The organism is Roseibium sp. MMSF_3544 (assembly GCF_030732845.1).
Taxonomy (GTDB): Bacteria; Pseudomonadota; Alphaproteobacteria; order Rhizobiales; family Stappiaceae; genus Roseibium.
In genome coordinates this window covers 226,438-284,108 of the sequence record NZ_JASHKA010000007.1, presented here as the reverse complement: position 1 = coordinate 284,108, position 57,671 = coordinate 226,438, and the positions used below count along the sequence as shown (strand labels likewise).

General features: G+C 58.8%; 48 protein-coding genes and 1 other RNA gene (2 of these 49 only partly in view). 13 read left to right on the top strand and 36 right to left on the bottom strand.

Annotated elements, in window-relative coordinates; genetic code table 11:
* Both RBB47_RS12915 and miaA read right to left on the bottom strand, forming a co-directional pair.
* Positions 1-389 carry the 5' portion of a GNAT family N-acetyltransferase gene (locus RBB47_RS12915; RefSeq protein WP_305986212.1) on the bottom strand. 184 nt of this gene lie to the left of the window's left edge, so 389 of the gene's 573 nt are visible here — the first part of the coding sequence; its start codon is at positions 387-389; its stop codon lies beyond the left edge, outside the window.
* 183 nt (positions 390-572) lie between these two features.
* Complete coding sequence (miaA, locus tag RBB47_RS12910; protein ID WP_371932778.1) at positions 573-1,538, bottom strand: tRNA (adenosine(37)-N6)-dimethylallyltransferase MiaA; 966 nt, start codon at positions 1,536-1,538, stop codon at positions 573-575.
* On the opposite strand from miaA, the gene serB reads away from it, so the two are divergent.
* Positions 1,522-2,412 carry a phosphoserine phosphatase SerB gene (serB, locus tag RBB47_RS12905; RefSeq protein ID WP_305986211.1) on the top strand — a complete coding sequence of 297 codons (891 nt, stop codon included), beginning with the start codon at positions 1,522-1,524 and terminating at the stop codon, positions 2,410-2,412. The two genes, miaA and serB, sit on opposite strands and share 17 nt — an antisense overlap.
* A gap of 218 nt (positions 2,413-2,630) precedes the next feature.
* Here the strand turns inward: serB and RBB47_RS12900 are convergent, their stop codons facing one another.
* The 7 genes from RBB47_RS12900 to RBB47_RS12870 all read right to left on the bottom strand — a co-directional run bounded on the left by RBB47_RS12900 (position 2,631) and on the right by RBB47_RS12870 (position 8,783).
* Entirely contained in the window at positions 2,631-3,137 is a 507-nt protein-coding gene (locus RBB47_RS12900; RefSeq protein WP_305986210.1) for an Hcp family type VI secretion system effector, read from the bottom strand.
* A gap of 554 nt (positions 3,138-3,691) precedes the next feature.
* A complete protein-coding gene (locus RBB47_RS12895; RefSeq protein ID WP_305986209.1) occupies positions 3,692-5,182 on the bottom strand; it encodes a DegQ family serine endoprotease in 1,491 nt (496 codons plus the stop codon).
* Positions 5,183-5,310: 128 nt separating this feature from the next.
* Positions 5,311-5,484, bottom strand: a complete 174-nt coding sequence (locus tag RBB47_RS12890; RefSeq protein WP_371932777.1) for a DUF2065 domain-containing protein — start codon at positions 5,482-5,484, stop codon at positions 5,311-5,313.
* An 8-nt stretch (positions 5,485-5,492) separates the two neighbouring features.
* Positions 5,493-6,425: a protease modulator HflC gene (gene hflC, locus RBB47_RS12885; RefSeq protein WP_305986207.1), complete on the bottom strand. Its 933-nt coding sequence runs from the start codon at positions 6,423-6,425 to the stop codon at positions 5,493-5,495.
* 2 nt (positions 6,426-6,427) lie between these two features.
* Entirely contained in the window at positions 6,428-7,624 is a 1,197-nt protein-coding gene (gene hflK, locus RBB47_RS12880; protein WP_305986206.1) for an FtsH protease activity modulator HflK, read from the bottom strand.
* 211 nt (positions 7,625-7,835) lie between these two features.
* Positions 7,836-8,312: a GNAT family N-acetyltransferase gene (locus tag RBB47_RS12875; protein ID WP_305986205.1), complete on the bottom strand. Its 477-nt coding sequence runs from the start codon at positions 8,310-8,312 to the stop codon at positions 7,836-7,838.
* Positions 8,313-8,333: 21 nt separating this feature from the next.
* Positions 8,334-8,783: a dihydrofolate reductase gene (locus RBB47_RS12870; protein WP_371932781.1), complete on the bottom strand. Its 450-nt coding sequence runs from the start codon at positions 8,781-8,783 to the stop codon at positions 8,334-8,336.
* A 235-nt stretch (positions 8,784-9,018) separates the two neighbouring features.
* Here RBB47_RS12870 and RBB47_RS12865 point away from each other — a divergent pair, with 235 nt between their 5' ends.
* Both RBB47_RS12865 and RBB47_RS12860 read left to right on the top strand, forming a co-directional pair.
* Positions 9,019-9,384: a TfoX/Sxy family protein gene (locus RBB47_RS12865; RefSeq protein ID WP_305986203.1), complete on the top strand. Its 366-nt coding sequence runs from the start codon at positions 9,019-9,021 to the stop codon at positions 9,382-9,384.
* Positions 9,381-10,061, top strand: a complete 681-nt coding sequence (locus RBB47_RS12860) for a DUF2461 domain-containing protein (protein ID WP_305986202.1) — start codon at positions 9,381-9,383, stop codon at positions 10,059-10,061. The genes RBB47_RS12865 and RBB47_RS12860 overlap by 4 nt, the downstream gene beginning before the upstream one ends.
* A gap of 89 nt (positions 10,062-10,150) precedes the next feature.
* Here RBB47_RS12860 and RBB47_RS12855 read toward each other — a convergent pair whose 3' ends face one another.
* Positions 10,151-11,224 (bottom strand): serine hydrolase, encoded by a 1,074-nt coding sequence (locus RBB47_RS12855; RefSeq protein ID WP_305986201.1) that lies wholly within the window; start codon positions 11,222-11,224, stop codon positions 10,151-10,153.
* Between the two features lie 175 nt (positions 11,225-11,399).
* Between RBB47_RS12855 and RBB47_RS12850 the strand changes: the two genes are divergently transcribed.
* Positions 11,400-12,785, top strand: a complete 1,386-nt coding sequence (locus RBB47_RS12850) for a multicopper oxidase family protein (RefSeq protein ID WP_305986200.1) — start codon at positions 11,400-11,402, stop codon at positions 12,783-12,785.
* Positions 12,786-12,842: 57 nt separating this feature from the next.
* Entirely contained in the window at positions 12,843-13,550 is a 708-nt protein-coding gene (locus RBB47_RS12845; protein ID WP_305986199.1) for an alpha/beta fold hydrolase, read from the top strand.
* A gap of 16 nt (positions 13,551-13,566) precedes the next feature.
* Here RBB47_RS12845 and RBB47_RS12840 read toward each other — a convergent pair whose 3' ends face one another.
* Complete coding sequence (locus RBB47_RS12840) at positions 13,567-14,361, bottom strand: thymidylate synthase (protein WP_305986198.1); 795 nt, start codon at positions 14,359-14,361, stop codon at positions 13,567-13,569.
* A gap of 160 nt (positions 14,362-14,521) precedes the next feature.
* On the opposite strand from RBB47_RS12840, the gene ssrA reads away from it, so the two are divergent.
* From ssrA to RBB47_RS12820, 4 genes are all read left to right on the top strand, one after another.
* Positions 14,522-14,893: a transfer-messenger RNA gene (gene ssrA / locus RBB47_RS12835) on the top strand.
* 180 nt (positions 14,894-15,073) lie between these two features.
* On the top strand, positions 15,074-15,655 hold the full coding sequence (locus tag RBB47_RS12830) for an SspB family protein (protein WP_305986197.1): 582 nt from the start codon (positions 15,074-15,076) through the stop codon (positions 15,653-15,655).
* Positions 15,656-15,670: 15 nt separating this feature from the next.
* Entirely contained in the window at positions 15,671-15,877 is a 207-nt protein-coding gene (locus RBB47_RS12825) for a DUF4169 family protein (RefSeq protein WP_305986196.1), read from the top strand.
* Positions 15,878-15,882: 5 nt separating this feature from the next.
* Entirely contained in the window at positions 15,883-16,101 is a 219-nt protein-coding gene (locus tag RBB47_RS12820) for a ribbon-helix-helix domain-containing protein (protein ID WP_305986195.1), read from the top strand.
* Positions 16,102-16,107: 6 nt separating this feature from the next.
* Here the strand turns inward: RBB47_RS12820 and RBB47_RS12815 are convergent, their stop codons facing one another.
* Complete coding sequence (locus RBB47_RS12815; protein ID WP_305986236.1) at positions 16,108-19,920, bottom strand: AsmA-like C-terminal region-containing protein; 3,813 nt, start codon at positions 19,918-19,920, stop codon at positions 16,108-16,110.
* A gap of 175 nt (positions 19,921-20,095) precedes the next feature.
* Positions 20,096-21,511: an FAD-binding oxidoreductase gene (locus tag RBB47_RS12810; protein ID WP_305986194.1), complete on the bottom strand. Its 1,416-nt coding sequence runs from the start codon at positions 21,509-21,511 to the stop codon at positions 20,096-20,098.
* 141 nt (positions 21,512-21,652) lie between these two features.
* Between RBB47_RS12810 and RBB47_RS12805 the strand changes: the two genes are divergently transcribed.
* Together RBB47_RS12805 and RBB47_RS12800 are read left to right on the top strand one after the other, a co-directional pair.
* The gene (locus RBB47_RS12805; protein WP_305986193.1) at positions 21,653-22,150 is read left to right on the top strand and encodes a thioesterase family protein; all 498 of its coding nucleotides are present in this window, start codon (positions 21,653-21,655) and stop codon (positions 22,148-22,150) included.
* A 112-nt stretch (positions 22,151-22,262) separates the two neighbouring features.
* A complete protein-coding gene (locus tag RBB47_RS12800) occupies positions 22,263-23,906 on the top strand; it encodes a chloride channel protein (protein WP_305986192.1) in 1,644 nt (547 codons plus the stop codon).
* Positions 23,907-24,243: 337 nt separating this feature from the next.
* On the opposite strand, the gene RBB47_RS12795 is transcribed toward RBB47_RS12800, so the two are convergent.
* Positions 24,244-26,058 carry an aminopeptidase P family protein gene (locus RBB47_RS12795; protein WP_305986191.1) on the bottom strand — a complete coding sequence of 605 codons (1,815 nt, stop codon included), beginning with the start codon at positions 26,056-26,058 and terminating at the stop codon, positions 24,244-24,246.
* A gap of 247 nt (positions 26,059-26,305) precedes the next feature.
* On the opposite strand from RBB47_RS12795, the gene RBB47_RS12790 reads away from it, so the two are divergent.
* Positions 26,306-26,509, top strand: coding sequence for a hypothetical protein (locus tag RBB47_RS12790; RefSeq protein WP_305986190.1), 204 nt, complete (start codon positions 26,306-26,308; stop codon positions 26,507-26,509).
* A 101-nt stretch (positions 26,510-26,610) separates the two neighbouring features.
* Here the strand turns inward: RBB47_RS12790 and RBB47_RS12785 are convergent, their stop codons facing one another.
* A complete protein-coding gene (locus tag RBB47_RS12785; protein ID WP_305986189.1) occupies positions 26,611-27,501 on the bottom strand; it encodes a 50S ribosomal protein L11 methyltransferase in 891 nt (296 codons plus the stop codon).
* Between the two features lie 133 nt (positions 27,502-27,634).
* Between RBB47_RS12785 and RBB47_RS12780 the strand changes: the two genes are divergently transcribed.
* Positions 27,635-28,201, top strand: coding sequence for a tetratricopeptide repeat protein (locus tag RBB47_RS12780; RefSeq protein ID WP_305986188.1), 567 nt, complete (start codon positions 27,635-27,637; stop codon positions 28,199-28,201).
* 5 nt (positions 28,202-28,206) lie between these two features.
* Here the strand turns inward: RBB47_RS12780 and RBB47_RS12775 are convergent, their stop codons facing one another.
* The 21 genes from RBB47_RS12775 to RBB47_RS12675 all read right to left on the bottom strand — a co-directional run.
* Complete coding sequence (locus RBB47_RS12775) at positions 28,207-29,547, bottom strand: ATP-binding protein (protein WP_305986187.1); 1,341 nt, start codon at positions 29,545-29,547, stop codon at positions 28,207-28,209.
* A 1-nt stretch (position 29,548) separates the two neighbouring features.
* Complete coding sequence (locus RBB47_RS12770; protein ID WP_305986186.1) at positions 29,549-30,268, bottom strand: response regulator; 720 nt, start codon at positions 30,266-30,268, stop codon at positions 29,549-29,551.
* Positions 30,269-30,614: 346 nt separating this feature from the next.
* Complete coding sequence (locus RBB47_RS12765) at positions 30,615-33,050, bottom strand: ATP-dependent helicase (protein ID WP_371932776.1); 2,436 nt, start codon at positions 33,048-33,050, stop codon at positions 30,615-30,617.
* Positions 33,051-33,453: 403 nt separating this feature from the next.
* A complete protein-coding gene (locus RBB47_RS12760) occupies positions 33,454-35,511 on the bottom strand; it encodes a methyl-accepting chemotaxis protein (protein WP_305986185.1) in 2,058 nt (685 codons plus the stop codon).
* A 246-nt stretch (positions 35,512-35,757) separates the two neighbouring features.
* Complete coding sequence (locus tag RBB47_RS12755) at positions 35,758-37,359, bottom strand: FAD-dependent monooxygenase (protein WP_305986184.1); 1,602 nt, start codon at positions 37,357-37,359, stop codon at positions 35,758-35,760.
* A 35-nt stretch (positions 37,360-37,394) separates the two neighbouring features.
* Positions 37,395-39,560 (bottom strand): NAD-dependent DNA ligase LigA, encoded by a 2,166-nt coding sequence (gene ligA / locus RBB47_RS12750; RefSeq protein WP_305986183.1) that lies wholly within the window; start codon positions 39,558-39,560, stop codon positions 37,395-37,397.
* Positions 39,561-39,568: 8 nt separating this feature from the next.
* Positions 39,569-41,236, bottom strand: coding sequence for a DNA repair protein RecN (gene recN / locus RBB47_RS12745; RefSeq protein ID WP_305986182.1), 1,668 nt, complete (start codon positions 41,234-41,236; stop codon positions 39,569-39,571).
* A 68-nt stretch (positions 41,237-41,304) separates the two neighbouring features.
* Complete coding sequence (locus tag RBB47_RS12740) at positions 41,305-42,117, bottom strand: outer membrane protein assembly factor BamD (protein WP_305986181.1); 813 nt, start codon at positions 42,115-42,117, stop codon at positions 41,305-41,307.
* A 261-nt stretch (positions 42,118-42,378) separates the two neighbouring features.
* The gene (gene lpxC / locus RBB47_RS12735) at positions 42,379-43,323 is read right to left on the bottom strand and encodes a UDP-3-O-acyl-N-acetylglucosamine deacetylase (RefSeq protein WP_305986180.1); all 945 of its coding nucleotides are present in this window, start codon (positions 43,321-43,323) and stop codon (positions 42,379-42,381) included.
* A 255-nt stretch (positions 43,324-43,578) separates the two neighbouring features.
* Positions 43,579-45,369: a cell division protein FtsZ gene (ftsZ, locus tag RBB47_RS12730; protein WP_305986234.1), complete on the bottom strand. Its 1,791-nt coding sequence runs from the start codon at positions 45,367-45,369 to the stop codon at positions 43,579-43,581.
* 115 nt (positions 45,370-45,484) lie between these two features.
* Complete coding sequence (gene ftsA, locus RBB47_RS12725) at positions 45,485-46,771, bottom strand: cell division protein FtsA (protein ID WP_305986233.1); 1,287 nt, start codon at positions 46,769-46,771, stop codon at positions 45,485-45,487.
* A gap of 32 nt (positions 46,772-46,803) precedes the next feature.
* Positions 46,804-47,718, bottom strand: a complete 915-nt coding sequence (locus tag RBB47_RS12720) for a cell division protein FtsQ/DivIB (RefSeq protein WP_305986179.1) — start codon at positions 47,716-47,718, stop codon at positions 46,804-46,806.
* Positions 47,706-48,632: a D-alanine--D-alanine ligase gene (locus RBB47_RS12715; RefSeq protein WP_305986178.1), complete on the bottom strand. Its 927-nt coding sequence runs from the start codon at positions 48,630-48,632 to the stop codon at positions 47,706-47,708. The genes RBB47_RS12720 and RBB47_RS12715 overlap by 13 nt, the downstream gene beginning before the upstream one ends.
* Positions 48,633-49,604 carry a UDP-N-acetylmuramate dehydrogenase gene (gene murB / locus RBB47_RS12710; RefSeq protein WP_305986177.1) on the bottom strand — a complete coding sequence of 324 codons (972 nt, stop codon included), beginning with the start codon at positions 49,602-49,604 and terminating at the stop codon, positions 48,633-48,635.
* Positions 49,604-51,016 carry a UDP-N-acetylmuramate--L-alanine ligase gene (gene murC / locus RBB47_RS12705; protein ID WP_305986176.1) on the bottom strand — a complete coding sequence of 471 codons (1,413 nt, stop codon included), beginning with the start codon at positions 51,014-51,016 and terminating at the stop codon, positions 49,604-49,606. The genes murB and murC overlap by 1 nt, the downstream gene beginning before the upstream one ends.
* Positions 51,013-52,119, bottom strand: coding sequence for an undecaprenyldiphospho-muramoylpentapeptide beta-N-acetylglucosaminyltransferase (murG, locus tag RBB47_RS12700; protein WP_305986175.1), 1,107 nt, complete (start codon positions 52,117-52,119; stop codon positions 51,013-51,015). The genes murC and murG overlap by 4 nt, the downstream gene beginning before the upstream one ends.
* 18 nt (positions 52,120-52,137) lie before the next feature.
* Positions 52,138-53,295, bottom strand: coding sequence for an FtsW/RodA/SpoVE family cell cycle protein (locus tag RBB47_RS12695; protein ID WP_305986174.1), 1,158 nt, complete (start codon positions 53,293-53,295; stop codon positions 52,138-52,140).
* Entirely contained in the window at positions 53,296-54,699 is a 1,404-nt protein-coding gene (gene murD, locus RBB47_RS12690; protein WP_305986173.1) for a UDP-N-acetylmuramoyl-L-alanine--D-glutamate ligase, read from the bottom strand.
* A gap of 4 nt (positions 54,700-54,703) precedes the next feature.
* The gene (mraY, locus tag RBB47_RS12685) at positions 54,704-55,789 is read right to left on the bottom strand and encodes a phospho-N-acetylmuramoyl-pentapeptide-transferase (RefSeq protein ID WP_305986172.1); all 1,086 of its coding nucleotides are present in this window, start codon (positions 55,787-55,789) and stop codon (positions 54,704-54,706) included.
* Between the two features lie 10 nt (positions 55,790-55,799).
* The gene (locus RBB47_RS12680; RefSeq protein WP_305986171.1) at positions 55,800-57,230 is read right to left on the bottom strand and encodes a UDP-N-acetylmuramoylalanyl-D-glutamyl-2,6-diaminopimelate--D-alanyl-D-alanine ligase; all 1,431 of its coding nucleotides are present in this window, start codon (positions 57,228-57,230) and stop codon (positions 55,800-55,802) included.
* Positions 57,227-57,671: the 3' end of a UDP-N-acetylmuramoyl-L-alanyl-D-glutamate--2,6-diaminopimelate ligase gene (locus tag RBB47_RS12675; protein ID WP_305986170.1), read on the bottom strand. It continues 1,025 nt past the right edge of the window; 445 of the gene's 1,470 nt are visible here — the last part of the coding sequence; its start codon lies beyond the right edge, outside the window; it ends in the stop codon at positions 57,227-57,229. Before RBB47_RS12675 ends, RBB47_RS12680 begins: the two co-directional genes overlap by 4 nt.

The window sequence follows — 57,671 nt, the reverse complement described above, 5'->3', positions numbered from 1 at the left end:
CAGCCCACAAGTCCCGTGCAAAGACGATTGGCAAGGCTTTCGTCCTTCTCAAGCACCTCGTTCGGCAAGCAATAGTTCAGGCTGATCTCGGAGGTTTCGCTGATCGGCGTAAAACCCGCCCAACCGAGAAACCGGCCGTCGGCGGCAATGGCTTTCCATTTGGCGAAGCCGAGGTCTGCCTGGTTCTGCATGGCAGATCTCACGAAGTCCGTTGCGTCGGCGATCGTGCAATCAGTTGAAAATTCTGTGCATCGGTTTCCAAAAGGGTCGGAATGAAGGTTTTTGACGAGATTAATATCGGACGGGGAAAAGGGAACAAGCCGCACTGAGCCACATTCGAGAAAAATCGTCTGCACCGTGGTCCTCCCAAGCTGTCGGGTCACTTTCATCCATCCGGTGAAGATTTGAGAAATCTCCTGAACCCGGAGGCAAGACATGTAACCCTGGATTGCGCCGACCCGAAGGCAGACAAAAGTATAATGTCAATAATGGCAAAAATATATTCGTATTACCAACAGGTTATCGTGAAACTGCCTGCTGCAGCGCACTACCCATAAGTTGACGTGATAAACTTATTTCGGATCCAAAATGTCTTCTACATTGATTCCAGCTGCCGGATCAACCCGTTGCCAATCGGGCATCTGATTGCGGAACCAGGTTTCCTGCCGCTTTGCGTATTGCCGCGTTGCAACAGTGAGCCTGTGGACGGTTTCTTCATAACCCGCCTTTCCGGACAATAAGTCGCGGATTTCCGCGACTCCAATCGCCCGCATGGCCGGAAGTTTTGGTGACAGTCCCTGTTCCAGCAGGGCTCTGACTTCCTCAATGCCCTCCTCTGCCAGCATAAGGCGAGCGCGCCGTTCGATCCGTTCGTGCAGCCAGGGACGAGGTGGCGCGAGAACGATCCGGAGGCACTCACCTTTCGCTAAGAATGGCGCCGATTGCGACGTCGTTTGCCATGTACTCAGTGGCTTGCCCGTTGCCATTACCACTTCAAGCGCGCGCGCCAGGCGCTGCGGATCAGCAAGCGTTGCCGCGCTTTCGTGATCTCCAAAGTGGGCCAGTTCCTCTTTCAGACGCGCGACGCCTTCCTGATCCGCAAGATCCCGCGCCTGCTCGCGAATTTCAGAGGGAATCTCCGGCATCTCGGCAAAGCCCTCGGTCAATCCCTTGAAGTAGAGCCCGGTGCCGCCGACAAGCACCGGCAGTTTGCCGGCGGCCCGGACAGCCTCAATTTCCTCGGTGGCAAGCCGGAGCCACGCCCCGGTTGAAAACGCTGTCGAAGCTTGAAGAACCCCGTAAAGCCGGTGCGGGACCTCTCTCTCCTCCTCATCAGACGGACGCGCGCTCACAAGACGAAGGTCTTTGTAGAGTTGCATGCTGTCGGCGTTGATGATCACGCCATCCAGTTCGCTCGCAAGGTCAATGGCCAGGGCGGACTTGCCGCTTGCCGTCGGTCCAGCTATCAGAATGACACGGCCACCAGCCACCTGTTTCCTCTTGTCTTTCAGGGATCCGCTCATGTCTCTCGTCGCCACTTTGGTCTCCACACCGACAGCTCCTGCCGTGGATCAGGAACTTGTCCGTCGGGCGGAGGATCGTCTGGGCGCAAGCGGTGCCTCGACCATCCTGAGCCCCGGTGTTGCTGCCGATATCCGGTTTGAAGGCCCAAATGCAAGCGCTGCCGAAGTGCTCTTGCGCGAAATCACCGGTTCCGCACCCGTTGATGTCTTTGTGCAACCGGAAGAGGGCCGCCGCAAGCGTCTTCTCATTGCCGACATGGACTCCACCATGATCCGGCAGGAATGCATTGATGAACTGGCAGCGGAGCTGGGACTGAAGGCGAGAATCTCCGACATCACCGAGCGCGCGATGCGCGGAGAAATCGAGTTCGAGCCGGCCTTGCGCGAACGGGTTGCGCTTCTCGCCGGACTGCCCGTTTCTGCGATCGATACCGTGCTCAGCAACAGGATCGTTCTCATGCCGGGCGGCCGCACCTTGGTACAGACGATGAAATCGCACGGCGCCTATTGTGCCCTGGTGTCGGGGGGCTTTACCCATTTCACAAAGGCGGTCGCCGCCATGATCGGCTTCGACGAAAACCAGGCAAACACGCTTTTGGAGGAAAACGGCAAGCTGATCGGCAAAGTCGCTGAACCCATTCTGGGACGAGACGCCAAGAGAATCCGGCTGGAAGAACTTGTCGCCGAAAAGGGATTGGACTTTGCAGAAACGCTCGCTGTCGGAGACGGGGCCAACGATCTTGCCATGATCGAGCGGTCCGGCACAGGTATCGCCTACCGGGCGAAGCCGGCCGTTGCCGAAGCCGCCGATTTCCGCGTCGACCACGGCGACCTTACCGCTTTGCTCTATCTGCAAGGCTACGCAGAGAAAGACTTCGTCCTGAGCTGATGATCGGGCAATCTCCGTCCGCAGCGCCGTCGCCGGGTTGAATTGGTCCACCGGAGGCCCGGCATCAGCCAATAAGGCTCTGGTGGTTTCCGAAGACCACAGGTGACGCTCGACCCGACAAAAGAACGCCCGGCACAAGGGCCGGGCGGAGGTTGCAGACGATCAAGGTGGGACCGTCCGCCATAAGCCATATTATCCAGCTCTGAGTTTGCAGCTTCTTATGTTGCGCGATAATCGTCGGACGCGCTGGTGCCTGCAACTTCGTGGGTCCATTCACACTTGCGGAAGGTGAAGGAGAACTCGTCGAGGTCGCCGCGGGACGCATTGGCTTCGTCGTTGACGTCCTTGATCATGGTCTTGCCGTCAACGAGAACCGCGTCTTCGTACTTGATCGTGTAGTAGTGCTCCTGAACGCCTGTTGTCGCCGTGCGCCAGAAGTGAATTTCGATTTCCAGGGCTTCACCGGTGGCCAGTGCCTGCCACAGAAGAGCTGTTGCCTTGTCGACCGGCTTTTGGAACGTGGCCGGCATATGACGGCGGCGGGCGATGATGGTGCCGGACTGCGGATCACGTGGAACAACGGCGTTCTGTTCGAAGGCGTAGACCAGGCAAGTGCTTTCCTTGCCTTCCTGCCACAGGTTGCCGATGCTGTCTGCGGTGGTTGCGTCAGCTGAGATGTCGCCCTGGGAGGCACCCTTGATGGTCATGTATGCGATGTTGGACATTTTGACTTCCTCTGTATCTTGATCCTGTGAACTCTCGTTCGATTTCCGGGGGCGCCGTTGCTTTCGTGTTCAGCGCCGGTATCAAGTGAAATTGCAACGGGTGTGCCAGTTTCGATAATTTTCTTTATCTCATTGTTTCTAAATAAACTTTTCTTCTTTCCCGGCGAATTAACAACTGTGTCATTGTGCAGTTTTCTGCACAGTTGACCCAAAGCCGGGAAAAAAAACGCGCAATATCGGCGTGACGAAAGTCACATAAAGAACTTGTTGACGTCGAAACACCGCTGAAACACCGGCACTGAGCAGCCAGAAAGCCGGTCTTGCATGTTCCAGGAGCCGCAACCACGCCACTTTCGAGGCTCGTACACAAACGCATCAGCCGATCAAGTGAGCGGATAAGACAAGTGTGCAGATTTCCGCAGCGTCAGATCGCAAGAACCCGAATGTGTGGTTCGCTCATTGCACTATAAGTCTTGCGCCTGAGCACTGTTCCAGAAGCCACGAAAAAGGGGCGCTGTTGCCAGCGCCCCATTTCCAGGTCAAGTATTTGAAGCCTACTCGTCCTCTATCCGGACTGGCACAAAGCGAACATCTCCGGTCGGGTTGGCCAGCAGAAGCAGAGCAGACCTGCGGCCATCATCTTTGAGCTTGCCGATTTCCGCTTCCACATCGGCAGGCGTTTCCACCGGCTCCTGTGCGACTTCCTTGATGACATCGCCGGCCGTGATCCGTTTTTCAGCCGCTGAAGAATCCGGCAGGACCTCGGTAACGACCACGCCGGTCACATCGGTATCGATGGAGAACTGCTCGCGCAGATCATCGTCCAGCTCGGCCAGCATCATGCCGAGAACTTCGCTTTTGGCGGCGGGTTCTTCGACCGGCTCTTCATCCGTCTTGACGCTCGCTTCTGTTGGTGTGTTTTCCTCAAGGCGCTCGAGGATCACATTGATCGTGACTTCTTCGCCCTTGCGCAGGACGACCACTTCGACTTCCTTGCCGATGGCCGTTTCAGCCACCATGCGCGGCAGTTCCCGCATCGCCTCGACTTCCCTGCCATCGAACCGAAGGATGACATCACCGGCTTCGATCTTGGCTTTGGCGGCCGGGCCGTCATCCGTCACACCGGCAACGAGCGCGCCCATGGCTTCATCCATGGCAAGGCTTTCGGCAATCTCGTCCGTAACTTCCTGAATGCGAACACCCAGCCAGCCGCGACGGGTTTCACCGAATTCGCGCAACTGGTCGATCACCCGCATGGCGGTCTTCGCCGGAATGGCAAAACCGATACCGATGGAGCCGCCGGACGGTGAAATGATCGCCGTATTGATGCCGATGACATTGCCTTGCATGTCAAAGAGCGGGCCACCGGAGTTACCGCGGTTGATGGAGGCATCCGTCTGGATGAAGTTGTCATAGGGCCCGGAATTGATATCACGGTTACGCGCCGAGACGATCCCGACCGTAACCGTTCCACCCAGGCCGAACGGGTTCCCGATCGCCATCACCCAGTCGCCGACACGAATTGTGTCGGAATCACCGAAGTCGACCGCCTTGAGCGGCGTTTCCGGTTCGACCTTGAGCACGGCCAGATCGGTTTTCTCGTCCGTACCGATGATCTCGGCGCGGAGTTTTGTCCCGTCATTGAAGTTGGCGGTGATTTCGTCAGCACCTTCAATCACGTGATTGTTGGTGATGATAATGCCTTCCGTGCCATCGACCACAAATCCGGAGCCGAGTGACTGAACCCGGCGCGGCGCCTGATCATTGTCCCGGTTCTGACGATTGAAGAATTCCTCAAAGAACTCCTGGAACGGAGACCCGTCCGGCACCTGTGGCATCGGAACCGATCTGCGTCCCTGCACAGTCTGCGCGGTGGAGATATTGACGACGGCATCTGCGAGATTTTCCGCGAGATCGGCGACAGAAACCGGTCCCTGCGCCTGTGCTGTGTGAACAGGCTGGAATGCAATCATTCCGCCAAGCATGAGGCCCGCCGCAGCAAATGCGATCCGGGTCATGCGACGGCGAACAAAATTTGGAGCCATAGGGCTTTCTCCTCATCCCTTCCGGTACGGCTGTCAGGAAGAAAAAACAGCCGCGAGCTTCTTAGGTCTTGTATCCAGAATATAGAACGGGCGGGAGATTTTTGCCCCTCCCGCCCGGAAACTTTTCGTTATCCGCGTATGATCCACACAATAATAAGTCCCAATGCGGCGACAACGAGACCGGTTGTGCGAAGGGTCTGGTCTGATGTTTCCAGCGCGCCTCGCATGATGGATTTCATCCCGCCAGGCAAAAGCGCATAAAGAACACCTTCAATCACCAGAACCAGACCAATCGCGGTCACCAGGTCATTCATTGAGAGGCAAGCGACGGCGAGCGCGTCGAGATGCCCGTACCTCCATCATCTTCCACAGCCGGTGCATTTACGCCGGTCGGATCCTTGAAGAACCGGAAGAAGCTGGAATCCGGAGACAGGACAAGACTGGTATCGCCTGACTGAAGACCGGCTTCATAGGCCTGCATGGACCTGTAGAAGGCGAAGAATTCAGGGTCTGCACCGAAGGCTTCAGCAAAGATCCGGTTCCGCTCTGCATCACCGTCACCGCGGATGATTTCCGCATCCCGGTTGGCTTCAGCTTCAATGACCGTTGCATCACGATCCGCACGGGAGCGGATACGGCGAGACTGCTCTTCACCCTGTGCGCGGATTTCCGTTGCTTCCCGCTGACGTTCCGTCTGCATACGCGCATAAATCGCCTGAGAGTTGGCATCAGGAAGGTCCGCGCGGCGGATCTTCACGTCAATGACCTCAATTCCCAGTTCTTCCGCGTTGGCACTCACATCACGGCGGATGTTTTCCATCACGCCCGACCTGTCGTCGCGCACGAGCGCCACGAAGCTGGTCCGACCGACTTCCGACCGCAACGAAGACTGCAGAAGGGTCGACAGACGCCTGTTGGCCGTCAAAACGTTCTGAACACGCTGATAGAAGAGAACCGGATCAGAGATCCTGTAGCGCGCGAACGCGTCCACGATCAGCCTCTTCTTGTCGGAGGAGATCGGCTCGAGCGGAGGCATGTTGAGGTTCAGGATACGCTTGTCCATGTAGACGACGTTCTGAACGAACGGGATCTTGAAGTAGAGCCCGGGTTCGGTTTTCGGTGCTTCGACAATCTGACCGAACCGCAGGACAAGTGCCTGCTGGGTCGGATTGACGACATAGACCGACAGGTAGCCGATGACAGCAATGACAACGACGACAATTGCGATAATACCGCTACGCATGATCAGTTACCTCCCGTCCGTGTGGACGGCGCTGTGCCACGTCCGTTCAGATCGTTCAGCGGCAGGAACGGCAGGACGCCGGAACCCGATGACTCGCTGTCGATGATGATCTTGTTGTTCGCACCAAGAACCTTTTCAAGTGTCTCGAGGTAGAGACGCTCCCGCGTGACATCGGGCGCCTTCTGGTATTCCTCGTAGATCTTGCTGAAACGCTGGGACTGACCGGTTGCTTCCGCAATGGTCTGATCCTTGTAACCGTTTGCCTGTTCAAGAACACGTGCTGCCTGACCGCGGGCTTCCGGGACGATCCGGTTGGCATAGGCTTCCGCTTCGTTGCGGATACGCTCCTGGTCGGCGCGGGCCGCCTGAACATCGCGGAAGGCTTCAATGACCTGTGCCGGCGGGTCAACCCGCTGCATCTGAACTTCGGTAATCTCAACGCCTGCGCTGTAGGAATCGAGCGTCGTCTGCATCAGCGTCGCAACGTCGTTCTGAATGGAAACGCGGTTTTCAGTCAGGATGGCGTCGATGTTCGAACCGCCGACGACCTCACGCATGGCGCTTTCGGCAACGGCCTTCACCGTACCAGCCGGTTCCTGAATGTTGAACAGGTAGTTGGTGATGCCCTCGGTCGTGTTCTTGACGCGCCAGAGCACCTTGAAGCCGACATCGACGATGTTTTCATCGCCCGTCAGCATCAGGCTTTCTTCCGGAATGTCGCGCGCGCGGACCGCACCGGACGTGGAGAAGGTCTCATCCACACCGACCGTTGTTTCGCGCTGCAGCTCGACAGCAGGCTTGTACACTTCACCGATCGGGTAAGGCAGATTGTAATTGAGGCCCGGAGACGTCAGCCCGCGAACATCACCAAGCACCAGCTCAACGCCGCGCTCGCCTTCGTCCACCGTGTAGATGCCTGTCGCCAGCCAGCCAATGACGCCGATGCCGATCACAATCAGAATGCCGGCAAATCCGAGGCCGCCACCGCCACCACCGGGCAGCACGGTCTTCATGCGGTCCTGCGTTTTTTTCAGGAGTTCTTCCAGGTCCGGCGGGTTACCACCGCCGCCGCCACCGCCCCGGTTCGGACCTCCTCCCCACGGGCCGTTGTTGTTTCCACCGCCGCCCCATGGGCCGCCGTTGTTTCCACCGCCACCCTTCCAGGGGCCACCGCCACCTGACTGATTGCTCCAAGGCATCAAGACTTCCTTCTTTGAACTCCGGCAGGCTGTGCCGGAAATGGGCATTCGCCCGTTCTGACTCACCGTTGGTTATAGGGAGGTTACCTTATGCTTTCAACGAAAAGCCCAGTATATGTCCCACGTAAAACCAGTATGTTTTCCCGTGCCGCAGGTGGGTGTCAGACAGGGCCGTGTCAAGTTAAATGCACCGAAACTTCGAGAGTTAATGTTAACCCGGCGCGCTTTCGCGCCTGATCATGTCGACATGGGGGATGCCGTCTTCGAGATAAACGTCCGAAACTGTCTCGAAACCAAGGGAATTATAGAAGTTTTCCAGGTGCGCTTGCGCGGACACGTGGATCGTGCATGCAGGAACCAGCTCCCGGGCTTTGTCGATACCAGCCAGCATCATTTTGCGACCCAATCCGCCACCCCTGCCGGCCTGCGCAATCACGACGCGGCCAATGCGCGCACTTGCCGCTTCCGGCTCGCCGAGCAGCCGGATGGTACCCACAAGCTGGCCGGAGGCTGCGTCCCGCACAAGGAGATGCAATGCCTCCGGATCCTTGCCGTCAATGTCCTGGTAGAGCGATTCCTGCTCCAGAACGAAAACATCCTGACGCATCTTCAGGAGATCGTGCACGTCCATCGGACCCAATTCGTCAAGGCGTGCCCAACGGGCAATCGTTGTCTCTGTAAAGCTCATTGTCCCGCTCGTTAAGTCCCGTCAGGCCTTGCGCCGGTAGGTGATGAACGAAAACGCCGCACTGTCTCTTTCGGAGCGTTCGCCGCGGATTCGCCCGGTTTCTTCCCAAACAGCAGGGTCAATCTCCGGAAACCGTGTGTCGCCAGCCGGTTCGGCGTCGACTTCCGTGATTTCCAGCCGGTCGGCTCGTTCCATCGCCTGCCGATAGATCTGGCCGCCACCGATACAAAAGACCTCGTCGACGCCAAGCTCCGCGGCGAGCTCCTGCGCCCGCTCCATCGCACTGTCAAACGACGTCGCCGTTTCAACACCGTCCGGGGCGTAGTCCGGATCACGTGAAATCACCACATGCGGCCGCTCCGGCAAGGGCCTTCCGCCAAAAGACAGGAAGGTCTTTCGCCCGGCTATAACAGGTTTGCCGAGAGTGAGGCGCTTGAAGTGCTTGAGGTCCGAGGAAAGTTTCCAAGGCATGTCGTTATCTGCACCAATGATCCCGTTGCGGGCGACAGCGGCAATCAGAACAAGGTCCGGCAAGGCTCTCTCCGAATCCGGTTTGCAATTCCAGGTTCGCCTCCTAGCATGAAATCGGGCGTCCGCAGAATTTCCTGGCAACTAATTTCACGAACTTGTCGGATTCTTCCAGCGCTCTCCGTCCTTGTTGTCGAAACGTGTTTCTGAGGGGAATTAGGGGAAGGGAAAACTTCAAATGTCCAATCTCATGGAAACTGTCCTGGTTGAGCGGACGCGCGCGCTCATTCCGGACACAAATGTCGAACAGAAGCGCATGTTCGGCGGCACCTGCTTCATGGTCAACGGCAATATGCTGGTCTGCACTTCCAAGAATGGATTGATGGCCCGGGTCGGCAAGGAGCAGGAAGCCGCGGCGCTCGCCAAGCCGCATGCCTCGCCATGCCGGCCGGCAGGGCGTCCAATGCCCGGCTTCATCCGGATCGAACCGGAGGGGATTGAAAGCGACGAGGATCTGAGGGACTGGGTAGAGATGGCGCGCACCTACGTCTGCGCCCTGCCCGCCAAACCGAAAAAGGCACCAAGCGGAAGGGGCGCCAGATGATCGCTCCCGGATTTTCCGCCGAAACCTTCAAGTTTCTGAACAATCTGAAAAACAACAATTCGAAGGCCTGGTTCGATGCAAACAAGGCGGACTACCAGGCGTTCATCAAAAAGCCCGCAGACGCTTTTCGCTCCGCTTTGGGTCAGGATCTTGCCGACCTCACCGGCCACGACATGATGTCCAAGCAGTTCCGGATCAATCGGGATCTCAGGTTTTCCAAAGACAAGACCCCCTATAACACCCATATCCGGATGGCGTTCTGGCCAAAGGGCGGCGCTTTTGAAGGAAGAGAAGCGCAGCCGCCGAGCTTCTTTCTGTCGGTGGAGCCGGAGCTCATCCGCTTCGGCACCGGCTGCATGGCTTTTTCCAAGCCGGTTCTGGGCAGATATCTAAACGCGCTGGAAACGGGCCAAGGCGAGGACATCGAGAACCTGCTGGACAAACTGACCGGTGAAGGTTTCGAACGGTCAGAACCAGACCTTGCCAACGTCCCGCGCGGTTTTCCAAAGGACCATCCTCACGCAGGACTTGCCCGCCACAAAGGACTGGCCGTCTGGAACACGGTCAGCGACCCCCAAGCCCTGACCGGCGACGCTGCAACAGCATTCATGATTGATGCGTGGGCACCAACCCTGCCGTTCTGGCGATGGCAGGTTAGTCTTTCCGAGGCCGGGTGAAGGCAGGTGGTGCAGTCCGGTTAATGAGCTTCGCTTGCGGCCATCCTTCTAGACGAACCACGTCTCAGGATTCATCAATCCGTTCAAGCTCAAGCCCGCTGAAGATTGGCCAGGATGATCTCGAGCCATATCCGGGTTGGTGTGATCCAGGCGAGCCAGTTGTTGTAGTCGCCGGAATAGACAACGGCGGCGACGTCGGCTTTCGGACAGACAAAAAGCCGTTGCCCGCCATTGCCAAACCCACCGAACCAGGGCACCTGACCGCCCAATGCGGGTATGTGCGCGCTTCCACAGAACCAGAAATAGCCGTAGTCGACGCCCTCCCCGGTCGCAATGACTGGACGGAGCGAGGCGGTCAGCCAGGCTTCGGGCACCACTTGCCGCCCTTCCCAGACGCCGTCGTTCAGCACAAGGCGGCCAATTTTCAGAAGATCAGGTGCCGTCAGCCGTACGCCTGAAGCCGATGAGTGGGTTCCATCCTTGCCCGCCGACCATTTGAACGTCTTTATGCCAAGAGGGTCGAACAGGACTTCCTTTGCGAACTCCGGCAGGGTTTTTCCGGTTCCGGTTTCGATAATCTTGCCGATCAGCGCGGTCGCGCCGCCACTATAGATCCAGCGCGTGCCGGGCTCTGCAACGAGCGCGCGGTCCAGAATGAACCGGTAGCGGTCCGGTGCAAGTTCCATCGCGATCTCGCTGTTTTCCGGATCGGTATAGGGCTTCGTCTCATCCCAATCCATGCCAAGGCTCATGGTAAAGGCGTGCTCGATGGTCCGGCTCATGCGGGCCGGATCCGCCGCGAGATCCGGATAGCCCGGAAAAGCACTCAGGATCGGCGTGTCGAGGCGCGGTACAAGATCCCGTTCCAGCGCGATCCCGTAAAGCAGGCTGACAACGCTCTTGGTGATCGAACGCAAATCATGAAGGGTCTCTGGTCCGAAGCTGACGTCGCCAAGCGGTCGGCCCCAGTCTTCGTCCGGACCGCTGCCATAGCTTTCCAGGATCGTTTCACCGCCCCGTTCGGCCAGAACCACATGAAGATTGCGAAGCAATCCGGCTTCAACGCCTGCGACCAGCTTGCGCCCGATCATGGGGTCGAAGCCCCGGTTCTCGGCTGTCAGTGCGTGAGGTGACAAGGAAAGAGAAACGTCTGGAAGTGCCATGGCTACGACCCCGAAGGACAAGCAATTCCTGTATTCTGACCAGACAGGTTCAAATTGCGAGCGATTTCTTGGCCGCATTCGGGTCGGCGGGTCGCGCCGTCTTGACCTTCCAGCTGCTGGAAACACCATAAAGCATTGTCTGGACATCCGCATGCACATGAGCCGGAGAACAAACTTGAACCGCAGAACTTTTTTGAGAACCGCCCTTTCCGGCTGCGCAGCAGTCGCAGCGCCTCAGTTTTCGCTTGCAAAAACGACAGACGGTTTTCTGGAATTGACGGCTGCCAAGGGGCAGGTTCGCCTTTATGGCGCGAATGGCGGACAGTCGGATCTTTGGCTCTATAACGGCCGGTTGCCGGGTCCGGAAATCCGCGTGAAGCGCGGCGAGCGGGTCAGGGTACGCTTCAAAAACGAGTTGGACGAACCGAGTTCGGTCCATTGGCATGGCATCCGCATCGACAATTCCATGGACGGCGTTGCCGGAATGACCCAGCCTCCTGTCCAACCCGGCGAAGTCTTCGACTACGAGTTTCTGACGCCGGATGCCGGGACCTACTGGTATCACGCCCACAATATGAGCTGGAACCAGGTCCCGCGCGGACTGTCGGGTCCGCTAATCATTGAAGATGACGAAACGCTCTTTTCACAGGACACCGACATTACGCTGGTGCTCAGCGACTGGCGGCTCGACGAAAACGGTATCCTGGACACCGCAAGCTTTGGTGCCCGGCACGACTTTTCCCACGCAGGCCGGCTCGGCAACTGGCTGACCATCAATGGCACGTCGCTACCGGATATTCCCCTGAAGAAGGGCCATTGGCACCGCGTGCGGCTGATCAACACGTCGGCTTCCCGCATTCTCGACCTTGCCCCGGAGCGCTTCGGCGCGAAGCTCATCGGCCTCGATGGCCAGACATTCAATGCACCACGCGACATGCCCGGCACGGTGCAGCTTGCCCCGGCGCAGCGCATGGATCTCGTCTTGCGGCCTGAAGCAACGGGAACGATTCCATTTGAAATGATGACCGGACGGCCGTTTGCATTCGCCAATTTTCAGGTGAAAGACGCGGAATCTGAAGGTCCCTCTCTAAGATTGCCCCCGGTCAACACCCTGCCCGAGCCCGACCTGCAGGACGCGCTGGAAATGCCGCTTCTGATGGAAGGCGGCGCAATGGGTGGCATGCGGTCGCTGCTTAGAGACCGGACGGAAGACGAATTGCGCCAGATGATGCAGGACGGCCTCTTCTGGACCTTCAACGGCACATCCGGCATGCAGGACGCACCGATGTTCTCGGCAAAGCGGGGCGAGACTGTCGTTCTGGAAAGTCGAAACGACACCAGTTTCGCCCATGCCATGCATGTTCACGGTCATCACTTCCGTCTTCTGGAGCGCAACGGCGAACCACTCGAACACCAGGACTGGCGCGACACCTTCACCACAGACCCAGGCGAAACAGTGAAGATCGCCTTTGTCGCGGACAATCCCGGCAAATGGCTCATCCACTGCCATATGCTGGGTCATGCGGTATCCGGGATGATGACGTGGTTTGAGGTGAGCTGACAATCGAATCCCGCTAGAGTGATCTGACATCCATTTTCCCAACCAAGGAAAACGGGTTTGAAACCCGCAGCGCCTCCAGCGATTTTGTTCCTGCATGCCTTGCCAATGGACGGGGCAATGTGGCACGGCCAGTTCGACCTGTTTCCTGCTCGTACTTACGCTCCGACGCTGTATCAATACGGCAGTTCGGTCGAGGACTGGGCCTTGGCGGCACTCGATCAGGTGCATGAAGAAAAACTGATCATCATCGGCTGCTCGATCGGTGGCTCGTGCGCCCTTGAGATCGCGAGCAGGGTGCCGGAGCGGGTAAAATGCCTGGTGCTGGTCGGCACCAAGGCGCACAGAAATCCAGAACCAGCCTTTTTGGAAAAGGCAGTCGACCACATTCACAGACGTGGCCCCGGCGCCGCATGGGACGCCTACTGGGCACCGCTCTTTTCGAAATCCTGCGATGCCATGGTTTTGAAAAACGCAAGAGAGGATTTCAGTAAACGGACCGCGGATGAGCTTGCTGACGGCACGATCGCATTTCACACCCGTCCCAGCCGACATGAGCTTTTGCGCAGCTTCACCGGCGAAACAGTCTTTGTCTCCGGTAGCGACGATATTGCGCCCGGTCCTCAGACCACGCGCAAGCAGTCAGAAGATGCTCTCAAGGGCAGTTACCACGAGGTGCCGAATTGCGGTCACTATGTTCCGCTCGAAGCACCGCGCACCTTTAACGCCATCCTTCAGGGCGAGCTTTCAGGACATTTCTCGGGTTGATCGGGAGCTGAACCAATTACACCGCGATCGGCGCAGCAATGTGCGGATGGGGGTCGTAGCCAACCAGTTCGAAATCCTCGAACTTGATCGCGAAAAGATCCGTGACAGCCGGATTGATCTTCAGCTGCGGCAAGGGCCGTGGGGCGCGGGTAAGCTGTTCCCGGGCCTGATCGAAATGGTTGGAATAAAGGTGCGCATCCCCGAACGTATGCACGAAGTCGCCCGGTTCCAGCCCGGTGACCTGGGCGACCATCATGGTGAGCAGCGCATAGGAAGCGATGTTGAAGGGTACGCCCAGAAACACATCTGCTGAGCGCTGGTAGAGCTGGCAGGACAGCTTTCCATCGGCCACATAAAACTGAAACAGGGAATGACACGGCGGCAGCGCCATTTCATCGACCAGCGCCGGGTTCCAGGCCGAGACGATCAGGCGCCGGCTGTTTGGGTTCGTCCGGATCATCTCCAGCAGTTTTTCAATCTGGTCGATTGACCGGCCGTCCGGGGCCGGCCAGGAACGCCACTGGTAGCCGTAGACGGGTCCAAGCTCTCCGTTTTCGTCGGCCCAGTCATCCCAGATCTTGACCCCGTTCTCGTTGAGATAACGGATGTTGGTGTCACCTGCCAGAAACCACAGCAGCTCGTGGATGATTGATCTGAGATGCAGCTTCTTGGTCGTCACCACCGGAAAACCTTCTGACAGGTCGAAGCGCATCTGGTGCCCGAAGATCGACCTTGTTCCGGTGCCCGTGCGGTCGCCCCGGTCGACGCCTTCCTCGAGAATTTTGGTCAGGAGATCGAGATATTGCTGCACGGTAAGTGACTTTCGGATGAGAAAAGGAGAGCCACCCGTTAACTTCGCAGATTCTGGAAAAAACGCAGCCCCTCGCCTCGCGCTTTCCCCAGATCCGACTGGTTCGGCTGTGGATGAGCGCTTCTGAAGCTTGCCGGCAAAGCATCCGCGTTGCCCGAAACCTCTTTCAATTCAGGTCTGAAACGCTTATATCAAGCCTGCTGGTTCGCCAGCTATGGCAATAAACTGTCAGTGCAATAAACCTATCGGACCCGGGGGCGGTACCCGGCGCCTCCACCCAAGCCCGTGAGGCCAACTTCAGGAAATCTCGCGGGTTTCGGCGGGGGCGAAATAGGATCGACGAGGGCGTAAAGACTGTGCTTTTGCTCGGCATTGTACCACCGTTATCGGGCTGTTTTAATAGTTGCAAACGACAACTATGCTATGGACAACGCTGTCGCTGCGTAATGCAGTGCCGGTAGTCCTTTAAAGCCCTGCTGGATTAGCACCGGCAGGCGGGGTTCGAAGGCACCTGGCAACAGAAGCCTTCACCTTCCGCTCTGCTTCTGCTCCAAAATCCGCGCCTGACCAGCTCCGCTTCTGCCGGGGCTAAGCCGTTTCAGGAAAGACGCATTAATCCGGTATCACTTGGAAAATTGCCTTTTCTTTTTGGTCACGGAGCGTCAATGTGGAGCGGAAAGAGCAATTTTAAAGCGAGATTCGACGAGAACTGATGTCTGAAGACCTTCTGCGATACGATATCCTGATCCAGGACGCGCTCAGGGGAGCGGTCAAGAAGATTCTTGCCGAGGTCGGCCGCACGGGCTTGCCGGGTGATCATCATTTCTACATCGCGTTTGACACCAACGCACCGGGTGTCCGTATTTCCCAAAGGCTCAAGGAACGCTATCCGCAGGAAATGACCATAGTCCTGCAGCACCAATTCTGGGATCTGGCCATCGGCGAACATGCATTCGAGGTTGGCCTTTCCTTTGGCGGCGTGCCGGAAAAACTTCTGGTTCCGTTTTCCGCCATCAAGGGCTTTTTCGATCCGTCCGTTCAGTTCGCGCTGGAATTCGACCCGGGCAAGACCGCCGAGGAACTTCCCGAAGAGCTTCTCGAAGCCGTCGAGGAACTGGCAAAGGCCGAGCAGGAACACGCCGACAACGAGGCCGGACAGGCTCCCGATACTGACAAAAAACCTGAAGCGGCATCCGCCGAGAAGGACGATCAGGAAAAACCGGCCGAAAAAAGTTCCGACAGTGACGGCGGCGGTGAAGTCGTGTCGCTGGACGCGTTTCGAAAGAAAACCTGACCGCGGGAGACTGGCATGAGCGCGGAGATCGTCAATCTGCGCCAGGTACGCAAACAAAAAGACCGGGCGGACAAGGAAAAAAGAGCTGCAGACAACCGGTTGAAATTCGGCCGCACCAAGGCCGAACGCGATGCAGCGCGCCGCAGGCGCGAAGACCTCGAAAAACAGGTAGACGGCCACCGACTGCCCGGGGCCGAAACCTCCGACGACGACACCAACTGACGCAAATGGCCCTTCTCAAACGGTCCATTTCCCTGCACGGCCACCGCACAAGCCTTGCCCTTGAGCCGGAATTCTGGGACGTCGTAGACGCCCATACAGCAGCGGAAAAGCGCTCTCTTGCAGGATTGATTGCGGATATCGATGACAACCGTGACCCGGACGACCCGCTGTCATCGGCGGTGAGGGTCTGGGCAATGAAGAAGGTCAGGTTCGGACAATCCTGACGATTTCTATTGCGCGCCCGGCAGAACCAGCGGTGCCCCGACATCCTGCGTCAGGATATCCTCGATGGAAATCGGCGGGTCGAGCGGCGGCAGGCTGTTGGTCGGCTTGGCGGCCGGCGTCGGTCCACCAGGGACCGATTGTGTCGTCTGCGGCTCGGACGGGCTCAGGACTGCCCGGATGCGCTCGGCGAATGGTTCGTCTCCAGCCGGCTGATCCGCGCTGCTCTGTTGCCGCGGAGCCGGAAGGGCGTCCTCGATCGGTAAAGGGTCAACCCCTTCCAGAAGATCTCTCTGCTCTTCTTGCGCCTGGGCTTCTTCTTCCAGCCGCAACCGTTCTTCTTCGGCAGCAAGCGCTGCGGCTTCAGCTTCGCGAACCCGGCGGTCCCCTGCCTGCCTCTGGCGCTTCAACTCGCGGACAATACGGTCACGTTCCAGGATCTCGGCCTGCAGTTTTTCAACCCGCTCGACTTCCTGCTCGAAAGCGCGCAGGGTCAGATAGGCCGTGAAAGGCGCAATATCGATCTGGCGGTCAGGCGCGTCGACAGATCCCTCAAACAGCAACCCAACCTGGGGTTCCGCGCCGGTCACGGCATCTTCGCCAGGGTCCACCTTCAACGAGAAATCGGCATCGAGATCGTAGGTTCTCAGATCAACTTCGCCGGAACCGAAAATCTCCGCCCGTGTGGAATCGACCACCACATTGCGGGCGCTCAAGCGTCCGCCGACCAGGGTAAGAGTGCCATCGACGCGCTCAAAAGGCAGGCTCCCGGCGGCCATGTGGCTCACGAAGACCTCGCGGATCCTGTCGTCTTCCAGCTCAAGTCCGGCATCGGCCGCGCGGGTCACCAGCGGGAATGCCTGCGGATTGAGTCCGCGGAAGTCGCCCTCTTCCAGAGAGAACGTGCCGCCGCCGCTAAGACCCGAGACGATCGCCGAGATCGACCGGCCCGCGCCTTCGAATTCCAGGAAAAGATCGAGCGTACCGGACGCAACCGCGCGGTTGTCCGGCCGCCAGATCAATTGGCGCAGGTCCGCCCGGTCAAGTTTGACGCGCCCCGACATGGCAGCTTCCGCGTCAGAACGCTGTACCGAAAGGCTGCCGGTCAGCTTGCCGCCCGCAAACGCGCCGCTCAGGCCGTCCAGACGCATGAGCGTCGGAGAAATACGCAGCTCCGCACGAGGTGTGTCAATCGCCGTTTCCTCGTCGATCAGGAGCCGGCCGGCTTCGAATTGAAGCGAAACATCAAGACGATCCAGGAGTGGTGTGCCGAAAGGACCGGTCGGCCAGATGCTCGTTCCGTCACCTGCGGCAAACCACTGATCCGGACCAAGTACCAGCTCAGTCAGGCTGCGAAGATCGGCCTGGCTCAGGATAAGCTCTCCGGAAAAGCGGCGGTTCCGTTCCCCCGGTGCGGCCTCAAGATCGCCCTCCAAACGTCCTTCGAAGGTTGTCTCGCCGAGTACACCGGACGCATTGCTGATTTCCAGCTCACTGCCAACGCCTTTGACCTCAAACGTCATTTCCGCCGGGATCGTACCGGTCATCACCGGCATGACACTGCCGGCCATTAGCGCCAGCGGTGCCATATCGTCCGTCTTCGCGGAAATCGTTACGCTGTAATCCGGATCCTGGTCTTTCTGAAGCTTGATCGTGCCGTCTGCGGCAAGGTCCGATACGCCGACACTTGCGGCAAGCGCGACGTTCAGCCCCTCTTGCGGGATGCCCTTCGCCGTCAGGCTCAGCTCGCCGCCCGCGTTTTCATCGATCGGGATGATGTCAAATCCAAGTTGCTGAAGCAGTCTGCTGCCGTCAGGCCCTTTCATTCCAACAGCGAGATCGAGCTCCGAACCGTGCCAATCGTCGACCCGCCCCTTGAGTTCGGCGCTGACCGAGGCTTCCGCTCCGCCCGCAGTGCCGTCCAGCGTCAGCGTCATGTCGGTGCCGTCACCGAGAGCAGCAGCCTTCAGCTCACCTTCAAAGTTCGCGGGAACGAGGCTTCCTGCGGCTTTTTCGAAACGTTCGGCAAACACCGACTCCGGAAAGACACTTCCGGTAAGTGCAACAAGGCCAGACAGGTCCCGCGCATCCAGCACGCCGGCAACGGCTCCCTCGGGCGCAGAAAAGAGATTTCGGATTTCCCCGCTGACATCGAAACGGGCGCCCGCAAAATCATCCGCGAACAGCCGGTCGATCCGCACTCCGCCATCAGAATACTCGGCCTCCAGCGCAAGCCCCTTGCCGTCAACGCCGCGCGCGACGACTTCGCTTGCCCGCACTCGCAAAGAAACATCCAGTCCGGTCGGATCTTCGGTGGTTCCGCTTTCGCTCGTTTCAGGCTGTATCAGCGCCGCCAGGCTTTCGATCGAATCCAGATCCAGGCGGTCGGCATCAAGACTGAGCGAGAAGGTCGCGTTGCCGCTGCGCGGCTTGCGATAGGAAAGCCCCCCGCGCGCTTCCGAACCAGCCAGCGTGAGCCGCAGATTGTTCAAGGCAGCGCCTTCCGGCAACAGGTTCAATCGCCCTTCAAGCGCGATCGGTTCCATCGCCGAAACACCGTCTTCCTTTTGCTGCCACCAACCAAGGAAAGAACCGGGTTGGTCTGAACTGATGGAGAGAGCTCCGCGGTAGCTCATGGATGGCTCGAGCCCAAGATCACCCTGCGTGGCAACCATTGTCCGGCCGGGCAAACGTCCGGCAAAGCGGGCAACGCGCCAGCCCCCGAGCATGGTTTCAAGGTCCAGACGCACATTCTGAATGATGCCGCCTCCGGCAACAACGGCCGGCACGTCCATGGAAATCGCCCCTTCGATGGGCGGAAGCGGTACTGCCCGCAGGGCAGCGATCAATTGACTGCTCGCGTCGTTGAGATCCACGGGTGCAAGCGGCCCTCCGCCAAGCAACCGGTCAAGGTCCACCTGTTTCGACTGCGCCCGGATCTCGAACCGTTTGTCGCCGGCATAAACCAGGTCGGCGCTCCCGGTCGCGCTGAGCCGCTTGTCTTCCGGTCCGTATCGGAACTCGAATTCGGGAACGGCAACCTCGGCAATATCCGCCGTAAAGCGGCCTTCCGACTCCCAGCCGTTCTGATTTTCGTCGTCGACGACAATCGACGCGATATTGAAATTGCCGTCGAACGCAGGCGCGGCATCGGCTTGCTTCAACATGCCGTCAAAGGAGAAATTGACCGCCCAGTCTGTCGGGGTCAGCTCACCCTTGATGCGAATGCCGAGATCTTCCTGGGCCCTGCCGGTGGCAATGGAGACGTTATAGGGGGAACCTTCGATCGACAGGCTGCCCCCAGCTTTGAAAGGGCCGGCGAGCGAACGCGCGCTGACCGAAAGGTTGCCATTTTCAATCGTGTGGGTTTCACCGGAACGCGCATCGACGATGGACAGAGCGCCATCCTGGATCGTGACTTTCTCGAAGGCCACATCTTCAGGTGGAAGGTTTGCCAGTGCTCCGTCGGAAGTCCGTGCGGTCAGCCAGTCGAGCCGGCCTTCTTCATCCAGCGACAGCGACAGGTGCGGACGGTCAAGCTCCATCTCGATGACGCGGATCTCGCCTTTCATCAGAGGCGGCAACTCAATACGGACATTGAAGCGGGAAACGACGAGCAGAGGATCTTCCGCCTCACCGACCCGGACATCGGAAAAACTGAGGGATGGCGCCGGCAACAACCGCAAGTCGGCCTCACCGAGCACGGTTACCCGGTGCCCCAGCGCGCGCTCTGCATAGGATTCAAAAGTGGAACGGTAAACTGTCCAGTCGACAAAAAACGGCCCGACCAGTGCTGCGACCAGCACCAGGATGACTGAAATTCCCAGCGTTATGTAAACGGAGTTCAGGCTTTGTCTCCTTGCTCTCCAAACACACCGGACAGATGTAACCTATCTTTGCTGCACTGCAAACAGGCAAGCAGCCGCACCCGCCGTCCACGGCACGTATAGACTGCCGAGGTTAAAATCGAGCTTATTGAACTGATTCGATACAATATCATGACTGAGGCAGGATCTTGCCCGGATTCATTAAATTGTCCGGATCGAACGCGCGTTTGACCGACTGCATATAGTCGATCGCATCGCCGTGTTCGCGCCGCATATATTTCTGCTTACCCTGGCCGACGCCGTGCTCACCCGTGCAGGTGCCTTCCATCTTGAGTGCACGCACAGCAAGGCGCTCGATGAAGCCGTCCGCTTTCCGCTTTTCTTCCGGATCATCCAGGTTGACCAGCACCTGAACATGGAAGTTTCCATCGCCGACATGACCGACAATCGGCGCCAGAAGGCCTTCTTGTTCGATATCCCGCGCCGTTTCGCCAACGCATTCGGCCAGACGGGAGATCGGCACACAGACATCGGTTGCGACAATGTCCGCTTCCGGACGCAGGCCCTTGCCGGCCCAATAGGCATCGTGGCGTGCGGTCCAGAGTTTCGTCCGCTCCTCGGCGACGGTCGTCCATTCAAACGGGCCTCCACCGAACTCCTCCGCAATCGAGGAGAACATCTCGGATTGTTCCTGAACGCCTGCCTCGGAGCCGTGGAACTCGAGAAACAGCGTCGGTGTTTCGGCAAGGTCCAGTTTCGAATAGGAGTTGCAGGCTCTGACCTGAAGACTGTCAAGCAATTCGATCCGCGCCACCGGAATGCCCATCTGGATCGTCGTGATCACTGCGTTGCAAGCAGATTCCACGTCGGGAAACGGGCAGATCCCGCCGGAAACGGATTCCGGCTGGCCGAACAGACGGATGGTCAGCTCCGTAATCACGCCGAGCGTTCCCTCCGATCCGACAAACAATCTGGTGAGGTCATACCCCGCAGAGGATTTGCGGGCCCGCCCCCCGGTCCTGATGATGCGGCCATCAGCGGTCACAACGGTAAGACCCAGAACGGCATCCTTCATCGTGCCGTATCGAACCGCATTCGTTCCGGAAGCCCGTGTTGCCGCCATGCCGCCAAGACTTGCGTCCGCACCCGGATCAATCGGAAAGAACAAACCGGTGTCCCGGATGTAACTGTTGAGTTGTTTGCGTGTAACACCAGCTTCAACCCGACAGTCAAGATCTTCCGAATTCACTTCCAGAATCTTGTCCATCCTGCTGAGATCGATCGAAATACCGCCGAGCGGCGCATTCACATGGCCTTCGAGAGACGTTCCTGTTCCAAAGGCGATCACCGGCACCTTGTGTGCAGCACACGTTTGCACGATTTCCGCCACCTCCTCGGTGGACTGGGCGAAAACCACAGCATCCGGTGGCTCATTGCGGAGCCAGGTCGTGGTGTGGCCGTGCTGCTCCCTGAGCGCACTTGATGTCGAAAGGCGTTCGCCGAACCGCTGTTTCAGCAAATTGATGACGTCTGCAACTCTCTCGCTCGGATCGCCCGGGCGCGCAACTTCCGCTTCAATGGCCATTTCGGACCGGTATCCTTCCTTTTGGGGCTCGCATTTGGCCCCGTCTTTCAAATCTGAATATGTTAGCGGAAGCGGAAAAGGTCAAAGCCAAAACTGGCCTTGGCTGCGGGCGATTGCACGTCAAGGTTTCGGGAGATCAGGATGACGGCACTTTGGGAAAAAGCACAGGTCAAAAGCAATGTCATGACCGTGAAGGACGACTGGATCGACTATAACGGCCATCTCAACATGGCCTATTACAACGTTCTGTTCGATACGGCGGTCGACCAGGTGTTCGAACGCCTCGGCATGGGACCGGATTACGTAAAGACCCGTGGCGCATCCTTTTTCACCGCAGAGGTCCATGTCTGCTATCTCCGCGAATTGAGCGCGGGGATGCCTGTTATCGTGACCCTGCAGCTCGTCGGGCTCGATTTGAAGCGGGCGCATTTCTTTCAGGAGCTGCGCCACGCCGAGGAGGACTGGCTGTCGGCGACATCCGAACAGATGAGCCTTCATGTCGACATGTCCGCGCGCAAGGTCGCTCCCTGGCCGGAGGACATCCTGCACAATCTGACGGCGCTTGCGGAGGCACAGGCCGATTTGCCTCGCCCGGAGCGTGCCGGCAGGAGCATCGGGATCCCGCAAAAGGCTCCGTGAAAACAAATTGGGGTGATTAAGGCCGATTGGGCTTTCGTAGCCCTGTTCTTTCGTCCCGACTCGGGCAAAATGGGCACCAGCCAGACAATGTACCCGACCCCCGGCCCGAACGATGCGCAAGATAATTGAAACCGCCGGCCAACTTCCAGATATCCTCATAAGCTGGATAACGCCGAACGTGCGCCAGTTCCGGTCGAACAAGCTGCCGCTGGTCTGGCTGCTTGCGATTGTGGTCGGCGCCCTCGTCGCCCTTGCCGCAATCGCTTTCAGAACAGCCATCGGGCTCGTCCAGTGGCCCTGGCTGCGCACCACAACAGAGTTGACGATCCAGGCTGCCGTTCAACAGCCATGGTGGATCATCATGCTCGCACCCGCGGTGGCTGGACTGCTGGTCGGCTGGATCCTGCACAAATATCACCCTTATCAGCGAGCGGGCGGCGTTGCCGACGTGATTGAGGCCCGGGCTTACGGTGGGCGTGGTCTACCGCTCAAGGCAGGACTCTGGTCCGCCCTGGTGACGGCCATCTCACTGGGCGGCGGTGCCAGTGCCGGGCGCGAAGGACCGGTGGTGCATCTGGGCGCAACGCTCGGCACGGCGGTCTGCTCCTTTTTCCAGCTACCCGACAGCGCCAGACGCATGCTCCTCGCCTGTGCTGTTGCCAGCGGGGTTTCCGCCTCGTTCAACGCACCCATCGCCGGCGTTCTCTTCGCGCATGAAGTGGTTCTCGGGCACTATGCCGTCTCCGCTTTCGTGCCGATCGTGCTGGCTTCGGTCATGGGCACCTTGCTGTCGCGGCTCTGGTTCGGCAATGTCGCTGCCTTTGAAATCCCTCAATATGAAATCACGTCCTATCTGGAGATCCCGGCCTTTGCGCTTTTGGGACTGACCTGCGCAGCCGTTGCCATCATCTTTCAGTTTGCTCTGATCGGCTCCGACTGGACGGCAAGAAACATCACCATGCCGCTCTGGCTCAGGCCCGTGATCGGCGGCCTGGTGGTTGGAGCAATCGGCGTTTTCTATCCGGAAATCCTCGGCGTCGGCTATGAAGCAACCGACCTTGCCCTGAAACAGGAACTCGCCATTCAGACGATGCTGACGCTGCTTGTGGTCAAGACGGCGGCAACGGCCATTACGCTGGCATCAAGATTCGGTGGCGGCATATTCTCGCCCGCGCTCTATCTGGGGGCGATGACAGGCGGGGCATTCGGGCTGATTGCCGCCTCCGTCTTTCCCGAAATGGCGTCCAGCCATGGCCTATACGCGATCCTTGGCATGGGCGCGGTCGCGGCAGCCGTGTTGGGTGCTCCGTTTTCAACGACGGTGATCGTCTTCGAGCTGACCGGCGGTTATGCGTTGTCGATCGCCCTGTTGCTGGCGGTTTCGATCGCAACGGGCCTGACCCAGGCAGTTCATGGCAAGTCCTATTTCCACTGGCAACTCGGCATGCGTGGCTGCTTTGTCAACGAAGGCGCCCATCAGTTCCTGAGCGAGACCGTGAAAGTGCGCGATTTCATGGATCCACCGCCGGAAAACGAAGAGGAACGAGTTTTCAATCCGGGTGAGGACGGCCCTTACCTGCACGACACGGACAGCCTGGAAAGTGCTCTGAAAAGCTTCGATTCCTGCGGCAAGGCCGCCCTGCCCGTCGTCAGAAAAGGCGACGCCACAAAAATCATCGGTACGGCGCGGCATGTCCGAGGACTGCGTTACTTCAACGCCGCGTTGATCAAGGCGACAAAGGAAGAGCATCACTGAGGTCTGTGCGCGAACTCTCCTGCGAAAGCAGACCAGCGCGGAAGCTTCAGATCTCCAGGGCCGAGCCGCTTAGGCGACTTGCTTCCGTTGCATCCAATGCGGTCCGTTTTAGGAGAAACTGTGTCCTGTGAGGTGATCTCCGAACCTTAGAATTGTCCTCCCGGCTGGTGCGAAGCGCAAAGCCGGGATCCTGTAAACTCTTGTCTGATTGTTTTTTTCAGTCGTCGGCCACACGGAAAACTGGCTCCCGGTCTCGCCGCTTACGCGGCAAACCGGGACGACAAATCCGAGATACTATTCCGGGCCCTGGCTTGGACGCGACCGGGCGCTGCCTCGGCTAAATCGCCTCGGTGGCCTGCTCCAGCCAGATCCGTTCCTTCGCGCCGACAAGTGGTCCGACTTCTTCGCGGACGCGGGCGTGGTATCGGTTCAGCCAGTCGCGTTCCGCATTGCTCAACAGCGAACCGTCAACGAGGCGCAGGTCCATGGGGACCAGGGTAATCGTCTCAAAGCTCAGCATCGGCCGTTCTCCCCCGGCGATGTCGCGCGCTTCGGTGACGATCTCAAGGTTTTCGAGCCTGATTCCGTATTCACCAGCCGGGTAGTAGCCCGGTTCGTTCGACAGGATCATTCCAGGTTTCAGGGGCACCGTACCGGTTTTTGCAATTCTCTGAGGCCCTTCATGAACGCCCAGGTAGGCACCAACGCCGTGCCCGGTGCCGTGGTCGAAATCCAGGCCTGCTTTCCACAGATCGATCCGGGCCAGCGTATCCAGTTGCGCCCCGGTCGTACCATTGGGGAAACGAGCCGTGGAAATTGCAATGTGGCCTTTGAGCACGAGCGTGAAGTGCTTTTTCATCTCCGCGCTGACGTCACCGACGGCCAGCGTGCGCGTGATGTCGGTGGTCCCGTCCTCGTACTGGCCACCGGAATCGATCAAAAACGGTCTGCCAGAGGGGATCTTCAGGTTGCTCGACCGGCTGACACGATAGTGACAGATGGCGCCGTTCGGGCCCGCCCCGGAAATGGTGTCAAACGAGATTTCCTTCAGCACCCCGGTGGCGCGCCGGAATTCTTCAAGTTTTTCAGCAGCGCCTATTTCGTCAAGGTCGCCCTTACCAACCTCCTCGTCGAACCAGCACAGAAAATTCACGAAGGCGGCTGCGTCACGAAGATGCGCCTCCCGGGCGCCCTTGAGCTCTGCATCGTTCTTGACCGCCTTGGGAAGAAGGACCGGATCCTGCGCCTCGATCAGGGTGCCGCCTGCCTCTGTGATCGCGTCTGCAATGCCGATACCTGCCAGCGCAGGGTCGATCATCACCTTCGCGCCAGCCTCACCCAGTGCCTTGAGCCCGGTCATGAAATCTGCCGGTTCCGCCAGGTCGGTCAGTTCGGTCAGTGCATCCCGAACAGAGTTTGAGAGCTTCCGGCCGTCAATATAGAGCGACGGCTTTCCCTCAGCCGGAAGCGTCGCAAAGGAAAGCGGCAATGGCGTGTGGCTGACGTCAGACCCGCGAATGTTGAAAAGCCACGCGATGGAATCGGGCTGCGTCAGCACGCAGGCGTCGGCTTTCTTGTCGCCAAGAGCAGCCTGAATTTCGTTTATCTTCTCGCGCGACGTCTTTCCGGCCAATTCGGAAGGATAAAGCGAAACAAGACCGAGTGGCGGTTCCGGGCGGTCCTGCCAGACGCTGTCGACTGGATTGTCGCCGAGCGTGACCAGTTCTGCCCCTGCGTCCTCGCAGACTTTGCGCAGGCGGCGCACTTCACGCACCGTGTGCAACATGGCATCTATGCCGAGTTTCTGCCCCGGTTTCAGATGTTTACCCAGCCACTCGCTGACAGGTTCGTTGATCAGGTGCTGTGCGGGAAAAACGTCCATGTCGACCTGCTCGCGCACCTGGATCGTATACCGTCCATCAACGAAAATCGCAGCCTCATTGCCGAGCACTGCGGCGACCCCGGCAGATCCGGTAAATCCCGTCAACCACTGCAGACGGCAGTCATGTGGTGGAACATATTCGCCCTGATGGGCGTCGGCGCGCGGAATCAGGAAGCCATCGAGATTGCGGCGGGCAAGTTCAGCCCTGAGAAGCGCTGCATTCGGCGCCCCGCAGGAGGGATCACTGAGATCTTCGAAAGACTGGAACATGAGCGGCACGGTAGTTTGACGCTTGCCGCGGATCAAGCCGGATAATTATTCCTCCAAACGGGTCCTTCAGGAAATGGGCTAGTGCATTTTTGCAACGCAGCAAGTCTTTCGCATATGCGAAGAGCGCAAGGCTGTCATGCATTTGCAGACCTACCGGATCAGCGATCGAATCTGCATATTCCTGATGACAAGAAAAAAGACGTTTCTCCCTAGGGAAGCTCTTGAACTTCAAATGGGAATGATCACGATGACTATCGCAACAACCACTTCGACCCGCACTGGCAGCAACTTCATGCGCCGCGCGCTTGACCGTATGATTGAAGCGCGCTCCCAGCAAGCTCGCCGCTACGTCAACGGTTACCTTCTGTCTCTGGACGACGCAACACTTGCCGCCCACGGATACGATCGGGACCAGCTTGAGCGCGAAGGCGCAATGTCGAACCCGTTCTAAGGGGCTCAGGCGCGAATAAAGCGCTGTGCAAATGCAAAAGGGCCTGCCGGACTTCCGGCGGGCCCTTTTGCGTTTGCGGTGAGAAACAAGACTCACGGGCCTCAAGCCGTCTTTCGGCCCCGCACCAGTGTCAGCGTAAGCCAGCCGTTCTTTTCACGCCTTTTGTCGAGCACAAACCCCTGGCACCTGTAGGCGGACAGAATGCGCGGTCCGTCTTCGACCCGCAGACCCGACAGAACGAGAGTGGCTGTTTGCGTCGTTCGGCCGCCGATCGCTTTCGCCATTTTCATCAGAGGCCGCGCCAGAATATTTGCAATGACAAGGTCGAACGGGCCGCAGAGACCAAAGCGCCGGTCTTCGACGCCATTTGCCGTGAAGCCGCGCACAAGGTGCCCGGCCCCGTTCAGCCGGGCGTTTTCAAGCGCCGTCCGGGTCGCGACCGGGTCGATATCGGTCGCCAGCACCGTTTGCCGCGCTTTCAAGGCCGCTGCGATTGCCAGAACGCCGGTTCCAGTGCCGAGATCGAGGATATTTTCATATTCGCGCAAGGAGAGCAGACGGTCGATTTCCTCAAGGCATCCAGCCGTTGTGCCGTGATGCCCGGTGCCGAAGGCCAGCGCCGCCTCGATTTCCAGACCGATCGCTCCCGGAGGGACCTTTTCCCTGTCGTGACCGCCGTGAACGAAAAAACGCCCTGCCCTCACCGGCTTCAAGCCTTCAAGGCTTTTCTCGACCCAGTTGATGTCCGGCAGCTCTGCCGCTTCCAGCGGCGCAGCAAAGGCGTCGGAGCCAAGACGGTCGCGCACCAGGTCTGCGGCCTCTTTCTCCTCCATGTCGAACAGCAGAATTTCCGCCGACCACAGTTTTCCGTCCTCTGTGGCCTCGTAAATGGAAACAGGATTTCCTTCGTCTTCAAAGGCGCGTTCAAGCACATCGGCAATCCGCTTTGCTTCCAGTTCCTCGGCTACAATACGTACCCGGATGGTCTTCATGGCTGTCTCTGCCTTAAAATTTGTCGGTCGAGGCGTGCGGTATAGCCTTGCGGCCGGGAACACGCCAGCTTCAATCACATTTGACTGGCCAAATACGCCTCAAGCGCCATGTTTTTGGGAGCGGAGGGATGTCATGACTTTGAACGTACAGAAATTTGTACCGCTAACTGCGGGCCGGTTTCTCGTTGTGCTCGCAATCTGCCTGACAGCAATAACCGGTATTTCGCGGGCAGATCCGTCACGTGACGCCCTGTTCGACGCGCTGAAAGCGGCCCCGAGCGAAACTGAGGCAAAAGCCATTGAAAACGAGATCTGGCAATCCTGGATCGAAGCCGCACCAACACCGGCAGTTCAGGAGAAACTGGAAACGGCGATGCGAAAGCGCGGAGAATACGACTTCCAGGGCGCTAAAGACATTCTCGACGAGGTCATCCTGGAAGCCCCGGACTACGCTGAAGGCTGGAATCAGCGCGCCTTCGTCCTGTTTTTGCAAGGCAACTACGAGGCCAGCCTTGAAGACATTGACCGAACCCTTCAACTGGAACCCCGGCATTTCGGTGCGCTTTCCGGCAAGGCCATGATCCTCATGACACAAGGGCGCGTGCAACTCGGCCAGGATACCCTGCGCGAAGCCGTTGAAATTCACCCGTACCTTCAGGAACGCTCCATGCTGATCAAGCCCAAAGGTGTGGATCTTTGAAACGATCAAGCTTGATTTCGCGCCACGGGAAACGTTAGCCGCACGGTAAGCCCGCCGCCCTGGGTTTCAAGCAGTTCCAGTGTTCCCGAGGCGGCTTCGACAATTGCCTTGCTGGTCGCCAAACCGAGACCGAAACCGGTCCCTTTCCGGATCTGGCGTGCGGCGTCCCCTCGCTCGAAAGGTTCCAGCAACCGCTCCCTATGCTCTTCCGCAATTCCCGGACCGTGGTCGATTACATCGATGCGGATCCTGTTGTCCCGGGTAGAGGCCTCGATCTCCACGCCCGCGGCATAGTGATTGGCATTGTCCACCAGGTTGGAGAGCGCACGGACCAGTTCGCCCCGGCGCGCCATAATGGAAAACTTTCCGGTGCACCGCAGCTCTATTGAAAACCCGAGATCGAGGTATTGATCGACAAGCGACTGCAAGAGACTGGGAACATCGATCCGAAGCACCTGCTCCGAACTTGCCCCGTCCCGAAGGAAACTGAGGGCAGCATTGATCTGCTGTTCCATGATGTTCAGGTCTTCCAGGCTCCGGTCGCGGATATCGCCCTCCTCAAGCAGATCGAGACGCAGGCGAAGCCGTGTCAAAGGCGTTCTGAGATCATGACTGATCGCTGCCAGCGTTCGTGTCCGCTTTTCCACGAACCGGTTGATCCTCAGCTGCATGCGATTGAAGGCTGCCCCGGCTTCCCGGACTTCTTTCGGGCCGCTTTCGCTGACGGGCACGGGATCGGTGGACCTCTCGCCAAACGAGGTGGCCGACTGGGCCAGTTCGGCCATCGGTTTCACGAGCGACCGGGCAGCCCAGATCATCAGGGCACAGAACGTCAGCGCCAGAAATCCGACGAACAGGTAGAACGGCAGTCCGACAACGGGCGGCGGCGGGCCACGGAACCCCCATTCGGCAAGAATGAGATTGCCGTCGTCTAGACGGATGAACAAACGCGGTGGCGCACCTTTGCCCAGCTCCTTGGGGCCAAGAACATGTTCGATGCGCATTCCAAGGAGCGTGTCGCCGAGGCGGAAGGGACCGAAACGTTTCCGGCCACCGGGATCGGCCGCGGCGGTCAGATCGTTTTCTTCAACAAACCAGACATTGAGATTGGGTGCGTCGCGGCGCATCTGAAGAAGGACGGCCTCGCGGTCTTCAGCAGGCGTGTCGTTCAGCTTTGCAACGGCAACACTGACGAGGTGGCTGTTCATCACGGACAGGTTGTTGTGGAGGTGTTCCTTGATTTGAAACGTGACAACCGCGCTGACCAGGATCATGAACAGGCCGGCAACGGCCATCAGCACCAAAATCTGGTACAGCATGGAGTCCGGCCACAATCGCTTAAGCATGTCAGCTTTCGCGCGACACCGGCGCGACGAATTCGTAGCCTCCGGACCGCACCGTTCGGATGAATTGATAATTCGCGCCGCCCGCGTCCAGCTTGGAGCGCAATCTGCTGATCAGGATGTCGATATTGCGTCCGTTCGAGGCGCCGATCTGACCCATCGTGAGTTCAATCAACTGGTCTCTGCTCAAAACGCGGCCACCGCGCTCGGCCAGGACCTGCAGCAAATTGAATTCCGCAGGTGTCAGGGAAATCAAAGCCTTGTCCGTATTGAGGAGGTTTCGTGCCCGGCAATCCATTTCCCAGCCCTCGAAACTGAGCTTTCCGTTTTCAACCGGCGCAGCGGCTCCGCCGAGTTCGACCCTTCGAAACAAGGCACGCACGCGCGCGATCAGCTCGCGCGGGTTGAACGGTTTCGGCAGATAATCATCGGCACCAACCTCCAGACCGATCACGCGGTCGATGTCCTCGTTCTTTGCCGACACGATGATAATCGGGATAGGGCTTGTGGCTCGAAGGCGCCGGCAGATGCTGATGCCGTCCTCGCCCGGGAGCATCACGTCAAGAACGATCAGGTCGACACGATTGCTCGTCAGCAAACGGTCCATTTCCGCAGCGTCGCGTGCAAGCGTTACCTTGAAATCATTCGAGACCAGATGCCGCTTGATCAGCATTCCGATCTCAGGATCGTCTTCGACGACCAGTATGTGAGAAACCTTATGCATGCCCGGACATTACGCGCGTTTCTGCGTGAATTTCATCCGGAATTTTCGAAGAGTTGTTTCTGTACATTTCCGAAAATTACGCCGGAAACACCCTGAAAACAACGAAACCGGGCGGTTAAGCGCCCGTTAACTTTCGGAGCGCAACGCTGAAATCTCCACGACGAAATCATAATTCCTGCCGGCGAACTTCACGGTCTGACCGGCACCCGGATTGCCTGGCCACACTACCCTCTTCGGTCAGGCAAGGCGCCTGCCAGATGCTTTTCGGACCTACACAACCTCACCGAAATGCAAGGCAGGACATCAGCCGGTCACCGAAAGGTGGCCGGCTTTTTCCAACAGCATATCAGTGCCGCTCGACGAAACTATCGATGACTTTCTTGACGCCGGCCTTCTCAAAATCGACCGTCAGCTTGTTGCCCTCAATGGCCGTGATCGCGCCGTAGCCGAACTTGATGTGAAACACTCTTTCTCCGAGCGAGAAGTCGGACGGCGTTTCGCTGACCGACTTGGCGACAAGCTCGCCTTCGATCGTCATCGGGCCCTGGCGCTTCATACGTGCGGACTTGTAGCCTTTGCCGCCTTCCGAAAATCCGTCGCCTGACTGGCGTGCCCGCTGCGCGCGCTGCCAGCCGGGCGTGGAATAACTGCCACGTTCAAAGGGATCATTGCTGTCGAAGCGTGACGGACCGTAGCCACCACCGGCATAGCCGCCATAGCTTGAGGAAGGTTCGGCGATTTCAACATGATCGGGCGGCAATTCGTCCAGGAACCTGGAGGGGACTGTCGACTGCCACAGCCCGTGGATCCGCCTGTTGGAGGCGAAATAGAGCTTGGCGCGTCTCTTTGCGCGCGTGATGCCGACATAGGCAAGCCGCCGCTCTTCCTCAAGACCGGCCCGTCCGCTTTCGTCGAGCGAGCGCTGATGGGGGAAAAGCCCCTCCTCCCATCCCGGAAGGAAGACCGTATCGAATTCCAGCCCTTTGGCCGAGTGCAGTGTCATGATCGAAACCGCGTCACTTGCATCGGCGCTGTCGCGGTCCATGACGAGCGAAATGTGCTCCAGAAATCCTGCCAGTGACTCGAATTCTTCCATCGAGCGCACCAGCTCCTTCAGGTTGTCCAGGCGGCCCGGAGCTTCCGCAGAGCGGTCCTGGCGCCACATTTCGGTGTAGCCACTTTCGTCCAGAACAATTTCGGCAAGTTCGGTGTGCTTGAGCTGATCCACCTGCCGTTGCCAGCGACCGAAATTGTCGAGCACGTTTTTCAGCGCATTGCGCGGTTTCGGCTTGAGTTCCTCGGTATCTATGAGCTGTTGCGCCGCCTGCATCAAGGGTATGCGCTCGGCCCGTGCCAACCCGTGAACAAGCTTCAGCGTCGCGTCACCCAGACCGCGTTTCGGCGTATTCACGATCCGTTCAAACGCGAGATCATCCGACGGCTGGTTCACGCAGCGCAGATAGGCCAGCGCATCACGGATTTCCATTCGCTCGTAAAATCTTGGCCCACCGATGACCCGATAGTTGAGGCCAAGCGTCACGAACCGTTCTTCGAACTCGCGCATCTGGAAGGACGCCCGAACGAGCACGGCCATTTCGTTTAGTGCATGTCCTTTGCTTTGCAGCGCCTCGATTTCGTCGCCGATGGTTCTGGCTTCTTCCTCTGAATCCCAAACGGACGCAACCGAGACGAGGTCATGATCCGGCTCTTCGAAATCGGTGAAAAGCGTCTTGCCAAGGCGCCCTTCGTTAAAGGCAATCAGATGCGATGCGGCTGCCAGAATGTGGCTGGTCGAGCGGTAGTTCCGCTCCAGCCGAATGACCGTTGCGCCTTTGAAGTCATGCTCGAAGCGCAGGATGTTGTCGACCTCGGCCCCGCGCCAGCCATAGATCGACTGGTCATCATCACCAACGCAGCAGACATTGGGATTGCCCTGTGCCAACAGACGCAGCCAGAGATACTGGGCGATGTTGGTGTCCTGGTATTCGTCCACCAGCATGTAGCGAAACCGGCGCTGATATTCCGCAAGCACATCCGGACGGGTCTTGAACAGCGTGATCACGTGCAACAGCAAATCGCCGAAGTCGGCTGCGTTCAGGATCGACAGGCGCTCCTGGTATTCCTCATAGAGCCGCCGCCCCTTTCCGTTGGCAAAGGCCCGCGCTTCCCCCTCCGGAACCTGATCCGGCGTCAGCGCCCGGTTTTTCCAGCCGTCAAGAATTCCGGCGAAGGTCTTGGCCGTCCAACGCTTGTCATCAAGTCCTTCGGCCTGAATGATCTGCTTGATCAGGCGGATCTGGTCGTCCGTATCGAGGATGGAAAAGCTCGACTTCAGTCCCACCAGTTCGGAATGCTTGCGCAAGATTTTCACGCAGATGGAATGGAAGGTGCCGAGCCAGGCCATGCCTTCCACGCTTTCGCCGACGAAGCCGGAAATGCGCTCTTTCATTTCCCGCGCCGCCTTGTTGGTGAAGGTGACGGCAAGAATCTCAGAAGGTCTGGCAAGTCCGGTCGCCAGAATATGCGCGATACGCGTCGTAAGGACCCGGGTCTTGCCGGTGCCGGCACCCGCAAGAACAAGGACAGGCCCTTCCGTTGTCTCGACGGCGAGCCTCTGTTCAGGATTCAGACCGGTAAAGTAGTCGGGTGCCCGGCGTGCCGCCATGGCACGCGCGGCGATCCCGCCTTGCGGACGCGGCGGTGCGGGCGCCATGTCCCTTTGTGTTCCGACCGGCTGAAAAGGATCGTCGAAGGAATCGTCATACCCACCCGGGTCTGCCATGGTTTCCTGGTCCAGTTCCGTAAAAAAGCGCTCAAGAACAACGTGCCAGTCTTCTGACGAGATCAGGCCGGTTCTTCTATTGAAACCTCTTTGGGCATCCTTTGGGATTTTTAAAATACACAAGATGCTCACACGAGAACAATATAGCAACAAAGCAGCGCTGGCGAGGTGGGAAATCATCAATAGATGGGGACAAGAAAAGCAAGGGATTAGCGGGGTTTGACCGGTGAGTTTTCCCCGCAGCCGGTTTTTCGAGACATACCCTCTGGCAGGGATCCAGTAAACGCAAGCGTTCGAGACTCAAGCACCACCGGGCATACTGGATCCCGGTCTTGCCGCATGGCGGCAAACCGGGATGACAACGGACTTATGGGCTAGTGACGCGGAAAGAGCTAGAAGCGGCTCACGCCGCCTCGTCTTCCCGGACCTCGTTGAGGAAGGTGTTGACCGACTCTGAGAGGTTCTGGGCAACGTGCCCGAGCTGTTCGGCGGACATGCTGAGGGTCTCCGACTTCTGGCGCGTCTGGTCGATGGACCCGGACACACCGGAGACGTTTGTCGCAGCCGCGTTGGCACCGTCGGACGCAAAGGTGATGCTCTGCGTGATCTCGCTGGTTGCCGCATTCTGCTCTTCCACCGAAACCGCGATCGACCCGCTTACGGTGCGGACTTCGTCGATTTTTTCAACGATCGAGCGGATGGCCGCAACCGACTTGTGGGTGGAGCTCTGAACACCGGAGATCTGGCTCGCAATCTCGTCGGTCGCCTTTGCAGTCTGGTTGGAAAGTTCCTTCACCTCGGCAGCAACAACCGCAAAGCCCTTGCCTGCCTCACCCGCCCGCGCGGCCTCGATGGTCGCGTTCAGTGCCAGCAGATTGGTCTGCTCGGCAATTGCGCGGATGATCTCGACCACTTCGCCGATCTTGTCGGCGGTTTCCGCCAGGAGAGAAATGTCCTTGTCGGCGGAAATGGCGGTTTCGGCGGCTTCAGAGGAAATCTCAGTGGCCGAATTTGCCTGCCGCGAGATTTCCCCGATCGATGCAGACAGTTCAGCCGCTGCCGAGGCAACCGTCTGGACGTTGGTGCTGGCTTCTTCCGTTGCCGAGTTTGCCGCACGAGCGCTTTCATCAGCATGAAGGGCAATCTGAACCATCTCGGACGCATTGGTTCGGACGCCGTCCGATTCCGCCGTGAGCTGCGCCTGAATGGCCGATACGGACGTTTCAAAGTGATGGATGGCACTTTCCAGTTGTTCCGAACGCTTCAGACGCTGAATGCGTCCAGCTTCTGCTTCTTCTTCAAGTGCTTTCTGACGGATCAGATTGTCACGGAACACTTCCGACGCACGGGCAATGTCGCCGATTTCATCGGGACGATCAGTATCGGAAATCTCGACGTCCAGATCGCCACCTGCAAGATCAGAGATGGTGTCGCGCTGACGTCCGAGGGTCTTGGTGATCGACATGACCTGAAAGATGACAAGGACTAGTGTCACCCCGGTGAAACCGACCGCGATCACGGAGAGCCAGAGAATCTGAGTGTTCAGGTTCGCCGAGTCTGCATCGGCTGCTGCTTCCGCACGATGGATCAGTTCATCTGAAAAGGCTTTGTACTTGTCCAGCCGTTTGGTGGCCATTGCAAACCAGACCGAGCCTTCAAGTCCCTTTGCATCCTTCGTTTCCGGCAGATCCTGGATCACGTACCGCCACTCAAGCGCCTGATCGACTTCCGGACCCTTGATCATCTCCTTCATCATGGCCTTTTGTTCGCGGATCGCAACGGACTTGAATTCCTTCAGAAATGCATGTTCCCCGCCGTAGCTGGTGATGACTTTCTTGTAGGTTGACGGATTTACGTTGCCAGTTGCATTGAACTCGTCGAGCAACGAGGCACCGTTTGCACGTTCTAGCCCGCCCGATTCCATGGCCTCGACAATCGTGAGATAAGGCAGCAATTCTGCTGTGATCTTCTGGGACGGACTTGCCTCGGTCGTGATACCGATCACGTGGATCAGTTCCTCGATTTCGTGCGTATACCCCTTCAGAACGTCTGCGATAGCCATCTGCTGGTCGTCGATCGCCTTTCTGAGGGCGTCGGTCTTGTGCACTTCTTCGGCAACATGCTGGAGGTCTTCCAGCATTTCCGCGTCGTTCAGGTCAATCGCGGCAAGATGCTCATCGAAAATCTTCAGCGCTGCATCTGATTTCGGGCGTTGCGCATCGAGCTTTGCCTGGATCGCCGCGCTGTAATCCGACTTGATCAGGCTGACGCTCAGTCCACGTTCCTTTTGAAGTTCATGAATAAGGTTGCCCGAGTCTTCTGCAATCCGCGTCAGTGGCCGCATAAATTCGTGATGCGACAATTCCACGACTTTCTCGTAGACGCTAAGCGCCGCGAAGCCGATCACCGCAAGCATCGGCACACCCGCAAGCACCGCGATCTGCAGCTTAATGCGTTTCATCTCAATGTCCCCTCCAGAACAAAAATCTTCGCCTCAAACTGGAAGGTCCGGCTTACTTGTTACTTAACGTCAATCACTGAATTGACATTTTACGACAGTGAAATCGCCTCATGCCAAAAGAAACAATTTTAGGTGGTATCGTTATTTTCAATGGCATGTCATTTCTGACAATCCATTGATAGAAAAAGCCCGAGAAAACGATGCGCAAACTCGAATCGGGCACGTTGAATACAGAGCCTGATTTTTTCAGTTTTGTTCAAAAAGACCGGAAAAAGCGGCTTTGAAAACGCTTTCAATGCCCGAAATGTCAACCAGGTCGTCTTCTCGCGCACCGATCCACCCGTCAGGCCGGATCCACATGGCGCAGCGCTCGATGACACCCAGAAAGTTATGCGCATGAAGGTCGGTGTCCACAAGCAGCTCTGTGTTCTTGTCCGCCAAGGCCGTCCTGGCAGCTGCCCCTTCGATGCTTCGCGCAACGACGCACAGCGAAATCGCACCCGAAGATCCCCGGCAAAAATCAATTGCCTGCCGGACAAGCTGTTCTGCTTCGACACCACCATCGGCCGTGAAAACCAAAAGCGTGTGATCAGTGCCGGCAATCGCACCCGTTAACCAGCAGGGCCGCCCTTCGGCTGTCGCCAGCCGGATTTCCGCCGGCAGGAATTCGCCGGGTCTCGGACCGAATTCAGGAGCTGCCTCCTGCACCACCAAACTGCTTTCATACGGCCCCATCACCGGTTCCCAGCCGTTGCCGCCGTTGGCCATATAGTGCGTGAACCCGACAACGAACCGCCGGAAGGCACGGGATCTCTCGGATGGATCGGTGATCGAGAACAGATCGTCATTGCGCTGACTGACAGTTTGGCACCCTTCCGCAGCCGTCCGGCGTTCCGAGCTGTACGTGTCCAGAAGCGCGTCTTCCGAATGACCGCGAATGACAGAGGCCAGTTTCCAGCCAAGATTGAGCGCATCCTGAATGCCGCAGTTCAGCCCGAGCCCGCCGCTTGGGGACATGGCGTGCGCGGCGTCGCCGGCAAGCAGTATGTGCCCTTTTCGGAAGCTTGCGGACATTTTCGAGACGCTGTGAAACTCGGTATCGCTGAGCGGCGGCCCGAGCTCTGCCGACGGCACATGCTGTCGAAGAAAGTCCCGCACACGCGACCAGCTCTCCTTGCTGCGCTCAAACGATGCGGAATAAATGCGATAAACGTCCCGGGTTCGGTAGACGCCGACGAGGAGAGACTCAAAGAACAGCATCCCCGTACTGTCCTTGTAGGGCCAGCCGTCGATGTCAGCATCCAGAACATGCCAGTTGAGCGTCTTTTCGTGGCCGTCAAACGCGATGCCAGCGCCTTCGCGCACAGGACTGTGCACACCGTCGCAGCCGATCAGCCAGCCGACGGTCACTGTTTCTGCGTGGCCGAGCCGGTTCTCCAGGCTCACGTCGACGGCCGCTTCCCGTTGCTCGAAGCCCTTCAGCTCAATGCCCCGTTCGACGAGTACGCCAAATCTTTGCAGCACATCGGTCAGGAGTGGGACGACACGGTCCTCGCCCACATTGTGGTTCCAGGGCCACCGCACCGAGGAAGAGGTTGCCGTGGCGATGATACGGCCCTCGAAGGAATAGGACATGGTGTCGACTGCGACACCTTCCTCAAGCAACCTGTCGAGAAACCCCATGCGCTCAGCCGCAATCAGGGAGCAGGGTTTCATGACAAGCGCCCGGGCGTTGTCAGGAGGTGTTGTCTCCTTGTCGATGATACGGACGTCAACATTCCGGCGGGCAAGCTCGATCGCCAAGGTGAGGCCGGTCGGACCGGCACCGCAAATCAGAACCTCCGCCAAACCTTTTCTCCCTCAGGATGCGTTCTGCTCAAGTGTCATGCGCCGACCAGGTCGAACCAACCGTCTTCAGAGATGACTTCGACGTCCAGGTCCTGGGCTTTCTTGAGTTTGGAGCCTGCCCCCGGACCCGCGACAACCAGATCGGTTTTCTTGGAGACTGATCCCGACACTTTCGCACCGAGCCGTTCGGCCATCGCCTTGGCCTCATCACGGGTCATGCGTTCCAGCGAGCCGGTAAAAACGACCGTTTTTCCGGCAACGGGCGAGCCGCTGGCATCAATCACTTCCGCGTCCTGCGGGTTCACCTGCTCCAAGAGCGCGTCCAACTGACCCCGGTTGTGTTCCTCGGCAAAGAACGCGACCAACGCCTCGGCGACGATCTGGCCGACGCCGTCGATATCGTTGAGGTCCGTCCAGGCTTCCCCGCCCTGATCCTCGGCCATTTTCATCGCTTCATAGAACGCAGCCCAGGAGCCGTAGGCCCGTGCCAACAGCTTGGCATTGCCGTCGCCCACGTGGCGAATGCCGAGCGCAAAGATGAAGCGGTGCAGCTCAATGTTACGGCGTGCGTTGATTGCCTCGAAAAGATTCTGCGCCGAAAGGGTTCCCCATCCCTCCCGGTTCCGCAATTTCGTCAGCGCCCGCTTGTCCCGCTCTTCGAGCGTGAAGATGTCGGCCGGCGCCATCACAAGCCCGTCCTTGTAGAAAGCGTCGACCTGCTTGTCACCGAAGCCTTCAATATCGAACGCGTTGCGAGACACAAAGTGCCTGAGTTTTTCGGTCGCCTGGGCGGGACAGATGAGCCCGCCGGTGCAGCGCCTCACAGCGTCGATCCGGCCGGTCTTTTCGTTCACCTCCCGAACCGCATGGCTGCCGCAAGCCGGGCACAGCGTTGGGAATTCGAACGGCACCGCATCCGCCGGGCGCTTGTCCAGATCGATATCGACAATTTGCGGGATAACGTCCCCGGCCCGCTGGATCTTGACCGTATCTCCTATCCTGAGGTCCTTGCCCTCGCGGATAGGTTCGCCGTCCTGGCCGATGCCTTTGATATAGTCTTCGTTGTGCAAGGTCGCATTGGAAACGACCACGCCACCCACGGTAATCGGTTCAAGTTTCGCAACCGGTGTCAGCGCGCCGGTACGGCCAACCTGGATCTCAATGTCGTTCAGAACCGTAAAGGCCTGCTCGGCTGGAAACTTGTGGGCGATCGCCCAGCGGGGCGAGCGGGACACAAAACCGAGCCGCTCCTGCAGGTCCAGCCGGTCAATCTTGTAGACAACCCCGTCGATATCGTAATCGAGCTTTGCCCGGTTTTCCTCAATACCGTGGTAGACCTCAAGCAGGTCCTCAACCGTTTCGCAGCGCTTCATCAGGGGATTGGTCTCAAACCCCCAGGACTTGAAGGCGTCCACCATGCCGGTTTGCGTATCTGACGGCATCTCGCTCATCTCACCCCAGGCGTAAGCGAAGAACTTGAGAGGGCGCGATGCCGTGATGTCGGAATTGAGCTGCCTTAGAGATCCAGCTGCTGCGTTGCGCGGGTTGGCGAAGACCTTGCCGCCATTGGCCTCCATGCGTGCGTTCAGCTCCTGAAAGTCGGTGTGTGCCATATAGACTTCACCGCGCACCTCGACGACATCCGGCACCTCCCCGATGAGTTTTTCCGGAATGTCCTTGATCGTTCTGGCATTGGCGGTGACGTTTTCGCCTGTCGTGCCGTCTCCGCGTGTCGCCGCCGACACTAGGGTGCCGTTCTCGTAGCGCAGGGACAGGGACAGCCCGTCAATCTTCGGTTCCGCCGTAACTGCAAGCGCACCCATGAGAGGATCGAATTTCAGGAAACGGCGCACACGGCCGACGAAGTCACGAACATCATCGTCGCTGAAAGCGTTGTCCAGGGACAACATGGGCACACGGTGCGTGATCTTGCCAAAACCGGACGCGGGGGCCGCACCGACATGCGCCGACGGCCCATCCGGCAGCACGAGGTCCGGAAAACGAGCCTCGATTGCCGAGTTACGCCGCCTTAGAGCATCATAGTCCGCGTCGGAAATCGTCGGAGCATCTTCCTGGTGATAACGCCGGTCGTTTTCGGCGATCTCGGCGGCAAGCCGCGTCAACTCGGCTTCGGCCTGTTCGACGGTCAGATCCTCGACATCAATTTCACCTGCAAGTCCGGTCCCGGTCGTCTCGCTCATAACCGTCCCTATTCCGCTGCCGTCAGAAGCCTGCGGGCGGCGGCCCTGGCTTCTTCGGTGATCACACTGCCCGCCAGCATGCGTGCAATTTCCTCACTGCGATGATCCGCGGCAATGCGCTGGACCCGCGTTGCGACACGATCGGGCTTCATCGCTTCCTTGGCAATCAGGAAGTGGCCTTCCGCCCTCGCCGCCACCTGCGGGGCGTGCGTGACGGTAAGAACCTGAACATTGTCAGCCAGACGCGCCAGGCGCACGCCAATCGCTTCGGCAACCGCACCGCCGACACCCGTGTCGATTTCATCGAAAACCAGCGTCGGTGCCGATCCCTTGTCCGCCAGCGACACTTTCAAGGCGAGCAGAAACCGGGACAGCTCACCGCCCGATGCAACTTTCATCATGGGACCGGGCCGCGTGCCCGGGTTGGTCTGCACATGAAACTCGAGCTGATCGATCCCGCCCTTTCCCCGGCTGTCCGGGTCACTCGAAATCTCGACGATGAAATTTGCGCGTTCCAGCTTCAGGTCCGGGAGCTCCGTTCCAACGGCTTTCTCCAGGGCGCGCGCCGACTTTATGCGTTTTGCCGAAAGGGCCGACGCCTTCCTGTCGTAGGCATCGCGCGTTTTCGCAGCCGCTTCGACGAGCGCTGCCAGCTTGTCCTCACCGGCATCCAGATCCGCGAGATCGGCCGTCATGCGTTCGCAAAGCGTGTTGAGTTCATCCACCGGTACGGAATATTTACGGGATGCCGCACGCAGCGCGAACAGGCGCTCTTCCACGTTTTCAAGCTCACGTGGATCATATTCGGTCTCACGCAGCGCGCTCTCAAGTCCACTGCGCGTTTCTTCAAGCTGATCCAGCGCCTCTGCCAGCGTGCGCACCGGCTGGGCGAGAAGATGGGGCACCTGATCGGACTTGCGCTCCAAACGCCGCAGCAGGCTGGCGAGTTCCGGAATGGGCGAAGCGCCGCCGTTCAGTGTTTCAAAGGCTTCGCTGAGATCGCCGGCGATCTTTTCCACCTGCATCATGTCTGTCCGCCGGGCGGCAAGCTCCTCTTCCTCGCCTGCTTCCGGCTTGAGCTTGGACAATTCGTCGACAGAAGAGCGCAGGAAGTCGGCCTCGTTGCGCGCGGCCTCGATCCTCCGTTCGTGATCGACAACGGCTTTTTCCGCTGACCGGAACGCGCTGTAGGCCGAGGCCACCGCGTCCGCTTCCCCGGTCAGACCGCCGAAAACATCGATGAGTGCGCGGTGACTTTCGGGGTCGACAAGCGCGCGATCGTCATGCTGACCGTGTATCTCGACAAGCAGGCCTCCCGCCTGCCTGAGAAGTCCCGCACTAACGGGCTGATCGTTGATGAAGGCCCGTGTCCGCCCGTCTGATGTCTGAATTCGCCGAAGGATGATGTCACCGTCATCATCGACATCATTGTCCTTGAGCAGCGCCCGCACCGCATGGCTGCCCGGAACGTCGAAGACGGCGGTGACATGACCTTGCGCTTCGCCGTGGCGGACAAGATCCGCGTCTCCGCGCGCACCAAGGGCCAGGGAAAGAGAATCGAGCAGGATGGACTTCCCCGCTCCGGTTTCGCCGGTCAGCACCGACATTCCCGCGGCAAAATCCAGATCGAGACGGTCAATCAGAACGATGTCACGGATAGACAGCGTGACCAGCATAAAGGCGTGCTCCCCAGACAGTCATACGGCCTTCGAAAGGAAGGCCTGAGTCGTCTTCGCAGAGCTTCTTAAATACTCTTGAATGCGCGGCTAATCCAGCTGCCAGAATCCTCGGAAGGTTCGAAACCGCCCTTGTTCAGCAGGGAATAGGCATCCTTGTACCACTGCGTGTCAGGATAGTTGTGGCCGAGCACCGCGGCCGCCGTCTGCGCCTCATTGACCACACCCAGCGCATAGTAGGCTTCGGTCAGGCGAAACAGGGCTTCTTCGACATGACGCGTCGTCTGGTATTCGACAACCACGGTCTTGAAACGGTTGATTGCCGCGACATAGTTGCGCCGTTTCTGATAGTAGCGGCCAACCTGCATTTCCTTGCCGCCGAGCTGATCCTCAACGATGCGCAACTTCTTTTCAGCGTCCGGCGTATATTCGGATTCGGGAAAGCGCTGAACCAACTCGGTAAAGGCGCTCGCGGCCTTGCGGGTCACGCCCTGATCACGCGTGATATCGGGCATTTGTCGGAAATAGCTCTGGCCCGCGAGATAAAGCATATAGGCCGAATCTTCGTCACCTGGATAAAGCGTCACAAACCGCCGCGCAGCCGTGACAGTTTCCGTGTAGTTGCCGCGCGAGTAGTTCAGGAACGCAAGATTGACGAGCGACTTCTTGGAGTATTCAGAATACGGATAAAGCTTGTCGATTTCTTCGAACTTGGTCGTCGAATCGCGCAGCTTACCCTGGGCGCGCAGTGCCAGGCCTTCGTTGAAGAGGACTTCCGGCGGCGTGTCGTTGAGCGCAAACTCGTCCAGATCGTCCTTGCTGCTGCAGGCGACAAGCGCAACCGGCACCGCCAGAACAGCCAATCTGAATAGGGTTTTCATGCGCTTGGTCCCGTTCACATAAGAACCAGTTACCATTCCGTTCACGCCTTTACTCCCGAGCTGCTCGCAGCCCCTACAGCCATTCCGGTATTTCCGGCCCTTGTCACAATGAAAGGAGTGTTTATCGGAAAATCCCCGTCTCCGTCACGCCCTCTTCGGCGATCTGACGGTTTTTTTGAGCAATTTTATGGCAATGCGCCAGATTTGCAGTGAAATTCAACGAAATAAACCGACCGTGTCCTCGACGCGGCCGTGAAAAAATCAGGAAACGTCGGGACCGAACGCGGCAGCTGCGGCAAGACCGCCCTTGCCGACCTGTCCAACCTGACGGAATGCCGGGGCCTCGACCACTTCAAACGCGGTCGGGTCTTCGAACAGCTTGACCAGGATGGCGTGGTTCATCTTGTGGCCGCCCTTGTAGGACTTGTACATCCCGAGGATCGGCAGACCGGCCAGCGCCAGATCACCAACTGCATCAAGTGCCTTGTGACGGGCAAACTCATCCGGCCAGCGGGTGCCTTCCGGGTTCAGAACCTTGTCGTCTGAGATCGCCACCGAGTTATCCAGGGAAGAGCCAAGCGCAAAGCCCATCTTCCACAGCTGTTCAACGTCCTTGACGTTCCCGAACGTGCGCGCACGGGACAGGTCGTCACGGAACACGTCCGGCGTCATTTCGGATACGAACTGCTGCCGTCCGATCACGGGCGTTTCAAAATCGATCGTGATGTCGAACTTCGTGCCGTTGTAAGGATGAAGCTCACACCATGCACTGCCATTGTCGACACGAACGGTCTTGTTGATTTTCAGATAGCGGCGACCGCGGTCGAGTTTCTTCAGACCGACCTGTTCGATCGCTTCAACGAACACCGAGCTGCTGCCGTCCATGATGGGCATTTCCGGGCCGTCGATTTCGACAATGACGTTATCGACGCCCATGCCGAACAGGGCTGCCATCACGTGTTCTACTGTTGCAATGCCGTCTTTTGTGGGATCGCCGAGCACGGTGCAGAGCGCGGTTGCCGAAACGGTGTCCCAGCGCGCCGGAACCTCGACTGCGTCTTCCTGGTCGGTTCGCGTAAATACGACACCGACGCCAGCTTCGGCGGGAAGGAGTGTGATCGACGCAGGTTTTCCCGAGTGAACACCAATTCCGGTCAGGGTTACCTGATCGGCAACTGTCGTCTGTCGGTCAACATGTGTGGTCATTAAACCCAGCCCTTCCGAATTGCGACCGAAAAGCCCTTTATTTGCCCCAATGCATCTACGGACTATTAACGATCACGAGTTGGACGCGAACATAGTCGCGATCTCCGATAGAGCGAAATAAAGCTTTATTACGGTTTGTAACGATTCACAGGCCGGCAACATACTGAAATACATAATGAAATTCTTCCGCTACGGAAGCAGCCCGAAGCGTGAGCTCCGGGCTGCCGCGATCAGGGAAGAAGATCGCTAAACGAATCAGTTGGCTTGGCGGCGCAGGAACGCCGGAATTTCCAATTGTTCGTCGTCAGCGGCACTGATCGGCTTGGGCGCAGCACGGCCAGTTTCGTCGAGCTGACCCGCGGCGCCTTGTGAAGACACACGAGCCTGCGGTGCACGCGGAGCCGCCGGGGCTGCCGGTTGCATCTGCGGAGCCGGGCGCGCAACGGGCGCTTCGGCTTCCAGCTCCTCGTCCTCTTCCTTGCGACCAAGGCCGCTCGCAAGACGGCGCAGAAGCCCCATCGGACGACGGTCCTCTTCGTTGTAGTCGTCTAGGCTTGCGGGCGTTGGCGCCAGGGCCGGTGCAGGCGCCGGTGCCGCTTCGGCCTGTGGTGCGCTTGACGGCGTCTCGGACGCTGCCGGAGGCGTCTGCTGCGCCAGGATTTCACGCTGTGCAATCGGCGGGAAGTCTTCAACACGCGGCATGCGCGGCGACGGACTATGCTCTTCGGCAGCCGGCGGAATGTATGGCTGGCTGACTGGAGATTCTTCCACGGCAGCTGCCGGAGTGTCGTCTTCCAGGTCGATCATGGGCGTTTTGCTGGCCATGGAGGCGGCAGCCGGCTTGACGCGTTTGATCTCCACGTCGGGATCACTGGCGACTGCAACGGCTTCGGGCTCCGGTATTGCGAGCTCCTTTTCAAGGCTGGCAACGGCCTTGGCTGCAGCGCTCTCGGCGCCGGATTTTTCCGCGGCCTGTTGGGCCATTGCGGTCGTGATTTCCGGCATCCGGGCCGCAGCTGCGGCTTCAGACCTCAGTGCCTGTGCTGCTGGAGAGGGAAACGTGCCTGCGTCCTGACCCTCTTCCTTGTCGATGCCCGTTGCAACGACGGACACACGGATGAGACCATCGAGTGTTTCGTCGAAAGTTGCTCCGAGAATGATGTTGGCATCCGAATCCACTTCTTCACGGATCCGGGTTGCCGCTTCATCCACTTCGAACAGCGTCAGGTCGTTGCCACCGGTGATGGAGATCAGGAGACCACGTGCACCCTTCATGGACGATTCGTCCAGAAGCGGGTTTGCGATTGCAGCTTCCGCGGCCTGCTGAGCGCGCTTTTCACCGCTCGCTTCGCCGGTTCCCATCATGGCCTTGCCCATGCCGCGCATCACGGAGCGAACATCGGCGAAGTCAAGGTTGATGAGACCTTCCTTCACCATCAGATCGGTGATGCAGGCAACACCTGAGTAGAGCACCTGGTCTGCCATCGCGAACGCGTCGGCAAAGGTCGTCTGGGCGTTGGCGATCCGGAACAGGTTCTGGTTCGGGATCACGATCAGCGTGTCGACATTGCGCTGCAACTCGTCGATGCCGGAATCGGCAATGCGCATCCGCCGCGCGCCTTCGAACTGGAACGGTTTGGTGACCACACCCACCGTCAGAATGCCCTGCTCGCGTGCTGCGCGGGCAATAACGGGCGCTGCACCGGTACCGGTGCCACCGCCCATGCCGGCAGTGATGAACACCATGTGCGAACCGGACAGATGGTCATTGATTTCGTCGATCACTTCTTCGGCTGCGGCCGAGCCGACTTCCGGCTGGGAGCCTGCACCAAGACCTTCCGTGACAGCAACGCCCATCTGGACGAGCCGATCGGAATGGTTCATGGCCAAAGCCTGGGCATCCGTGTTGGCCACGACGAAGTCGCACCCCTGGAGACCTGCAGTGATCATGTTATTGACGGCGTTTCCGCCCGCGCCGCCGACGCCGAAAACCGTAATGCGCGGTTTCAGCTCCTGAATATCGGGCATCTTCAGGTTGATGGTCATATTATCCTCGCGACCCTCTGGCTCCCCCGGTACGGGAGAGGCCTCTTCTTCCCTAACTTCAACTGCCACTCCCGGCAGTTCCAATTCCTGGCTTTCGTCTTCTTGGCTCATGTCGTCAGAAGCTTTCCCTGATCCACTGCCCCACACGGGCCAGGTAACCAGATTGTCCGCTCCACCCAGACCGACGGTTCTTGTGATCGAACTGTTCGATTTGAGCGACTTGCGGATAAATCAAGAGACCGACAGCGGCGGCAAAAGCCGGACCTTTGGCAGCCTCGGGAAGACCGGCGACGCCTAGAGGCCGGCCAAGACGAACGTTGCGCCCCAGAATGTGACGCGCAACCTCTCCAAGACCCGTCAGCTGACTAGCGCCCCCTGTCAGCACGATCTGCTTGCCCACCCGGCCGGCAAAGCCGGAGGCGGTCAAACGATCTCTTACGAGTTCAAGGATCTCTTCAACGCGCGGACGGATGACACGGGTCAGCGCCGAGCGTGGGATCTGGTTGGGCAAATCGCTGTCGCTTTCCAGGGGCGGAACCGTCAGAAGGTCGCGCTCGTCGGAGCTGGAAGCCAGCGGTGAGCCGTAAAGGGTTTTCAGACGCTCTGCATCCTGCAGGCGCGTTGCGAAGGCGCGGGCGATATCCGTCGTCACGTGATTGCCGCCGACGGCGATCGCATCGAGATGCACCATGTGACCGTCGACAAAAACCGACAGTGTCGTCGTGCCGCCACCCATGTCGATACAGGCGACGCCAAGTTCTGCTTCATCGTCGACAATCGTGGACAGTCCGCTTGCGAACGGAGTTGCCACCATGGTCTCGACGTGAAGGTGTCCACGATTGATGCAGAGTTCCAGATTGCGCACCGGCGGGACTTCCGCGGTCACAACCTGCATATCGACACCGAGTTTGTGCCCCATCATGCCGCGTGGGTCCCGGATGCCCCTGCTGCCGTCCAGCGAATAGGAAATCGGCAGCGCGTGCGTCACGGCTCGACCGTCCGTCACCGAGTGGCTGGAGCCCGCGGAAAGAACCCGCTGGATGTCCGCTTCCGAAACGCTGTCACCGGCAAGCGGTACACCGGCGCTGTAGATCTCGCTCTGCAGCCGCCCGCAACTGATATTGGCAATCAGGGATTCGACGGTGACACCGGCCATGCGCTCCGCGCTGTCGACGGCCAGACGGATCGCCTGTTCGGCCGCATCCATGTCGACGACGACACCGGACTTGATGCCGCGAGAGCGCTGATAGCCGTAGCCCAGGACTTCCACCTTGTGAGACCGGCTCGAGAGGATCGCCTTTTCTTCTTGCGGCACCAGTTTCGCGATCAGGCAGCAGACCTTGGTCGAGCCCACGTCCAGAACCGACATAATGACAGAGCGCCGGCTGGGCAGCGGGCGCATTTTGGGCAGGTAGAGATTCTTGTCGGAGCGGCTCACGTGTCCTGCTCCTTCTTGCCTGACCGGTTGCGACCACCTGTCATGATCTTGCGCTGTTCTGCCGCCTCGTCGGACAGCCGCACCGTGACCCGATCAGCCAGACGCATGTCGATCGCGACGATATCCCGGGACAGAAGACCGCTCTCTTCGTCCATCTTCACAAGATCGGCAAGCGCAGCGTCAACATCCTGTTCCGGCAGGCGGATTGAAATTCCGTTTTCCAATTGAAGGTCCCAGCGGCGGTCACTGACAAGGAAGGCGGCGCGCACGCGCGGGCGCAGCTCCGGCACCTGTTCCAGGGCAGTGTTGATTTCGGTCGCGCGGCGCTGAGCGCCGTGATTGACGACAAGAAGCAGATTGGCATAGCGGCCGTCGACGTCATCAGTGATGACGTCCCCCGCCTCGTTCACGATTGAGACCAGATCACCACGCTGCCAGAGCGCAAAAGGAACGCGTTCCTCGATTCGGATCTGCAACGTGCTCGGGTAAAGCTTCATCACGGAAGCGTTCTTGACCCATGCCATCTGGTTCAGGCGCTCACGCGCGCCGGCGGCGTCAAACAGGGCAAGCGACGTGCCCTCATGAATTTCCAGAGCCTCAAGGATCTGAAACTCGTTGATTTCGCGCTGCCCCGAGAGCTTCACCGCCTCAATGCCGAACCCGGCAGCAGACAGTAGCGCATCAGAAACCATCCGGCCGTGGCCACCTATGACTATTCCATAGGAAATCGTTAAGGTTAAGAAACCAAGGGCGGCTGCGGACCCTGTCCAGCGCGGGAGATCGGCCAGGCGCCCGGCCGACCGCCAGACCGGCTGGCGATGCAAACGCGACACACCGCGCCCGCGCGGGGCCAGCTCGGCTTCCAGCGGGGTCAGTGTTTCCCGAAATCGTTTGCGACCTAGCGACAGCAACTCGCGTCCTCAACCATCCAACTGACCAGGTCCTTGAAACTCATCCCCTTGTAGGCCGCCATTTCCGGCACAAGAGAAGTCGGCGTCATGCCTGGCTGCGTGTTCACTTCAAGGCAGATCAGTTCACCGGTTCCGTCTTCGCGTTCATCGAATCGAAAATCGGCACGGGAAACACCACGGCATCCCAAGACCTGATGCGCCTTAACCGCTAGTGTCTCTATGGTTTGGTAAACAATCGGTGAAATTTTTGCAGGAAGAACGTGTTTTGAACCGCCTTCTACATATTTTGCGTCATAATCATAGAAGCTGTGCCCCATCGGAATGATGTCGATCACCCCGAGCGGCTTGTCGTCCATGACCGCACATGTGAGTTCGCGTCCGTCGATGAATTTCTCGCACATCAGCACATCCGGGTAAGGCCAGTCTGCCCGACTCAGCTCTTGCGGCGGAAACTCTTGATCTTCCTTGACAATCAGCACTCCAAAGCTCGATCCTTCAGAGATCGGTTTAAGCACATAAGGTGGCTCCATAGGGTGTTCACGCTGGATCTCGCGGCGGTTCACGACGATGTCTTTCGTCACCGGGATGCCGGCAGCCTGCATCACTGCCTTGGCCTTCACTTTGTTCATTGCAAGGCTGGAAGCCATCACCCCCGAATGCGTGAAGGGAATGTTAAGGAATTCTAAAATTCCCTGAATGCAGCCATCCTCCCCGAACGGGCCATGCAGCGCATTGAAGGCGACATCCGGCTGAAGTTTTTGCAAAACGGCCGAGACATTCCGGTCAACGTCGACGCGTGTCACCTTGTAACCGGCCTCTTCCAGAGCGTCGGCGCAGTCCTTGCCGCTGCTTAGGCTGACCGGACGTTCGTTGACCCAACCGCCCATCAGAACGGCGACGTGCTTCTTGGCCATTTACGCGGCCTCCCCTTGCTGTCCCAGAAACGGTTCGACAGATCCGGTCTCTCCGAACCGTCCAAGCCGTTTGATTTCCCATTCGAGCCGGATGCCGCTGTGCTCAAGGACGCGCGCGCGCACCGTTTCACCGAGGCGTTCCAGGTCGTATCCCGTTGCCGCTCCAGTGTTGATCATGAAATTGCAGTGCATTTCGGACATTTGCGCGCCGCCAACGGTCAGTCCCCTGCAACCGGCTGCATCGACCTCTTTCCAGGCAGACGTTCCGGGCGGGTTCTTGAATGTCGACCCGCCGGTCTTTTCCCGGATCGGCTGCGCCTTTTCACGGTGTGCCACGACGTCTGCCATTTCCTGGCGTATTGAGGCTTCGTCCTTTGGGATGCCGGCAAAGACAGCTGAGGTGAACACCAGATCCTTTGGCGCTGCGGAGTAGCGGTAGGCATAACTCATGTCGGCGTTCGTCAGAACGTGCCGGTTTCCCTGGCGGTCGATCGCGGTCAACTCGACCATGCGCTCACGCGTTTCGGTCCCGTGCGCGCCTGCATTCATGCGCAGCGCGCCGCCGAGACCACCCGGAATCCCGGTATAAAACGCAAACCCTCCAAGGCTGGCTGCCGCCGCAGCTTCGGCAAGCCGCTTGTCCGGAACCGCCGCCCCCGCCCGCAGACGATCGGCGCCGGCGGCCTCGATCCCGCCGAACCCCTTAGCACTGAGACGTATCACGACGCCCTCCAGGCCGCCGTCGCGGATCAGGAGATTGGAGCCGAGCCCCACGGGCAGAACCGGTACGTCGTCGGGCAGTTTCTTTAAAAATGCGGCAAGATCATCTTCGTCGGCCGGCTGAAACATCAACTGTGCCGGGCCGCCTGTACGGAACCAGGTCACGGCGGAAAGCGGCTGGTTGGCAGTCAGCCTGCCGCGAATGCCAACGGCAAGGTCAGGATGTTGTTCCAGGAGGTCAGGAAAACTCATCAGTCCTGGTCCTGAAGTTCTTGAAGTTGCTGCGGCAGCGCATAGGCCCACTGGGTGATGTTGCCTGCCCCGAGGCAAATGACGAAGTCGCCTGGCTCGGCGAGCTCCTTGATCAGAGCAGGCAACTCCTCTGGCCCATCGATCGATTGAACCTGCCGATGACCACGGGTTTTCATGCCCGACACGAGATCCTTGTGAGAAGCCCCTTCTATCGGTTGTTCACCGGCTGCATAAACCGGCGTGATGATCACGGTGTCGGCGTCGTTGAAGCAGTTGGAAAAATCATCGAAGAGGCTCTGGAGCCGCGTAAACCGGTGCGGCTGCATGACCGCAATGACCTTTCCCTTTGTCGATTGGCGCGCAGCGTGCAGAACCGCCTTGATCTCCACCGGATGATGACCGTAGTCGTCGAAGATCTGGACGCCGCCGACTGTGCCGGTATGCGTAAAGCGGCGTTTGACGCCTCCAAAGTCCGAAATGCCTTTCTTCAGGTCATCCGGACCAACGCCCAGATTGGAAGCGACCGCGATTGCCGCCGTCGCATTGGAGACATTGTGAAGGCCAGGCATCGGCAGAACCAACTCGTTCAATTCGATGACTTCGTCGGTCCGGCGGTCCCGGATGGCAACCGAAAATGTCGACTTGCCCCCATCCATCGATACATCGGTAAAGCGCACGTCGGCCTGCGGATTGGCGCCGTAGGTCACGACCCGCCGGTCCTCAATTGTCCCGATCATGGTCTGCACCTCAGGATGATCGAGGCACATCACCGCGAAGCCGTAAAACGGTACGTTTTCGATGAACTGGCGGAAGGCTGCCTTGACGCCTTCAAAATCACCGTAGTGATCGAGATGTTCCGGATCGATGTTGGTGACGATCGCGATGTCGGCAGGAAGCTTGACGAACGTTCCGTCGCTTTCATCCGCCTCGACGACCATCCAGTCCCCAGCGCCCATGCGTGCGTTGGTGCCGTAAGCGTTGATGATGCCGCCGTTGATGACCGTTGGATCTAGACTTCCGGCATCGAGCAGCGCGGCTACCATTGAGGTGGTCGTCGTCTTGCCGTGGGTTCCGCCAACGGCAATCGCCTGCTTGAACCGCATCAGTTCGGCAAGCATCTCGGCCCGGCGCACGACTGGTATCAGTCTCTCGCGCGCGGCCACCAGTTCCGGATTGTCCTTCTTGATCGCCGAAGACACGACAAGCACTTCCGCATCGCCGAGGTTTTCGGCCGCGTGTCCGACGGTCACCGCAATCCCGTGGGATCTGAGCCGCTGCACGTTGGCATTCTCAGCCATGTCAGACCCTTGCACCTGGTATCCAAGCGTTTTCAGCACTTCGGCAATGCCGCTCATGCCAATGCCGCCGATGCCGACGAAGTGAACCGGTCCGATATCCTGCGGCATTTTCATGGCCGTTCTCCTTGTTTTTCAGCAACCTTCTCAACCAGGTCCGCAAGGCGTTTGACCGCGTCCGGCTTAGCAACGCTGCGTGCGTTGGCGGCAGCTTCCACCAGCAGATCCGGCGAATTGATGAAGCGGATGATTTCTTCTGAGAGCCTGTCCGCAGTCAACTCCGATTGCCGGATCGGCCAGGCACCGCCCGCCGTTTCCAGGACCCTTGCATTGGCGGCCTGGTCCTGATCGATCGCACCGGGAAGCGGAACCAATATGGATGGCCGCCCGAGCACGCTGAGTTCGCTTACAGAAGAAGCCCCCGACCGGCAGATCACGAGGTGTGATTGCGCGATGCGTTCAGGCATATCCTTGAAGAACGGCGCGCACTCAGCCTTCACACCCAGTTTTTCGTAAACCGCCTGTACTCGTTCAATGTCTTCCGGACGGCATTGCTGGACGATACTGAGCCGATTGCGAATATCCTCTGGTAGGCGTTCGATGGCCGGCGGCAGCAGATCGGAGAAGAAGCGTGCGCCCTGGGAACCGCCGAAGACCAGCAGCTTGAACTCGCCGCCGGCAACGGGCGCAGCATAAGGCTGATCAGCAGCCTCCAGCACGGCATCGCGAACCGGATTGCCGGTTTCGACCTGTTTGACGGCAAGATCATGCGGAAGATTGTCCAGCGGCACGCTGGTTGCGATTGCCGCCACGCCTTTTGCCAGCAGTTTGTTGGCCCGGCCCATGACGCCGTTCGCCTCGTGCAGAATGGAGGGTGTCCCTGTAAGCCGTGCCGCGAACATCGGCGGAAACGTCGGATACCCTCCAAAGCCGGCAACCGCGTCCGGCTTCAATGCCTTGATAACGGACCTTGCCTGAAGTGTCCCCCGCAAGAGGCTGAAGGCGGTTTTTGCAAGCGCTACTGGATTGCGGCCGCGAATGGTTTCCGATGCGATGATGTGAACGTTGCGGGCGGGAAACGCGGAGCCGTATTTGTCGGCCCGCTCATCCGTCGCGAGCTCGACAACCCATCCACGCCTTTGAAGCTCACCTGCAAGCGCCTGTGCGGGAAACAAGTGGCCGCCGGTGCCGCCGGCCGTCAGTAAAACTGTTTTGCTCATACTATCCGGCAACGTGCCTTACATCAAAGAAGAGGGTGAAAGCCGGCTGACGGTGACAACATCCGACCGGCTGGGCTGCGGCCTCCTTCGGGTGAGGGCCAGAATGGCTCCTGCGGTAATAGCGGACGACAGCAGTGAAGACCCGCCATAGGAGATGAAGGGCAAGGTCATGCCCTTTGACGGCATAAGGTGAAGGTTCACGGCGAGATTGATCGTCGCCTGAAGTCCGAACAGCACCACGAGACCGGCAGTCGCCAGACGGCTGAAAGCATCCTGATCCCGGCTGGCATGGCTGAGGCCGCGCAGGACGACAAAGGCAAAAACGGAGACTACCAGCAGACAGACGACGACGCCGAATTCCTCGCCGACGACGGCAAAAATGAAATCGGTATGGCTGTCCGGCAGAATGCGCTTCACGGTTCCCTCGCCCGGACCGCGGCCAAACCAGCCTCCAGCCAGGAAGGAATCCATCGCTGTATCGACCTGGAACGTATCGCCGGAACTTGGATCAAGAAACCTGTCCACGCGGTTGGTGACATGCGGCAGGAAAGCGTAAGCGGCGAAAAGGCCGACAAGCCCGACCAGTCCAAGGGCCACAATGATCAACCAGGAAATGCCGTTCAGGAAAAACAGGCCGGCCCAGACAAGACCAAGCAGCATGGTCTGGCCGAAATCCGGCTGGGCAATCAGGAGCGCGGCGCACACGGCGAACAGCACAAAGGCAAACAGAACGCCGGGAACCTCGCGGCGGCGCCCGCTTTCCGACAAAAGGAACGCGATCAACACGACGAACGCTGGTTTCAGGTATTCGGACGGCTGGACCGAGAACCCGGCAATATAGATCCAGCGCCGGGCGCCTTTGGCCTCAAAGCCGAGAAAGAGTGTCGCGACGAGCAGGACCAGCGAAATGACGAACAGGATCAGAGCTGCCCGTCGGACCATGCGCGGCGTCATCAGCGAGGCGGCCAGCATGATGGCAACGGCCGGGATCAGAAAGAGCGCCTGGCGCTTGACGAAAAACAGCGTATCGAGACCGAGCCTTTCGGCAACCGGAGGGCTTGCTGCAAAGGACAGCACCACGCCGCCGACCATGAGAATGCCAAAGGCCGCGAGCAGATAATGGTCGACCGTCCAGAGCCATTCGGCAAATTTGCTGCGGTCGGCGCGAGATACCATCTATGCAACCTCCTCCTGAGTGTTTCCGGCTTCAGGCAAGGCACGCACTGCGTCTACAAAAGCAGCGCCCCGCAATTCGAAATTCGGGTATTGGTCAAAACTGGCACAGGCCGGAGAGAGCAGAATGGCAATCTCCTCAGCGCCATCTTCGGTCGCCTCCGCGGCTGCATCGATCACAGCCTGGGGCAAGGTTCCACTGATCGCGAAGGGCACACGGCCTTCCAGCGTCTTGCTGAATTCCTCGGCGGCTTCTCCGATCAGAAAGGCTTTTGCGATTTTTGGGAAATACTCATCGAGCGAGGAAATCCCTCCGGTTTTGGCGCGCCCGCCAGCAATCCAGTAGATCCGCTCGAAACTGGAAAGGGCCCGCGCGGCGGCATCGGCATTGGTTGCCTTGGAGTCGTTGATGAACAGGATCCGTCCGCGCCTGGAAACCACCTCCATGCGATGGTGCAGACCGGGAAATGTTTTCAACGCAGCTGCGATCTTGTCCGAAGGCAACTCAAGTGCCCTCAGCGCTGCAAAGGCAGCAGCCGCGTTTTGGCCATTGTGGTCTCCGCGCAGACTGTCGATACCTCCCAGAAGTGCGACTTCGGTCTGTGTACCGTTGTCGGCCTCGTACAGGCGGCCATGGTGGGCATAGACCCCGTCTGTCAGCTCTCTCTCTCCGGCAATCCGGCAAACAGGTTTGTGCGCAAGTTCAAGACTGTCTGCAATGGCGGAAGACAAACGATCGTCGACCCCGACGACTGCCATCTTCGATCCTGCGACAAGGCGCTCCTTTATCGCGGCGTAGTTCTCCATGGTTCCGTGCCGGTCAAGATGATCGGGCGACAGGTTCATGTGAACTCCGACGCTCGGGTCGAGCGTGGGTGCAAGGTCGATCTGATAAGACGAGCACTCAACGACATAGTGCCGGCCCGGATGCGGTGGCTCCAGCTCCAGGACCGGTGTCCCGATGTTACCGCCAACCTGAACATCCAGACCGAGTTCACGTAACAGATGCGCGATGAGCGCCGTCGTGGTCGATTTGCCGTTGGTCCCGGTTATGGCGATCAGCGGCGCCGTCAGGCACTGTTTGCGCCGCTCACGGCAGAACAGTTCCACATCCCCGATGACCTCGATCCCCGCTTCACGGGCAAGATCGACTGTCCAGTGCGGCACCGGATGGGTCAGCGGAACACCCGGAGCCAGCACGAGCGCTTCGAACCCGTTCCAATCAGCGACGCGCAGATCCTGCGTCGCCAGCCCCTCTGAGGCGGCCTGCTCAACACGCGATTTGTTGTCGTCAAAGCACACCACATCCGCGCCGCCGGCTTTCAGGGCATGAGCCGTCGTCAGGCCCGATCCGCCCAGACCGAACAGGGCGATCTTTTTGCCTTCGAATGTGGTGACCGGGATCATGCGCCTACCTCAGCTTCAACGTGGCCAGGCCGAGCAGGGCGAGAACGACGGCAATGATCCAGAAGCGGATGACCACCTGGCTTTCGGTCCATCCCATGATTTCGAAATGGTGATGGATCGGCGCCATTCGAAACACCCGCTTGCCGGTCAGCTTGAAGGAGATCACCTGAACAATCACAGACACCGCTTCCAGAACGAAGAGACCGCCGATGATCGCGAGCACGATCTCATGCTTGGTGGCCACAGCAATGGCACCAATCATGCCGCCGAGTGCCAGCGATCCGGTATCCCCCATGAAAATCGCAGCGGGCGGTGCATTGAACCAGAGAAAGCCGAGACCAGCCCCGATCACCGCACCGCAGATGACGGCGAGTTCACCGGTGCCGGAGACATGGTGGATCTGCAGGTAGTTCGCGAAGACCGCGTTACCGGACAAGTACGCGATCAGGCCGAACGACGCACAGGCAATCATCACCGGAACAATGGCGAGACCGTCCAGACCATCCGTCAGGTTGACCGCGTTGCCCGCGCCGACCATCACGAAGGCAGCGAAGGGAATGAAAATCAGGCCAAGATTGAGCGTGAAGTCCTTCAGAAACGGAAAGGTAATTGCTTCGGAAAATTCAGACGTGTCGAGAACCGTCACGGCATAAGCTGCAAGCGCAGCGATCAAAAACTCCAGTCCAAGCCGTGCCTTGCCGCCGAACCCCTTGTGGGACGATTTCGTGACCTTGAGATAGTCGTCGTAAAATCCGATGCCTCCGAAACCGAGCGTCACGCCGATCACCACCCAGACATAAGGGTTTGACAGATCCGACCACAGCAGCGCTGCAACAAGCGCCCCGGACAGGATCATGAGCCCACCCATGGTTGGCGTGCCTTTTTTGGTGAGGAGGTGGCTTTCCGGACCGTCCGCCCGGATCGGCTGTCCGTGACCCTGTCGGATCCTCAAACTGGAAATGATCCGGGGCCCGAAAAGAAAAACGAAAAAAAGCGCCGTCATAATTGCGCCGCCGGTTCTGAACGTGATGTACCTGAAGACGTTCAGTGCGGAAACCTGATCAGCGAATTGCCCCAAAAAATAAAACATCAGCTATCCCTTATTCCGCCGCAGTGTCGTCCGCGGGCGGATATTCCTTTTTCATGGCCTCCACAAGGGGCCCCATCTGGGTTCCTAGCGATCCCTTGATCATAACGACATCGCCGGGCCTGACGTCCTTCAAAATGACGTCTTCCAGATCTTTCGCCTCTTCGCTGTAATGCGCCCGCAATTCGCGCGGCAATTGCTGCCAAAGCGCGTGCATGTGCGGACCCGCGCAGTAAACCGAGTCGGTCTGCGACTCCATTATCGGACCCAGCAATTCCGCATGCAGCCGGTCGGCCTCGGTGCCGAGTTCACGCATGTCACCGATCACAGCAATCCGCCGGCCCGGGCGCGTCACGGGGGCTTCGCCAAGCACCTGCAACGCCGCGCGCATCGAGGCGGGATTCGCATTGTAGCTCTCGTCAATCAGACTGAGTTCACCTTCGGGGAGCTGAAGAAGGCTGACCTGACCCCGCCCCTTTGGAGGACGCATCGTGTCCAGCGCAAGCCCAGCCTTGGCCAGATCCGCACCAACATCCCTGACGGCTGTCAGAACGGCCAGGCTGTTCTTGACAAGGTGCCTGCCGGGCGCGCCGATCTTGTAGGTGATTTCCGTCCCCAGGATTGACGCATCAATACTGGTACCGCCTGCGTATCCGACAACGTTTTCGGTGTGACTGTCGGCGCTTGGATCTTCTCCGAACGTCTGCACGTAAGAAACACCGGCGGTCGCGGCAAGAAACCTCAGGAGGTCGTACTGGTGATTGTCCTTGTTGAGAATGGCAATGCCGCCCGGCTCCAAGCCGTCAAAAATTTCCGCCTTGGCCTGTGCAATCTTCTCAACGGACTCAAAGAACTCCAAATGCACGGGCTGCACGGTCGTGATGATGGCAATATGAGGCCGCACCATCTTGACCAGCGGTGAAATTTCTCCCGCATGGTTCATACCGATTTCGAACACGCCATACCTTGTGTCCTCCGGCATGCGTGCCAGCGTCAGCGGAACGCCCCAGTGATTGTTGAAAGATGCGACCGACGCATGCACCTTGCCGGATTGTTCCAGCGTCAGCTTCAGAGCTTCCTTTGTGCCGGTCTTTCCGACCGATCCGGTGACGGCAATGATCCGTGCATTCGTGCGTGCCCTTGCGGCAACCCCGAGTTTTCGCATCGCTTCGAGTGGATCCCGAACGGCAACGTAACGACCGTCTTCGGGCAATTCGGAAAGCTTTTTGCTCGCCACAAGCGCGAGTGAGGCCCCTGCCTCAAGGGCAGCCTCCACGTAGTCGTGTCCGTCAAGGTGGTCGCCCTTGATGGCGATGAATGCGTCGCCCGGCTCAAGCGACCGGCTGTCAATCGAAATTCCCGTAATGTCCGTGCCGACGTCGCCCTTCACGCTACCGCCGGCAGCTTCGACAAAGGCATCCAGTTTCCAGAGAGGCTCGCTCATGTGTCTCCCTCAAGGCTGATGGCACGTTGCACGGCGTCGTGATCCGAAAACGGAATCACTGTGTCGCCAACAATCTGGCCGGTTTCGTGGCCTTTTCCGGCTACACACAGGATATCGCCGGCATTGAGCCGGTGCACTCCCTCGGCAATGGCCTCATACCGGTCGCCGATTTCCATTGCATTTTGTGCCCCGGACAAAACCGCCTTGCGGATTGTTGCCGGATCTTCAGATCGCGGGTTGTCGTCCGTTACAATGACCAGATCCGCATGGCGAGCGGCGGCCGCCCCCATAAGCTCCCGCTTTCCGGGGTCCCGGTCACCACCGGCTCCGATAACCACAGCGAGCTTGCCGGTCGCAAACGGCTTGAGCGCGGCCAGGGCATTGTCGAGTGCATCGGGTTTATGCGCATAGTCGACAAACACAAGTCCGCCGGACGCCGTC

Excerpts from the sequence above, each read along its gene's own strand:
- RBB47_RS12860 (WP_305986202.1), top strand. The coding sequence starts at position 9,381 with ATGATCGCTCCCGGATTTTCCGCCGAAACCTTCAAGTTTCTGAACAAT.
- RBB47_RS12870 (WP_371932781.1), bottom strand. The coding sequence starts at position 8,783 with ATGCCTTGGAAACTTTCCTCGGACCTCAAGCACTTCAAGCGCCTCACT.
- lpxC (WP_305986180.1), bottom strand. The coding sequence starts at position 43,323 with ATGACCACACATGTTGACCGACAGACGACAGTTGCCGATCAGGTAACC.
- RBB47_RS12875 (WP_305986205.1), bottom strand. The coding sequence starts at position 8,312 with ATGAGCTTTACAGAGACAACGATTGCCCGTTGGGCACGCCTTGACGAA.
- murB (WP_305986177.1), bottom strand. The coding sequence starts at position 49,604 with ATGAGTTTTCCTGACCTCCTGGAACAACATCCTGACCTTGCCGTTGGC.
- RBB47_RS12855 (WP_305986201.1), bottom strand. The coding sequence starts at position 11,224 with ATGGCACTTCCAGACGTTTCTCTTTCCTTGTCACCTCACGCACTGACA.
- hflC (WP_305986207.1), bottom strand. The coding sequence starts at position 6,425 with ATGCGTAGCGGTATTATCGCAATTGTCGTCGTTGTCATTGCTGTCATC.
- RBB47_RS12810 (WP_305986194.1), bottom strand. The coding sequence starts at position 21,511 with ATGGCCATTGAAGCGGAAGTTGCGCGCCCGGGCGATCCGAGCGAGAGA.
- serB (WP_305986211.1), top strand. The coding sequence starts at position 1,522 with ATGTCTCTCGTCGCCACTTTGGTCTCCACACCGACAGCTCCTGCCGTG.
- ftsZ (WP_305986234.1), bottom strand. The coding sequence starts at position 45,369 with ATGACCATCAACCTGAAGATGCCCGATATTCAGGAGCTGAAACCGCGC.
- RBB47_RS12765 (WP_371932776.1), bottom strand. The coding sequence starts at position 33,050 with ATGGCAGACCCGGGTGGGTATGACGATTCCTTCGACGATCCTTTTCAG.
- RBB47_RS12825 (WP_305986196.1), top strand. The coding sequence starts at position 15,671 with ATGAGCGCGGAGATCGTCAATCTGCGCCAGGTACGCAAACAAAAAGAC.
- murC (WP_305986176.1), bottom strand. The coding sequence starts at position 51,016 with ATGAAAATGCCGCAGGATATCGGACCGGTTCACTTCGTCGGCATCGGC.
- ftsA (WP_305986233.1), bottom strand. The coding sequence starts at position 46,771 with ATGCGCCCGCTGCCCAGCCGGCGCTCTGTCATTATGTCGGTTCTGGAC.
- RBB47_RS12900 (WP_305986210.1), bottom strand. The coding sequence starts at position 3,137 with ATGTCCAACATCGCATACATGACCATCAAGGGTGCCTCCCAGGGCGAC.
- RBB47_RS12805 (WP_305986193.1), top strand. The coding sequence starts at position 21,653 with ATGACGGCACTTTGGGAAAAAGCACAGGTCAAAAGCAATGTCATGACC.
- RBB47_RS12680 (WP_305986171.1), bottom strand. The coding sequence starts at position 57,230 with ATGAGCGAGCCTCTCTGGAAACTGGATGCCTTTGTCGAAGCTGCCGGC.
- RBB47_RS12740 (WP_305986181.1), bottom strand. The coding sequence starts at position 42,117 with ATGAAAACCCTATTCAGATTGGCTGTTCTGGCGGTGCCGGTTGCGCTT.
- RBB47_RS12780 (WP_305986188.1), top strand. The coding sequence starts at position 27,635 with ATGACTTTGAACGTACAGAAATTTGTACCGCTAACTGCGGGCCGGTTT.
- murD (WP_305986173.1), bottom strand. The coding sequence starts at position 54,699 with ATGATCCCGGTCACCACATTCGAAGGCAAAAAGATCGCCCTGTTCGGT.
- RBB47_RS12830 (WP_305986197.1), top strand. The coding sequence starts at position 15,074 with ATGTCTGAAGACCTTCTGCGATACGATATCCTGATCCAGGACGCGCTC.
- RBB47_RS12820 (WP_305986195.1), top strand. The coding sequence starts at position 15,883 with ATGGCCCTTCTCAAACGGTCCATTTCCCTGCACGGCCACCGCACAAGC.
- RBB47_RS12775 (WP_305986187.1), bottom strand. The coding sequence starts at position 29,547 with ATGCTTAAGCGATTGTGGCCGGACTCCATGCTGTACCAGATTTTGGTG.
- recN (WP_305986182.1), bottom strand. The coding sequence starts at position 41,236 with ATGCTGGTCACGCTGTCTATCCGTGACATCGTTCTGATTGACCGTCTC.
- murG (WP_305986175.1), bottom strand. The coding sequence starts at position 52,119 with ATGAGCAAAACAGTTTTACTGACGGCCGGCGGCACCGGCGGCCACTTG.
- hflK (WP_305986206.1), bottom strand. The coding sequence starts at position 7,624 with ATGCCTTGGAGCAATCAGTCAGGTGGCGGTGGCCCCTGGAAGGGTGGC.
- RBB47_RS12790 (WP_305986190.1), top strand. The coding sequence starts at position 26,306 with ATGACTATCGCAACAACCACTTCGACCCGCACTGGCAGCAACTTCATG.
- RBB47_RS12800 (WP_305986192.1), top strand. The coding sequence starts at position 22,263 with ATGCGCAAGATAATTGAAACCGCCGGCCAACTTCCAGATATCCTCATA.
- RBB47_RS12715 (WP_305986178.1), bottom strand. The coding sequence starts at position 48,632 with ATGGCCAAGAAGCACGTCGCCGTTCTGATGGGCGGTTGGGTCAACGAA.
- RBB47_RS12865 (WP_305986203.1), top strand. The coding sequence starts at position 9,019 with ATGTCCAATCTCATGGAAACTGTCCTGGTTGAGCGGACGCGCGCGCTC.
- RBB47_RS12695 (WP_305986174.1), bottom strand. The coding sequence starts at position 53,295 with ATGGTATCTCGCGCCGACCGCAGCAAATTTGCCGAATGGCTCTGGACG.
- mraY (WP_305986172.1), bottom strand. The coding sequence starts at position 55,789 with ATGTTTTATTTTTTGGGGCAATTCGCTGATCAGGTTTCCGCACTGAAC.
- RBB47_RS12770 (WP_305986186.1), bottom strand. The coding sequence starts at position 30,268 with ATGCATAAGGTTTCTCACATACTGGTCGTCGAAGACGATCCTGAGATC.
- RBB47_RS12760 (WP_305986185.1), bottom strand. The coding sequence starts at position 35,511 with ATGAAACGCATTAAGCTGCAGATCGCGGTGCTTGCGGGTGTGCCGATG.
- RBB47_RS12795 (WP_305986191.1), bottom strand. The coding sequence starts at position 26,058 with ATGTTCCAGTCTTTCGAAGATCTCAGTGATCCCTCCTGCGGGGCGCCG.
- RBB47_RS12785 (WP_305986189.1), bottom strand. The coding sequence starts at position 27,501 with ATGAAGACCATCCGGGTACGTATTGTAGCCGAGGAACTGGAAGCAAAG.
- ligA (WP_305986183.1), bottom strand. The coding sequence starts at position 39,560 with ATGAGCGAGACGACCGGGACCGGACTTGCAGGTGAAATTGATGTCGAG.
- RBB47_RS12895 (WP_305986209.1), bottom strand. The coding sequence starts at position 5,182 with ATGGCTCCAAATTTTGTTCGCCGTCGCATGACCCGGATCGCATTTGCT.